Raw genomic sequence first — 44698 nt, forward strand, 5'->3', positions numbered from 1 at the left:
GCCACATTCTGGTACGCCCGTGCCGAGCGCGATGGCTACCACGGGGTGCGTCGTAGCCCAGACTTCGGCAACACCTACGCGCTCATGGAACTCGCCATGCATCATGTCCAGGAAGGTGACCCCTCCACTGCGGTCCACTTCTACCAGCGCGCGATTTGCAGCGGCTCCACCGAGGCCTACGCCGAACTCGGCCTTCTCCTCGAAGAACTCGGTGAGGCCACGGAAGCCGAGGTGGCGTACGAGCGGTCCGGCCAAGCAGGGCACGGTCTCGGCTGGTTCGGTCTTGCGTCGATGCGACTGCAGGAGGGCAACACCGAGCAGGCAGAAGCTTTGTACCGACGGGCTGTCGACGCGGGCCACCTAGGATCATTGATCAACATCGGCCTGATGCAGCAGGAACGCGGCGAGGATGCTCTCGCGGAAGCCAGCTTTCGGAAGGCGGCGAAGGCTCGGTTCCCTAACGCGGAGTTTCTGCTAGGCAACATCGCTGTCCTACGCAACGACCGGACCGCCGCCGTCAAGCACTACAGTCGCGCCCTCAAATGGGGCAACACCGACGGCTTGATCGGCCTCGGCCAAGTGCTCGAGGCCGACGGCGATCAGGACGGCGCAGAGTCTCACTACCGCCAAGCAGCCGAGGCCGGAAATCCGGGAGGACTCGTCAACCTCGCGATGCTGTACGCCCTGCGACACGACGACGAGCGAGCCGAGGCGTACTGCCGTGAGGCCGCACAGGCCGGCTACCCCGACGCGTACGCCGATCTCGCCGACATGCTGCGTGACGAGGGCCGTCCGGAGGCGGCGGAACGCTACGACCGCGTGGCCACTGTCTGACCTCACCGACTCGCGGCTGGACACGGCTCCCGGCCGCGAGTCGAACGCTCAGGATGCCAGAGCAGAGCACCACCAGCAGAGACGTTCCTGGTCATCATGACCTTGGCATGCAGAATGCCGCTTATGGAGTGCTGGCGTTGGCTGGCGGGCCGGTCCGGCAAGTCACGAGACTCGCGGCCTTCATCAACGCCGTTCGATTGCCTCGGTCCTGAGCTCGTCGGTCAGATGGTGGACGTCATCGAGTCCCTTTGTCCCATATGCCGAGCCGGCTCTCGCGTTCGTCGTGGGAGGCCGATCGCAGGTGTGCCGGGCTGGTGACGGGTTTCCGGGTTGGTCCGTCGCATACCTATTGGCGGTGGTCTGCTACGCATACGGCCGGTGCCAAGGCTGTTTCGGTATGAGCCGTTCCGACAAGATCGAGACCGGGCCTAACGGGTTTATGGGACGTCGGACCGTGATGGGAGGAGCGCCGGCGTCCTAGAGTGGCCGGAACCGTTGCTCCGCAGACAGCCAGAGAGGTCAGGCGTCCTCACCGCCCTTCGACGTGCTGAACCCGCCACGATGCGGCCAGTCCGACATCGGCGGCTTGCCGGGACCACGAACCAGGAAGAAGCGTTGATGACACGCAGCAGGGACTCGAGACTCGAGCGACTCACGGCGGTGGTTCCGCCGTCGATCGCGGCGAAGGTCCTGCAACGCGAAGACGCCAGCGGTGGTTCACGTCCCCCGTTCAAACGCCACGCCGCTCCCGACTCGTCGATGACCAAGAACAGCGAACGACCACCGTCATCCACGACCGAGCGGGCGCCAGACGAGGTCCGGGCGTTCGCCGATTGGTTCGAGACCCAGCCCGACGCGCGGAACAGGTTCAGGTGGGTGCTCCGCGACTCCCTGGATCAGGTCCTGGACGGCGGCCGCACCGGTCGATGGCACTACCTGCACCTGAGCAAGAACGAGAAGTCACACCTGGGCAGCATGATCGAAGCCAACCTGACCAAGAGCTTCTCGATCGAAGACGGTGAGATCCTCGACTGGAGGGTCGCGGGCCGGGAGCTGGACTGCAAGTTCTCCAAGGAGGTCGGCGGCTGGGAGATCCCCATGGAGATGTACACCTGCCTCGACCATGGCCGGCAGAGCGGCCAGGACGATCATCCGGCCCTGCTCGTCTGGATGAACGACGACGAGAATCAGTGGGCCGCCGGCCTGCTCAGGATCACCGACGACAGGCTGCGGTGGAGGTCCGACAGGGAGACCGGAGCACCCGTCCGCGGCTACAACCGCGACTACAAACGGCGCCTCGGGAAGGAGGCGATCGCGGAGGTCCACTGGCTGTGGGGAGGGATGCAGACCGATCTGCCCGAGAACATCCTGCTGCACCTCGCTCCCGCCGACCGTTCCGTGATCCTCTCGGAGGCCAGCGGTCAGAAGCGGATGAACGCACTGTTCCGCACAGTACGCGGACGGATCGTCAACCGCGCCACCGTTCTGACCGTCGGGCAACAGGACGACTCCCCGAAGAGGGCGAGGGACTCCCGCAAACACCTCTGCGGTGAGGGAGTGATCGTGCTGGGTCATCAGGACTCCGACCCGGTGGTCGCCGCGATCCTCGAGCTGGACATCCCCTCGAAGGGCACCTGGATCTCGGCTCGGCTGACCGAGGTCGGCAGGCATGACCTGCGGCCGCGGGTGCTCATCGACGGCAGGTACTGGGCCGTGGCCGAAGAGTCCGACCCGCCCGTCGAGGTACCTCTGGTCCCAACGGCACTCGCTCGCCAGGATCATCTCGACGGGTGGCAGTGACGACACCTCTCTCGGTATCGACGGCAGCCACGAGCCCTTCACCGCCATCCGGGTAGGTCCGGGACCGCGGCGAACCGTCACGGCACGGCGCGTGCTAACGGATCCGATCCCCGCCGGGCACCCGCCGTGCAGCGGTGATCGCATACGCTTCACGGGTGTTCGAGGCCTCGAGGATCTGTCGCTGCGTGATCTGCCACGACTACGGCGATCGCGACGATTACGACGAGGCCGACCGCAGTGTGATCGGCAACGTGGAGAAGTTCGGCTGGAGCGTCACCGGCGTCCCGGCGGACGAGCAGGGGCCGGGTTGGTCGTACACGATCGGTCGCTGGCACAGCCGGGGCGGATCGGAACTGGCCATGTTTGGGCTCGACCTGAGCGTCATGCAGTCCTGCTTGAACATTCTGGGCAAGCGTGACGGACTCGCCGACGGCCAAGTCCACGACGACGTGATCAGCGGCTACCCGATCCGCATCAGGGCTGTCGAACCGGCCTGGTACAGGGCGTTCTTCGGTCACGGCATCTGGTTCTACCGGCGACCGCCCATCCCGTTCCTCGAGGTCGTCTGGCCGGACCGAGACGGCGCGTTTCCGTGGGACACCGGCAGCCTGACTCAACCACACCTCTGGCTGCCGCCTGACGACCATCCGCAAGGCGTCTGGACACAAGACGTCTGAACCGCCGCCCACGCCGGACTTCAACCTCGGTGCCTGCGCGAGGGGCATACGGCCCCGCCGCGGCCGCACGGCTCCTACTTCTCTGATCAACGGCGTTGTCCCGAATGACACGTGATTGCGCGAGGGGCAGGCCGAGGGTTCCGGCGCGATCGGGCGGCACGCCGAGGCGGGTGGCAGACGGGCGGGCGTTCACGCCGTTATCTCGTCGACCAGATCGTCGTAGTCGCGCAGCCGGCCTTGACCCACCAGGCGCTCCAACGTTCGCACGCCCTGCCAGCGATCGCTGTCGCCGCGCTCGGACGCCAGTCGGGCCACGGCCTCCCGCACGGCGTCGAGGTGCAGGTGGTAGACGAAGTCGACGGCGCCGGATCCGTCACAGAGGATCGCCAGCATGTACGGCCGCGGCTCCATGGTCACCACGCCGTAGTGCGGCATCCTCCCGCGCCGCTGGCTGGCGAGTTTGGCGCCTTGCGAAAGGCAGTCCTGGGCCCGGTCCGTGCGAAGACTCCATTTGAGCGACAGCGCTGTTCGAAGCTCCGCAGGCCCGGCGGTCGAGTTGTCGGAGATCGTCACGTCCAGCCCTAACAGCGATTCCTCCGGGGCGCTGGTGAGCAGGCGCTCGACCAGGGCATCGCGTCTGCCGAGCCGAACTTTGAGCTGATTCAACCTCCGCAGGACCGCGCCGCGGGCCGGACCTGCGGGAAGATCTCGCACGGCATCGATGATCTGCTGGACCTCCATGTCGTCGGACCGCTCCACCTCGCGCTTGAAGTCGGCGAACGCCTTCAGGTGTGAGTACTGACGAAAGGCGGTGGCGCTGCCGCTTCCGACCGTGCCCTGCACGCCTACGCGCGCGGCCAGATCGTCGATGACTTTCGTGCCTAGAGCCTCCCCGACCTTGCTCGGCCCGATCTGGCTGGCGGGAATCCCGATGATCTCGAAGAGCCGACGACCCAGTTCCACCGAGATTGCATCGGACCTGTCGGAGGTGTTGGGAAAGGCGGAGACGACACCTGCGGTACGGAGATCGCCTCGGAACCCGCAGAGCTCGTTCAAAAAAGCGGCCGGCACCCGGTCAGAGTAGTGGTAACTCGAAGAGCGCGTAGTGTTCCCCGATCGGCCTGACTCGGCGAATCCGGCACGGCAACGGTGCCGGGCCGGAATCCGGGTCCTCAATCCCGCCGTGGCTCCAAGTCCGAGATGGAGTGTCATCCATCGAAATCTGTCATACCCCCGGCTGATGATGGGCACAGGCTCACGCATCGGGGGTAATCGAACAATGACCGACGTCGTCACGGCAGAACAGGTGGAGCTGCACTTCACCCGGTCGGCCCACACCCGTGAGCTGGTCAGCGGCTGGGAACGAGATCACCGCGATGACGAGGTCGTCGACGCGGTGCGCAGGCATCACAGCAAGGTCGTCAACTCGGTGACCTTGAACGAGGTCGAGCAGGTGTGCAGGACCACCGATCATGCTCTCGGCCGGGTCCGCGGCGAGGACGCCGACAGCGTCCCGGCGATCCGGGACTGGACCAGTCCGTTCGCAGTCAGTCACGTCTTCCATTTCATCACCGAGGCGGTCGGGACTGTTCCCACCTACCAGCTGTTCCAGAAGACCTGCCAGATGTCGGAGTTCCGCCACATGCTCTGGGAACCGGCGATCCAGGCGATCGAAGACTGCATCCAGGCCGGCACGCCCTCCTGGCTGGCACACGACGCCATACGATGGCGTATCGGCAACTTCTACTACTCCTTCCTACGGGAGCAGTGGACCCACGCCTACCTGCGGTCGAGCGGCATCGTGACCCGACAACACCCACTCGCTGACGCCCTGTTTGCCGTCGACGGATGGGTCGACGACAAGGTGATCAGCATTTACATCGGAAATCGGACGTTTCGAACTTCGGCCGGTGGCCGCAAACACGGCCCGCGTGTCCGTCTGCGCGGCGCACAGCCACCCTTCGGCTTCGTGGATATGCAGCTGCCCGCCGCGACCAGGTTCGGCAGGGTCCACCTTCCGGATCGCCGGCGGGTCGACGAATGGATCCACCGTCAGTTCCGACGCCACCTCGAGCCCGTGTGACGTCTCCGTCTCAGGTCGGTAATCAGGGTGTCCGCCGCCGTCCGGTACGGGGTTCAGAAGAACAGGCGCCCGACGTCACCGCCGACGATCCTCGCGGCCGCATCCGCCATGAACGCCGCGATCGGCCCGTCCGCGACCTCGACGAGCAGATAACGTATCGCGCGTACCGGAGCGTCCACGGCCGTCGGGTCGTTCGCGGTCGCGGCCTGTTCGGCGCGGGCGACGTGCTCGAGCAGTTCGTGGTGCTGAGGACCCGACAGGCCGAGCAGCCCGTCGGCGTCTCGCAGCGCCCGGCACAGGCTCCGAACCTCTTCGGCACGGTCAACGGCGTCGTCCATGTCTCCAGCAAACCCCATCCGGGCCGGACCGGTCATCAGACCCCGACGACGACCCGCAGTGCATCATCCCTCGTTGCCCTGACTGGGCAGCTTCGGAGCCTGAACCACCGGATCGTCCGGTCGAGCACGGCGCCACCGGCCGCCGTCGATCTCCGTGTAGGGCTCGCCGTCACCCGGGCTCCACGGGTGCAGCCTGGCGCTGATGAAGCGACCCAACGTCGGCCGCGGGAGTTCGAGGTCGTCGGCCATCTGCGGGTGCGGCGCGTAATGGCCGAAGATCACGATTCCCTCGGGAGCGAGCTTCGTGCGGGCGTCTCGTACCCGTTTCCCACTGTCGACCTGTTGGGCCGCGGTGAACACGGTCGCCCGATTGACCAACTCGCCGGTCAACTCCCTGAACAGGTTCGTCACCGCGGTCTGCCCCTTAGCCGCGTACGCGATGAGTTCCAGCTTCCCCGGGTCGTTGATGTGCAACAGCGTGTTCTTGACCAGGTCAGCACCGGGGTGGATCCAGAGGATCCGGTCCCGGCCGCGATCGTTGAGTCGACGTTTACCGTCACGCTGCCTACCCGGCGGGCGCAGGACCTGCTCACTGATGCGGATCAAACCTGCGGCCCAACGGGCGGTGTACTCGTTGGCCCAGATCACCAGGGCGATCTTGTCGCCGCGGCTGTACATCTCCTGGGGGATCTCCCAGTCGTACAGGTTCAACGACCACTTGCAGTCGACGTCGACTCCAGCGATCCGATAGTCGAGTTCCTCGCCGTCGGCGAACTCAAACTCCCGTTGGAGCCAGATCTCGACGAGCGTGCCGACGTGCGTCTTCTCCGTCTTGTGCAACTGGGTGTAGTCCCAGCGCCCGGTGCGCTGCCCGTCGTAGATCTGGTCGAGTGCCTCCCGGATGGCATAGCCCATCCGGTCACCGGCACGGTCGAGTGCGAGGATCGCCTCACGGACGGCCCAGATCTCGGGATCCTCGTCCGGGTTTGGCGGTCGCGCGTCGGTGCGGAACCGGGCCGGACCCGTCGTGGGCCGCGGCCTGCCAGCCGTCGTGGGCCGGGCCGGGAGGACCCTGCTCCGACGCACGCGCAGCGTCTGCGGGACGGCCGGTGAGGCCGTATCGTCTTCGAACAACGAATCCTGGACGATCGACACCCCAGAAGGGTTTCAAAGGCCGAACCGGCGGTCAACAGCGAGGTCCCGTGCCGCTGCCGACCGACGGCTCAGTTCAGGTATCCCTTGAGATGCCCGGCGATGGCCGCGGCGAGCCCTGACGGCACCGCGTTGCCGATCTGTTTGGCGATCTCGGTCTTGGACCCGCACCACAGGTAGTCCTTGGGGAAGTCCTGCAGCAGCGACGCCTCGTAGTGAGTGATGACCCGGTTCACCCGTCGGTCCGGCCGGTCCTGCTCCCATTGCGGATGCAGGTACTGGCCCTTCTCCGGCTTGAAAAACTCGGTCCGGATAGTCAGCGACGGTGCGTCCCACCGCATCCGGCCCATGACGTCGGTCGTGCCGGTCTTCTTCTCGCGCCAGCACCGCGACAGCAGGTGGTCCGGTAGGTCGAATCGGCCGCCGCCGGGCGGGATATGGTCGTAGCGCTCCAGGGACATCTTCGTCGGCTGTCGCCCGAAGTGGATGTCGGTGCCCTTGAACTCGCCGCGGATGCGCTGGCCGAAATACTCCGTCATCGATTCCGGGAGTTCGGTGGTCGCCGGGCGGGGATCGACCCATGCGATCCGGCTACGGACCGTCTCCCACGGCCGCCGATCGTCGGTCGGGGCCTTCGCGTGGGTCGGCTCCGGTAGGGGAATCTCACCGATGCGGGATCCGATGACGATCGTTCGCGGCCGGCGTTGCGCCACACCGTAGTCGGCGGCCAGCAACACACCGTATGAGAGTTTGTAGTCCTTGAGCATGCCGTGGTCCGCCTCGGCCAGCAACAGTTGGAACTCGCTGGTCTTGGAGAACCGTTGAACGTTCTCGATGACGAACACCTGAGGGCGTGCCTTGACGACGAAACGCAGGTACTGCTTCCACAGCTGGTTGCGCGGGTCGTTGACGTCCTTACTGCCGAGGTTCGAGAAACCCTGGCACGGTGGCCCGCCGATGATCACCTCGGCGTCCGGGATGTCGCCGTCCGGGATGAGGTTGATGTCACCCCAATGGGTATGCGACTCGCCGAAGTTCGCCGCGTACGTGGCGGCCGCCGCGCGATCCCACTCGACCGACATGACCGGCCGGAAGCCCTCACGAGTGAATCCGACGGTCATTCCGCCGCATCCGGCGAACAAGTCGATCAAGCTCAGGCGGTCGCTCACCCGCGACATGCTACTTCCCCCTGGTCCTCCAGCAAGTCAGCCACACCGGTGAGATAGAACGCATGTCCGATAAATCTTGGGCGTCGTCCGCAGGTGTCCGTAAGTCGATGCAGGCCAACACCGGCCGGGATACCAAGCCGGAGCTTGCGTTGCGCCGCGCTGTGCATGCCCGAGGACTGCGCTACTACGTCAACCGCCGGCCGATCAAGGCGGTAAGGCGTACCGCCGACCTGCTGTTCCCGCGGCTCAGACTGGCGGTCTTCCTCGACGGATGCTTTTGGCACGGATGCCCCGATCACCACACCGTCGCCAAGACCAACGCGGCGTTCTGGGCGGAGAAGGTCGCGACTAACCGCCGCCGCGACGTCGACACGAACACCCTTCTCGCGGCCGCTGGATGGACTGTACTGCGGATCTGGGAACACGAATCGGCTCAGCAGGCGGCGGACCGAATCGTCGAGACATACACGAAACTGCGTTGACCGAATCTCATGCCCGAGTGGCACCCAAGCCTCCCTATATCGAACTGGCGGGTGCCCGGCATGCTGGCTGACAGCGTGCCGGATGAGCCAGCCCCGGCGGAGCGCCGTAGGTCGCGGCGCTGAGGATAGTGACGCTCGAAGCCGATCATCGGTCAAGTCGCCCTTAGCGCGATCGTTGACTGATGCTCAAGGTGTAAGAGGCGAACTGCTCAGATGTCCAGTACCGCTGGCCGGGGCGATGCCGTCGGGTTACTCGCCGCGATGGCGATGTAGGCCTCGCGGCCGTGACCGTGATCCGGATGAGGGATCACTCCAGGGCATCTAATCCCCGATAATGATGCATGTGGTAGACCTCTCTGGCTGGGCGAATCCGGACAATGATCTCCAAAAGTGGATTAATGATCAACACGCCAGCATGCTGGGCTCCTACAGATCGACTCCGCGCCTCATCGACGAGCACGGGCTGCAGGAGGACAGCTTCCGCACAGGCGGCTACGCCCATCGCCAGGTCCTCGAACTCGTGCAGAACGCAGCCGACGCCTTACGCCGTGGCGGCCAGCGGGGACGGGTAGTGCTACTCCTGCGTGACGACGTGCTGTACTGCGCGAACGAGGGCGCCCCGTTCTCCCGGCGCGGACTCGAAGCCGTGTGTCATGCCTACCTCAGCGACAAGCGGGGCGAGGACATGGGCCGCTTCGGCCTGGGATTCAAATCCGTCCTGGGAGTGACCGACTCTCCGACCGTCCTGAGCCGGTCGGTGTCTCTCAAGTTCAGTGCCGACACGGCTCGGCGAAGCCTCGAGCGGTTATCGCCCAACGCATCGGTCTATCCCGTCTTACGCCTACCCGTTAACGTCGATGCGCAGGCCGAGATGGCCGCCGACCCTGTCCTCGCGGAACTGGGAGAATGGGCGCAGACGATCATCCGGCTGCCCTTGACTCGTCCGTCGGAGAACCTGCTGCAGGAACTCCAGGAGTTCCCCACGGAGTTCCTGCTGTTCGCGCCGCACGTGGCCGAACTGGAGATATCCACGGATGGCACCCGTAGGGTACTGAACTGCCTACCGCAGGAAGAAAATCGATATCGCCTCGCGGCGACCAGCGAACGGCCTACCGATTGGATGGTCTGGCACCAATCCCATCGGCCGTCCGAGGAGGCCCTGTCGGAGGTGAGCGAGGCGATTCGCCGCCCAGAGGTCGTGGTCTCGTATGCCGTGCCGCTCGACGACACCCAGACCTTGGGCAGGTTCTGGGCGTATTTCCCGCTCCAGGACTCCACATCGGCACGCGGTATCCACAACGCGCCGTGGCACATCACGGACGACCGCACCAACCTGCTGTCAGGGAGGTTCAATCAGGAGCTGCTGAACGTATCCGCCGAACTCATCGTCAACGCCATACCCCACCTGCAGACGGTCGAGGATCCTGCACGCCACTTCGACTACATGCCGGCACGGGGCAGGGAGTTCGACAACTTCGGCGACCTACGGTTGACCGAGCTCGTGCCACAGCTGGCCGAACTGGTGCCGAGTGTTCCCGACGCCGATGGAACGTTGAGGGTTCCAGCCGACCTCGAGTACCCGCACGGAGACCTCAGGATCGGTTCAGAGGCGCTCGAGTTGTGGCACGCCGCCCCTGGCCGGCCAGTGCGCAGTCCTCATCCTGCCTGCTTCCGGAACGCGACCCGGCGGGCGCGGTTGTATCGACTCGTCCGCGGCGGTGCGATGAAGGCCGCCGGGAACGAACTGGGCGCTCAAGAGTGGCTCGAGCGCCTGGTGCACGCGGGAAGCGACGAGCAGTCTGACGCCGCGCTGCAGGTTTACATGTCGATCGACGACGAAGCCGTCGGGCGTGCGATGAGCCGTGCCGCAATCCTGCCGGACACGGCGGGAACGCTGCACCCCCTCGATCACACCGATCGCCTCTATCTGCGAGGCAATCCCCTGAGCGCCGCAGCCGGCATCCGTCTGGTCAGGTCCTCGTTGCTGGATCGGCCTGGGGTGGAGGACAGCCTAAAGGCCATCGGCTTCGACGACGTCGACTCCGCCCACGAGCTTCGACGACTCGCGGATGCCGCAGCCAGCCGATGGACGGCGCGACAGTGGGAGGACTTCTGGGAGCTCGTAGCACAGGTCAGCATCCACGACGCGGAAGAGATACTCGCAGATCATCTCAAACGGGGTATGACCCTCAAGGTGCGTTGCCGCGATCGCTCCTGGCAGCACGCGGGCACCGTGGTAGTTTCCGGACCGGTCCAACCGACCAAGTCGTCCCTCGCGATCGACACGGATTTTCACGATCTTCCCCCAAAACTCCTCCACGCGATAGGAATCGCCGAGCAGCCGCGGATCACAGCTGCAGCGCTGAAGGATTTGACCGTGCTCGAATACCGGCGGCTTCAGCGTTCGGAATACCTCGAGGCCGTGCACGGCCGACGCCCGGACGCTTCAGAGATCGACTTCGAGGAGCAGGAAGGGCCCGCCCCGATTCACGTCTTACGAGGGTTCGCCGACTCCGGTGACGTGCAGTCCTGCCTCGTGTGGACGCGGGCACTGCTCGAGGTGGAGGCCTCGGCGGTCTGGACCCTGCGACACGTCAACGCAAGAAAGTATCCCCCGAAGACGGTCAAAGCGCCGCACCTCTGGGCGGCCCAGAAATACGGCCTGATCGAAACCGCCTGGGGGCCACGGTCTGCGGCTCTGTCGTTGCACCCCGACTGCGACGACCTGAGCCCCATGCTCCCGGTGGCGACGTGGAAGGCCTCGGCACGGCTGAGCACCATACGAGACAAGTCCGAGGTGCCGGACGGCGTCTGGCAGGAGTTCCTCAGCCGCCAGCCCGCCGGTGGAGACCATCGTCAGTGGGGAAACCTCCTGGCCGATGCCTTCGGCAGGCTACCCGAGGTACCGGCCAAGGTTCCCGCCGTCAAAGGCACCGGCTATGCGTCCGTGCCGCCGGAGGAGCTCCTGATCGCCACAACGGACGACGAGGGCCGCGCTCTAGCTGAGCAGACCCTGCCGTTCGTCACGATCGATGATCGCAGCATCGCTCAGATGATCATCGACAGGTGGGCATGCCGCGCTGCGTCCTCCGCGCTGCGGATCGAGATCGTGACCGAGTCGCCGGGAGAACCCGTCCCGCTACTCGAACGATTCCGACGCCTGCGCGACTACGGCGGTGGAGTGACAGAGGGCCTCAATCTGATCGGCTGTGGCTCGCTCGAACGAGTGCTGATCCTGCCTGCAGGCACCGAGAGCGCACCCCAGACGTTCGCCGTAGCCAGCAACACCGTCTACTTCGACAACGCACTCGAGGATGAGGATCTGCTTCACCGGCTCTCCGACTACTTCGCCCTCGACTTGGACGATCACGCTGTCAAACGGGTGCTGTTGGAGGCGGAAAGCGTCCGGGTCCAGACCGCGATGGCTCAGTCGCGGGCCGCCCACGACCACGCCGACCGCCTCCTGGCCCTCCTTCCCGTGAGCACGCTCAAGAAGCGATTGCCGGAAAAACTCCTCGACGCCATCCCCGTGATCGATGGCCCCGACGGTGACCGCCAGGTCGCCGAACTGCTGATGCACTACCACGGGGACAACGTCGTACACGACCTTCGCGAGGAACTCCGGCAATTCGGTTACGAGGGAATACCCGACACCTGGGCCGGATCCGCACTCGCCGTGGCGTTCGTGCGCAAGTTGGGTTTCCCCTCCGAGTTCGCAGGCGAACGAGACCTGCGGCTCGACGCGGATATGACGGTTCTCGGGCCGCCCGATCTCAAGGATCTGCATCCCTACCAGCAGCACCTCGCCGAACAGATCCGCGACCTCGTCCGACCCGACGCGACACCGGATCGTGCCCTGTTGTTCCTACCGACCGGCGCCGGGAAGACCCGTGTGACGGTCGAGGCACTCACCCGTTCCCTCTGTGAGGGTCACATCGTCGGACCCGTTCTCTGGATCGCTCAGAGTGAGGAACTCTGCGAGCAGGCCGTGCAGACATGGGCGACGGTGTGGCGACAGTTCGGCAACCAACCTCTCCGGCTGTGCCGTCTTTGGAACCGCAACGAGGTGGCGGCCGCTGGCCACAACGCCAACGTCGTCGTGGCGACCGACGCCAAACTCGACAAGATTCGTGAGCGCGACGACTACGAATGGCTTCAGAGGGCGGCCATCGTCGTGATCGACGAAGCACACGGTGCCATCGCGAAAGGTGTCACGGCGACGCTCAGGTGGCTCGGCATCGACCAGCGCAACACCGCCCGGCCCCTGCTGGGCCTGACCGCCACCCCGTTCGCCGGTAGAGGTACCGACAAGAACGAACGGCTCGCCAGCCGGTTCCTCAACCGCTGGCTAGACAACGGTCTCGGCGAGGATCCGTATGGCGAGCTTCAGCGCCAGGGTGTCCTCGCGGAGGTCCGCCACCGCATCATTCAGGGATTCGCCTACGATCTCGACTCGGCAGACAAGGAGCATTTCGGGACTTTCGGCGATCTATCCAAAGACCTGCTCAAGCGCGTCGGCGGAGACCATCAACGGACCCTGCGCTTGGTCGAGGACATCGCGGCTCAGCCCTCGGACTGGCCGATCCTGGTGTTCACCTCCTCGGTTCTGGCAGCTCAGACGCTCTCGGCGTTGCTCCGAGTCAAAGGGATCTCTTCACGCGCGGTCAGCGGTCACACCCCCGCCCTTGAACGGCGCCGGGCGATCGAATCCTTCCGAGCGGGCGAGACCCGCGTTCTCGCCAACTGCAACGTCCTCACTCAAGGATTCGACGCGCCTGGTGTCAGAGGGCTCTACATCGCCCGACCGACCTTCAGCCCTAATCTCTACATCCAGATGGTCGGTCGAGGGCTCCGAGGACCGGAGAACGGCGGGAAGCCCGAGTGCGACATCGTCAACGTGGCCGACACGTTCGATGTGTTCGGCGAGAAGCTCGCCTACAAGGAGTTCGACCATCTATGGAGCTATCGAGGCGGTGACGCAGGATGAAGATGATCCCGGCGCCCGAGAGGTTCGGACACATCGAGTCGAGAGCCGAGGCGCGCGTCGCCGGGCTCCTCGCCCAGGTGGACATGGGTCAGCCGGCCACCTGCTTCTACTCCGTGCATCTACCCCGCCACGAGTACAAGCGAATGGCGGAGATCGACTTCCTGATCATCACCAATGACGTCATTCTGGTCGTGGAGGTCAAAGGCGGTCGCCTCGCGCGTCACGACGGTGTCTGGACCTTCACCGACCGCTACGGCCAGACGCACGAGAAGCGGGAGGGGCCGTTCGATCAGGCGCGGACGGCCATGTTCGCGTTGGAGAACAGCCTCATGCGGCGGCTACCTGCACTCTCGACACCGTTCGGCGCGGTCGTGGTGACACCCGACCAGGCGCTGGAATCAGACCTGGAATGGGATCCGGCTGAACACATCGGTCCCGCCGCGATGACCGTCTCCGGGCTGGAAAAGGCGCTGAAGAAGGCCTCATCATTCTGGCGGGCCAAGACACATCGCCCCGTCCGAGACGGTGACCACCGGGAGGTCCTGTCGATACTCAGGCCCGACTTCGACTGGATTCCCCGGCTCTCACTCATGATCCCCTCGTACGAGAACGACTACCTGCACCTCGCCCGCGAGCAGTACGACATGCTGCGCGGCAGCGAGGTCAACGACAGGATCTTCTGCACGGGCGGCGCAGGATCAGGAAAGACCCTGCTCGCGGTCGAGACCGCACGCCGCGCCGCGCAGTCGGGAGCCGCGGTCCTTCTGACCTGCCGCTCGCCGCGTGTCGTCGACGTCATGCGACGTTCGTTGAGCGATGTCCGGGTCGTTTGCAGCGCCTGGTCGGATCCGATGGACGGTCCGCCCTTCGACGTGCTCGTCGTAGACGAGGCACAGGACCTGCTCAACGTCGACGACTGTCTAAGACTGGATCAACTCGTCGTCGGCGGTCTGAGGGCCGGCCGGTGGCGCATGTTCAGCGACCCCAACAATCAGACGAACATTCACGGTTCCTTCGATCCGGACGTGTACCGCGAGGTCGCCAGCCACGCCAGCCAGTACAAGCTCCCTTACAACTGCCGTAACACCTCGGCGATCGTGACCCAGACACAGCTCATGACACACGCGGATCTCGGTGTAGCCCGGGTCGGCGAAGGGCCAGCGGTCGTGTTCGAGAAGCCGTCGGCAGACGCTGACACCGCTGCCCTGCTTGACGCTCATCTGAGGAAGTTGCGCCGCGACGAGATCGACCTGGGTGAAGTGGTCGTCATCACCCTGCGTGATTCGACGCAAGTCAGCGCGGCACGACAGACAAAGGCGTTCCGTGCGGGCCAGCTCGTACCGGTCGATCCGGACACGGACACAGCCAAGGGGGTCGCCAGACTCGCGACCGTTCAAGACTTCAAGGGTCTGGAGGCACAACACGTTCTCGTCGTCGATATCGACGAGGTGGACGAGCCGATCGCCAGGTCACGCCTGTACGTGGCCATGACTAGACCGCGAATCTCGCTCTGGCTCGCAGTCGGCCCGCTAGCCTGGCAACAGCTGACCGCGGCACTCCAGGAGAACCTGCGATGACACGACCGCAGACGCTCGTCGACCTACGAGACGAGACGGTCGCCTTTCTGAGGCGGCAGTATGTAGGGCCGTCGGGCGATGAGTCGGAGGTACTTCCGAACAGGCCCGACCGGACGTATCTCGTCGGAACCCTGTACCCCCGCGGCACCGCCGCCCAGCCCATGGACGGTGACGTCCTCGGCGACGACGATCACGAAGAAGGCCTCGACGAGCCTGTCGAACTGGCCAACGCGTGGCGCCCCGCCTCCGCCGCCATCTCATTCCTTCACGACGGTACACAGATCGACTGCGCGGTCACGGCAGCGCGATACGAGAAGGCGGCCGACGGCGAGGGATGGGCCCGCGTACCGCTCAATGAATCGTCGGTGGTCATCGAACCCGACACGAAACCGGTCACACTCTTCGATGGAGCGGCCCGATTGCGGGCTGTGTGGCGGAAGCTCGCCGATGCTTGGCTCGTCACGGTCGCGGTGGAGAACAAGGCCCAACACGACGACGCGGACTCTCCGCCACCTACCGAGGACTGCCTCTTCCAGACCCGGCTCAAATGTGTCGTGGAAGGCGGTCGGGTCCGTCCGTACCCATCGATGTCACTCCTCAGCGACGACCCCGAGGACCAGGAACTTCAACTCCTCTACCGTAACCGTCATGTATACGGCGTCGGCCACGGCTGTTCGGTGACATGGGACGCCAGCGGCACCGAAGTCACCACGGTGGCGACCGAGATGCTTCCCTGCAGCATCGTCCCGGGCGTATCACCGGGATCACGAGACTCCCTCGTCCTGAGCCTGAGCTTCCTCGCCGACGAGACAGTCCCCAGCTTGAGGCTCGCGGCCGAGCTCGACTCGTTCGTCGACGATTACGCTGAGTGGATCCGCCGGCAGCGAGAGGAGGACGCGGTTTCCCTGCCGCAACGACACGCCGCCGCCGCCAAACGACTGCTGGATCGGATGCAGACTGCCTGTAACAGAATGCGGGCAGGTGTCGCGCTACTCACCGGCGACGCCGGCTCCATCGAGCTCACGTCGTTCCGGTTGGCCAACAGAGCCATGCGGGAGCAGATCCTGCAGAGTCGGCAGGCCAAGACCTCGCCCGGCCGACGGGGACAGGAGCTACCGAAGCGTCCAGAGGACGTACCGGAACCCGCTTGGTATCCGTTCCAGCTCGCCTTCCAGCTGCTCACCGTCGCCTCGACCGCGGATCATCAACACGCGGACCGAGAGCTCGTCGACCTCATCTGGTTCCCCACCGGCGGCGGCAAGACCGAGGCGTACCTCGCCCTCGCTGCTTTCGAGATGATTCACCGCCGGCTCACGCTCGGTCAGCGAGGCGGCGGAACCGCGGTGCTGACCCGCTATACCCTGCGCATGCTCACCGCCCAACAGTTCCAACGGGCCGCGACGCTGATATGTGCGCTTGAGCAGCTCCGAGAGCACGACATTCGACTGCGAGGAACACCCAGGTTCTCTATCGGTCTGTGGCTCGGCGGCGAAACGACCCCCAACACCTTCAAGGTCGCTCATGAGCGTGCGCGCACCCTGCGTAAGGCCTCCGAGCCTGACAACCCGTTCCAGATCGGCGACTGCCCTTGGTGCGCGACGCCGTTGTTCCCCCGTCGCCGAACGACCGACACAACGGCCTACGGCGTGCGATCCACCGCACACACTTTCGAGTTGTTCTGCCCGCACGCGGAGTGCCCATTCCACGCCGAATTGCCCGTCAAGGTCGTTGACCAGCAGATCTACGCCGACCCGCCGACGCTTCTCGTCGCCACCGTGGACAAATTCGCAGGACTGCCGTGGCACAAGGACGCCGGCATCGTGCTGGGACGTGACGACTCACCGTATGCCCCACCGGGCCTAGTGATCCAAGACGAGCTTCACCTCCTGTCAGGACCTCTCGGTACCACGGTCGCCCTATACGAGTCCGCGATCCTCGGCCTGATCCGATGGGACGGCTACAAACCGAAGATCGTCGCGTCGACAGCCACCATCCGGTCCGCATCCGAACAGGTACAGCGTCTCTACGGCTGCCAGGTGGCGCTCTTCCCGCCCAGCGGACTCGATGCAGACGACAGTCATTTCGCGCACACCGATACCGAATCGCCCGGCCGCATGTACCTCGGGCTCATGCCGCAGTCCTTCACCCAGTCACGCGCCACCGGCCTGGCGTGCCTGGCGATGCTCGAGGCGCCGATGCTGGTTTCGGAGGAGCCGAAAGATCTCGATGCCTACTGGACGGTCGTCGCTTATCACAATTCGCTCCGTGAACTCGGACGAACAGTCACCATCGTCCGTGACGACATCGACTCCCTGCTGACGAATCGAGCCGCCATGCGTGGTGGCAAGGCACGGCGAGTACGCGGTTCCGGAGTCATCGAGTTGACCAGTAACGTGCCGGCCAGCACTCTGATCAAGGGTCTGGCCCGCCTTGAACGGCGCACTGATCAGGGGGACGCCGTCGACCTGGCGGCGACCACGAACATGCTGTCTGTCGGAATCGACATCAGCAGACTCGGACTCATGCTCATGAATGGACAGCCGAAGACGACGGCCGAATACATCCAGGCCACCAGTCGCGTCGGTCGTTCCAAGGTGCCCGGGCTCGTGGTGACGTTGCTCCGAGCGGGTAAGCCACGAGATCGATCCCACTACGAGTCGTTCCGGGCGTTCCACGAATCCCTCTACCGCCACGTGGAACCCACCAGCGTCACCCCTTGGTCGCCCGCATCACGCGATCGCTCGCTGCATGCCGCACTCGTCATGCTGATCCGCCACGGCGCGGGCCTACGGACCAACGACGAGGCAGGAGACTTCCGAGCAAGTGATCCGCCGATCATCAAGGCCACTCGCATACTGCTCGACGCGGTGGAACGAAGCGAACCGGAGACCGTAGCCGAGACGACCGCCGAGGTTCGCAGCCTGATCAATGAGTGGGACCGCAAAGCCCGGCGCGCCGAGGAACTCGGATTGAACCTGCGTTACGACAGCAGCGACGACGAGCAGCCTGTTCTGCTCTGCGACTTCGGAGAGCGCCGGGACGCGTGGGAGACGATGCGCTCGATGCGGTCGGTGGACCGAAACGTTCGCGTCATCGTGATCGGAGAGGCCCTGTGAGAATCACCCGACTCAGCCAGACCGTCACACCGTTCGGAGTCGGCGCAGTCCTCGACGTACTGGGTGAGTCATTGATGGCCGCGGACATAAGCCGCTGGCCGATCGACGAGACCCGCCGCATCGTGTCACGGAGGCTGGAAGAGCGGCTCGGTGTCGCAGAGCTGCGAAGGCCGCCGAGTGTCCCGTCCTACCCGTCCAAACACACCCCTGGCGTGCTGTACGAGCGTTTCCCGAGCTGGCTGTTCTGCCAAGACTGCCGGCGAATGCATCGCGTCAGGCACCACGACGAAACCGGCGAACCGCCCCGCTGCAAACACTGCCAGGGGCCCATGGTCCCGATGCGATTCGTCGTGGTGGGCGCCGAACGAGGACACGCCATGGACGTGCCCTGGGTGCATTGGGCCCACTCCGAACCCGATGACGAAGCGCAAAAGCGTTGCAAGGCACAGGACCTGCTGTTCCTCACCCGCCCGGGCCGCTCCGAGGGCTTGTCGAGCCTGGTCGTTCGCTGCACCGCATGCACCGCGGAGCGAGACCTCGGCGACCTCACCACTCGTGGGGCGTTGAGCAGGATCAACGTTCGATGCTCCGGCTCGCAACCCTGGCAACGGCCCGACTTCACCTCATGCGACGAGCGACTGGAAGTCCTCCAGCGAGGCGCCACTAATGTGACGCTCAGTGAGACCACCACCGCGCTCGACATCCCGGAACCTTCCATCCCGGTACGCGATGAGGAAGCCGAGATCAGGCAGCACCGCAACTTCGAAGACCTCAGATCCGCGCCTACGGGGCCATACGCGGAGATGTTCATCAAACTAATTTCGGAGAACCTCAACGTCAGCGTCGAACTCGTACGCCGAGTCGCAAGCGCGGGCACCAGTGACGTAGGAAACCCGAACGCAGAACGTGAAGGACTGCTCACCGACGAGTGGCACGCCTTCAGACAGGCACTCGAGACGCCTGGCGAGAAGGTGGGCATACCCACCTTCCTCATCTCCTCCACCCCCTTCATAGACGCGGTGACGAACACCGCGGAGCAGACATTGGCGAGCCTGGTCGGCCATGTCGTCCTGGCTCACAAAATCCGCGAGATTCGCGTACTCCACGGCTTCCGCCGTTACGACCTCCAAGCCGACATGGTCGATGTCGACCTGGGCCCGCGAGGACGCTCTCGTTGGCTCCCCGCCGTCGAGTCCTTCGGGGAAGGCGTACTGCTCACACTCAACGAGGAGCGGCTAGCCGCGTGGGAGCAGCTGGAGGCCGTCACCGATCGAGCGCGCCTGCTCGAAGGCCGGCGACGTGGCTCGCCCATCGGTTCGAGGTTCGCGGTGGCGAGTCCCCGTATGATCGTGCTGCACACCCTCGGCCACGTCTTGATGCGGCAGCTAGCCTTCAGCTGCGGATATTCGGCTGCCTCACTGCGAGAACGCGTATACGCATCTACCGACAAATCGGCGGAGTGTGGCGTCCTGGTTTACACCGCCGCGGGCGATGCTGAAGGGACACTGGGTGGACTCGTACGCCAGGGCGAGGCACCACGGCTGGCGCGAACCCTCCTGGCGGCGCTTGAAAACGCGGCATGGTGCTCCTCCGATCCGCTGTGTCGTGAGAGTCGCGGTCAAGGCTTAGGCAGTATGAATCTGGCTGCTTGCCACAGTTGTGCGCTGGTCGCCGAGACCTCGTGCGAGCGAGGGAACCTGCTCCTCGACCGCGTACTGCTAATCGGCGACAGCGCCACCCCGGGCTACTTCCGCGAGGCCATCGCGGCCGCGCAGTCGGCCGCTGCCGCGTTGCCTGTCGACTGATTTGCCGAGAGGGCGGGCTAGGAGGTGACGGTCGACTGACCTTGACCTCAGGTGAGATCAGCGGCGAGTAGGCAATCGCTGCAACTAGCCGCTAGCCTCGCGAGCCTACCGACGCGGTTAGCAGGAAGATCGACTACAGCGTCAGGCGCCGCATCGAGGTGACGTATCTGTAGATAGAAGGCGGTAACGGTCACAGTTTTAGCCCCTGAGTGTTGCCGCCTACACGTACGACATGTGAACTGGTCGCGCCGGAAGACCTGCCTACGCAGATCCTCCGGAAACAACCGCTGCGAGGGATGCAGCAAGTCCGATTCCCTCACGGAGACAAGTCGATGCTCACCTGCGTGTAGATCTGGGGCGTCCGCATCGGTCTCGATCGGTAGAAGATCACGGTTCCTGATCTGTCGTGCGACAGCGACCCCCGTCTTGCCATGGGCCACCCGGTCTAGTTCGTCCGCCGTCACGGCAGTGCCTACGAGGGTTTGAAGCAGTGTGCGCACTCGTCCGTCGACGGGACCATCCATCACCCGTATCGCGCTGACAGAGCGGAAGCGGGTTTGACGCGCCAAATCCGGGCTCACCGCTAGTAACCGGTACCGCCCCCCGCCCTCCTCGATCTCGTACCCTTGTTCCCACCGGAGCTCGCGTACCCGGCGAGCCCATTCGCCGATTCCGGACACGGCGGCTATTTCGTCGCTACTTACCCATTCGCCCAGATGCTTGGTGAGATGTCGCAGTATTCGCCCGCGTGCCCCACCAGACTCCGATCGGCGGCGCTGACCGCGATATGCCTGAGCAACGGCAACTCGAAGATCAGCCAAGGCGTCAAGAACGGCCTCCTGAGAACGCTCGGCGGCCACATCCTCGGCAAGGAGATCCAGCCGCGCAACTGCGGCGCGATAGTCATCGACCGGGTCCGCACGTCTCACCAGATAACCTTAGTACGCCGCGGAGCGCCTCATTCCCGGTATACGGGTGACACGGCCGTATGTGGGATGGTGGGCTTGACCCGCTTTGACGGACAGGGTCGATGAGTTGATCTTCAAGCTACCTTGAGGGCGGGTAGCAGGTGGTCAGTGGTGCGGCTTCGTAGGCGGCAGGGCTGCGGTGGCCGAGGCTGGAATGCCGACGGCGTGTGTTGTACCAGCCTTCGATGTACTCGAATATGGCCTGGCGGGCTGACTTGTGGGTGGGCCACGCCTGACGGTGCAGCAGTTCGGTTTTGATGGTGGCGAAGAACGATTCGGCCACGGCGTTGTCCCAGCATTGCCCGCGACGCCCGACCGACAGCCGGACCTTGTGAGCGGCGGCGAGTTTGGCGTGCTGGTCGCTGGTGTATTGACAGCCGCGGTCGGAGTGGAAGACGAGACCGTCAGCGGGCCGGCGCCGGGCCAGTGCGTCGGACAGGGCGGCGTCGACCAGGTCAGTCTTGAGGTGGTCGGCCACCGCCCAGCCGACGACCCGGCGTGAGGCAAGGTCGATGACGGTGGCCAGGTAGAGCCAGCCCTCCCACGTGTTGATGTAGGTGATGTCGCCGCACCAGCGGGTGTCGACCGCCCTCGCGTCGACGGCGAAGTCCCTACCGACCAGATCCGGACGCTTGCCGGCGTTCGGGTCCGGGGTGGTGGTGTTGCGCCACCGGCTCGGGCACCTGCCCGCGATCCCGGCGGCCCGCATCAACCGGGCCACCCGTGTACGGCCGTGTTGCAGGCCGGCGTCGATGAGTTCGGCGTGCACCCGTGGCGCCCCGTAGGTGCCCTTCGACACGGCGTGCACCGCCGTGATCCGCTCGGTCAGGTGTGTGTCGACCCGGTCGCGTTCGGACCGGCGGTTGCGGGTGTAGTAGGCGGATCGGGAGATCTTGAGCAGATTGCAGGCACGTTTGACGTTGTGCTTGCCGGCCTGCTCTGCGGCGATGAACGGGTACACATTCACCGGATCTCCTTCGCGAAGAGAGCCGTCTTAGATTCAGGTGAACAATGCAACGGTGCTGGTAGATGGGTGGCTTGTGGCACAGATGGGTCGGCCTGGCATGTCGGACGCGATGAAAGAGGATCTGTGGCGGCGGTGGCGCTCCGGTGACTCCATCAGCCATCTCTCGAGCCCTGGGCAAGCCGCCCGGGTCGGTCTCACCGTCCTGAAACACCATGGCGGCATCGCGGTCTCGGTCAGATCAAATCCTGGCTGACCTGCCGGATCGTCCGATCACCCCGCTGGCACAACTCCACGATCTCGGCCTTGAACTGAGGCGTGAACGCACGCGAAGCCGAGGCCGTTTCTTACCCACGCTCTCCATGATGCTGGACATCCTCCCGGAGACCCCGCGTCTCCTGATCTTGGATGTCCGTCAAAACGGGGCAGGCCCACGACATTGACCATGAGGCTCACCAGCCGTTTCACCCGCCAGCCAGCCGGGCGGGCGGTTAACATGCGAGCTCAAGCGGTGACTTAGCTTAGGCGGGGATGAGCAATGTCGGAGTCAGATCCGAGGATGGAAGCTGCCTGGAACGCATACAGGAAGCAAATCGACCATTTCCCTCCGCATGAGGTCACGCAGCATATGCGCGACATGCTCACGCCAGAGGACGTCATCGACAAGTTGATCAAGAGGCATGAGGCCGAGACGACAAGATACCTCGAGCTGAAAGAGCCGCTCGGCGTCGGCCGTGAGCACGCTCAGCCTTGGTACACCGGCCCGCGCAAAGGCGACCGGAACTGGCCAGCCTACGAGGCTCACCTCAACAGGACGCTGCCCAAAGACGCCGTCCTCAATGGCGCCATTCGAACTATCGACCAAGCGTCCGACAAGGTGGTGGCCATGTTGGACCACCCTGCGACGTCTACGTTCAACTCTCGTGGCCTCGTCGTCGGTCACGTCCAATCAGGTAAAACCAGCAATTTCACCGCGGTCATCGCTAAAGCCGCCGACCGCGGATACCGCATGTTCATCGTTCTGTCAGGCGTGCACAATGCGCTGAGGCGCCAGACCCAGACCCGTCTGATCCGCGACGTCGTCCGGCTGAATCCGACCCTCTGGCACCAGATCACAACGGCCGATCACGACTTCGTCCCCACCCCCAACCCGGCGTCGTTGCTCGCCGGCAAGGACCAGAGTCTGCTGCTGGTCGTCAAGAAGAACTCGATCGTGCTCGAAAAGCTCAAGGATTGGCTGGCGAGCAGCCGAAGTCATCTGCAGAACTGCCCCGCCTTGATCATCGACGACGAGGCCGACCAGGCGACTCTCGCCACGCGGACGATCAATCCCCTCATCGTAGAAGTCATCGAGAGTCTTCCCCGAGTCTGCTACGTGGGATACACAGCCACGCCCTTCGCCAACCTGCTGGCCGACCCCGCCGACAAAACGGACTTCTACCCGAAGGATTTCATTCTGAGCCTGCCTCGCTCCGGGGACTATCAAGGGCCGGAGACGCTGTTCGGCCGCTCGGCTCTGGACGGCGAGGATCCCAACGCGGTGCCCGGCGGTCGCGACATGGTCCGCAGGATTCCCGATGACGAAGTGGCGCTCCTGCGGCCGGCACGCAAGGCCGACGTCCCTGATTTCACTCCGGAGGTGACAGCCTCCCTGCGGCAGGCGGTCCTCTGGTTCTGGACGGCCACCGCGATCAGGCGCGTGCGATCGGGCACCGTCGACCACTCGTCAATGCTGGTCCACGCGCACACCGACACCAGGGTGCACGACTCTTATCGGGAGCCGCTGACATCACTGCGCGACGAGGCTGAGACGCTCCTGTCGACTTCGGATGAACGTTTTCTCGCCGAACTCCGTCAACTTTGGGACGACGAATCAACGCGTGTCGACGCGACCGCACTCGGCGAACGGTCGGTCGACTTCGACAGCATCGTCGCCCTGCTACCGCAGGTTGTAGCCGACACCCAGGTCATCATGGACCACTATCGCAGCACCGACCGACTCGATTACGAGGCCGGGCCTGCGACGGTCATCGCAGTCGGCGGCAACACGCTGTCGCGCGGCCTGACCCTCGAAGGACTGGTGGTCAGTGTCTTTGTCCGCTCCTCGGACGTCTACGACACTCTGCTGCAGATGGGCCGATGGTTCGGGTACCGGCCCGACTACACCGATCTTCCGCGCATCTACATGCCAGCGCAGGTGATCAGATGGTTCACCCATCTCGCGACCGTTGAGGCAGAGATGCGGCTTGAGATCGACCGCCTGTTGGAGGAACACAAGTCCCCTACCGAGCTCGCAGTTCGTATCCGGTGCCACCCTCAGATGAGGATCACGGCGCCTAGCAAGGGCAGGACGAAGGTACGTGCAGCCGCGGCCTACGGAGGTGCCCTCGTGGAGAGCCGCTATTTCCCGGCGGCGCCCGACACCACGGCAAGGAAGTGGCATCGGGACAACGCGGCAGCGGTGGAGGCGTTACTCGATGCGGCAGCGAACGGAGCGACGGCGGACGAGTCGATGCCGGACGGACGTATCCTGTGGCGCGGACTCTCCGGGGCGGATGTCATCGACTTCGTCGAGAAATATCGGTTCCACGAACGGAGCACCAACGCCAACAGCCGACTGATGCGCGATTACATCCAGAAGCGCATGGAAGACGGCGGTCTGGTCAGTTGGAATGTCGGTGTCGTCGGCACCGCCTCCGCGAACGGGCAGCCGCAGGTCGGACTCAAAGGGGACAGGTCGATCGGTTACGTGACCCGCACCAGGTTGGGCATCAACGGTGACGACGACGTCGCAGACATCAAGACCCTCACCGGCTCGCGCGATGAGGGCCTGGACCTCACAATCGATCCCAAAACCGTCATGAACCGCACGCGTCTGCAAACGGTCCGTCTGGAGCAACAACCTGAAACCGGCCTGATCCTGCTGTACCCGATCAACGCATCGTCGAAGGCGACACGAGAGGACCGCGCCGACCTCAACGTCCCTGGAGACCTCGTCTGGGGTGCAGCCATCGTGTTCCCCAAGCCGAGCGGGGGCAGGGACGTCGCCGTCGAGTACGACTACGTCGCCGCCGATCTTTCGCGAATCTTTCCCGGCGCAACGGATGAGGAGCAGGACGACGACGCTTCAGTGTTGCAGGAGAACCTGGACTCCGACGCGAGCGGCGCACCGTCATGAGCGCCACTCCCGCCAGCGGACAGGAGGCCCGGCTCCGCCGGACTCTGGAGTCTCTATGGAGAGACATCAGCATCGACGCTCCAGTCACCGGCGCCAGCTCCTTGTCGAGTGCCGACCTGATGATCCCCACTTCCGAAGGACCGCTGCGACTGGCGCTCGACCCCGAGGGCCGACGACACCTACTCGTCCCTCTACCCACCTCCGCAGCCGCGGTGGAGGACAAGCACAGCTCAGGCGTCCATCTCGATACCCGGGTCCTGGTGATCGACGACAGGCCCGTCCGATGCCTGGATCTCGTCTGTCGGCGTAGCGATCTCGTCGGGGTCTTCACCGGACTGGTGGCTGACGTCTGCTTGGCATTGGCACCCGACCCACGCGAGCCAGGCAAGACCTTGGCACGGACTTTGACCTCCTGGCGTGAGTTGTTCGGCGAGGACAGCCCGGCATGGACCGTTCCGCGCTTGGCCGGACTCTTCGGAGAGTTGCTGGTGCTCGAGGAGATCCTTCGCCGACGACCCACGGCCAGCGCCTTCTGGGTCGGCCCGACCGGCACAGCGCAGGACTTCCGATCAGATCGGAACGCCATCGAGGTCAAGACGTCCACAACGATGCAGGGGCGCGTCGTCCGTATCCACGGCATCGATCAGCTAGATCCGCCTACGACCGGATTCTTGTCACTGGTGTGGTGCCGAGTCCTGCTCAGCAAGCCCGGTACCGGCGACTCCGTCCCTGCCGCCATTGCACGCTGCCTAGCGCTCGGTGGCGATCAGCCCCTGCTCTCTCTCCTCGACAGGTTGAAGCTCCCACCACTGACGACATCCGAACTTCTGACCACGACTTTCGAACTGGGCGAACGTCGACTGTTCGATATTGACGAAGACTTTCCCCGCATCACCCCGGATCGTTTTGGCACACGGGTAACACCAGCGGGCGTCGGAGGCGTCGAATACTTGGTCGACCTCGACGTGGTGGCGCCCTCCGACGAGGACCTCGGGGCTCTGGTGGACCGCTTCTTGGACGGCTCGTGATCAAGCCCGCGTGGTACTCGCAGCCGTTCCGGCCCGATGGAGGCATCACAGCCGAAGGGCTGCGGAATCAGTTGGGCCGACCCGCACTGTCGAAGCTGACCGTTCTCGTCAGGGAGTCGGCCCAGAACAGCTGGGATGCGAAGCATGATGCAGACGTCCGTTTCAAACTCGACCTGGTGACCGTGTCGGCCGCTCATAGACAGGCCTGGGTCAACTTGCTCGGCCCGAATGCGCCCATGGATACCTCAGCCCCTAGGACTCTGCCCGAGTTCCTGCGCACGACGTCCATCCGGTATCTCGCCGTTTCGGACCGCGGAACCGTCGGGCTCGGCGGCCCCACACGCTCGGACCGCTTCGCGGGCGCCAACCACCGTGCGTGGCTGTCGTTCGTCCTGAACAGCGGAGAGAAGCAGGACACCGACGGAGGCGGTGGAACGTACGGCTACGGGAAGGGTGCGTTCTTCCTCGCCTCACGTCTGTGGACCGTTCTCATCTACACCCGCTTCCGAGAGGAAGGCCTACTCCGGACGCGCCTCATCGGCTCTGCTCTACTGACCTCCACGACCGACAACGGGGTTCCGCTTACCGGAAGGTACTGGTGGGGCCTGCCACAAGACGACCACTGCGAGCCACTGATTGACGAGGATGCCGACGCCACTGCCCGCGCTCTGGGCCTGCGCGGATTCGAGGGTCAGGAGACCGGCACGTCCGTGATCGTCCTCGATCCCGACCTCGCCGACCCCTCGGTGCCGGAGGACGATGAGTCAGAGATGTCGATAGGCGAGGCGGGTCGCTACCTCGCCGACGCCGCCACGTGGAACCTCTGGCCTCTGATGCTGACCGATCGGTCACCACGCCTGCAGGTCGATGTGACTGCACACGGAGAGCGGATCCAGGTCGCCTCGGAGCTCGACGACCCCGTCATCGCCGAGTTCTCCGACGCCTACCGCAGGATGGCCGGTAAAGACGGCACACCGATCATGTGCTTTCGACCGAAAACCCACCTGGGTAGGTTCGGGCACCGTGACACCTTCGGGTCCCAGGTGGACTCCCCCGCGGCTGCCGAACTCGGTCTCGACGGGTCGCCGCACCACGTCTGCCTCATGCGACGCCCGGACCTCGTCGTGCAGTACCTGCCTGGCCAGGAGAAGGCCCACCCCGTTGCGGGCTACACCGGGGTCTTCAAGGTCTCGGACGACCTGGACGCGACCTTCGCCAAGTCGGAGCCGCCGACCCACGATGCGTGGATCGACACGGATCTAACCGGACGAGAAGCCACCTTCGTGCGCGTCGCACGGAAGCGTCTGCTCGAACAGTGCGCCGCCCTCGCCGGCCCGAAAGCGAAGGAGGCGCGAGTCCTCGACGTGCCGGTCGCCTCCGTGGCGGCCCGGCTCGGATTCCTGCTCGCCGGAATCGGCGGCGGCGGCGCAGAAGCCGCCTTGACCATGCCGGGACTACCGCCGGTAGACCTATCAGACCACGATGAATCTACTGGAACGAACTCCACGAAAGATCCACAAAACGTCGAATCCGCTCCCCATGGGGATGGCCGAGCCAGCACACGGACCCGCCGCGGCGGCTCGACGTCGCGGCGAGCGCGTAGGCCGCAACTGATCGGAGCACCGACGTTCAGCTCTTTCCGCGGAAAGATCGTCCTCGCTCAAAGAGTGAAGGCCTTCAGCGGAGCCCGGCTGCTCGGTGAGGCGACCGTCGTGACTGGCGAAGGAGCGACCGAGACGGCGAGACCGGCGGGCCTGCCAGTGCCGGAGGTGCTCGGTTGGCTCAACGGAAACCAATTCACCACCGGACCGGGCTTCGATCCACCGGACGACGGCGCGGAGCTCGATCTCTTGATCTCCCCTGTTGCCGACGCCGCCATCGACGTCGCAGTCCAGGTAGCCCGGTCATGAGCACTCGAGCCCTTCCGTATCGCACGACGAACGGGCAGGTCACCGCCGAGAGCTGGACCACCGATGACGGCAGCCCCCTCGGTGGTTTTCTACCTTCCTGGGACTACACCTCCGTACTGCGATACACGCGACGGATACGAATCGACGTTCCGGCCGTCATCCAGCAGTGCGGGTTGAGCCAGGGCACGCTACTAGCGGTCAACGTTCGTTATTGGCCCACAACCTCTCTCATACGCCGCACGGCATTACACCTATCCCTCGAAAAGAGGGACGCGGGCACTGACATCGAGAAAGTTGTCGAAGTTCTGATCTCCAGCGAGGACTTGGCCGGGGCCGTGGTCCTAGAGACAACCCTGGTGGTGGAGGCGGGGGCGCCCGACGCGCAACCGTTCACCGCCCGCCGGCCCGGCAGCGTGCTTTGGAGCGACCAACACACCGTGCGCCTCGAGGGGGGTGCAGGTCTACTCCCCGTCGCACCCGTCAGTTTCAAAGAACAGGGCCTTCCGGCAGAGGCCGCCTGGTACATCAGCGTCGACTCCGCCGAATGGGGCAGTGCCGCTATGGGCAACCTTCTTGTACTCATCAATGATGACAACCCACACGTGAAGGCCGCTTTGTCTGCGCCCCATTCGGCCGAGACGGCAGTCCTGTGGGATGCCTTGACCGTCGACTTGGTCTGCGACCTCGTCGGTCGCGCGCTCGAAGACGACGAGTTCACACACTGGCCGACTGACGAGCCCCGTGAGCCAGGCGAAGAGATCACCACTGCTGCTCTGGTCCATGCCCTCATCCGAGGGTTCCTCCGCATGCCTGCCGAGACGCTGGAGGAAGCGATTGAACGCATTCGCGACGAGCGACGACGCGACCCTTCTCGGATGAGGGCGACCGCCCAGAACAGCCTGCGATTCCCCGGAGGACATGTGGCATGAGCCTCCTTTATCCCCGCCTAGCCCCCAGCGAGACGGAGCGAATATTCGCCAGTCTGCACGGACGGAAGCCGGAAAAGTTGGCCGGACTCTCCTCGGTCAACTCCGACCGATCGGTGTTCTCCGCGACCGGAGGAACTCGCATCAGCCGCGATGGACTCCGCCTCTTGTCAACCGAGTTGCAAGAACTCGCCGAAATGCACGGTTACCCGGCCGAGGCCAAGCCGCCCAACCGCAACGCATTCGACCGCGCAGCTGCACGCCTCCTACATCAGAAAGCACAGATGAGCCCGGGAGAGGCGTCACAGAGACAAGTCTGGGCTTTCCTATCCCTCGTCCTCGTTCCACACCTGTGCGCCTGGCGATTCCCCATGCGAGACGGCGAGTATCCGGTCGACCGCTTCAAGGGCACAGACCTCACGAGACATACCCTGGCACGACTGTGGACCCGAGCACACGTCCTTCGGGAGCCGGCAGCCGTCGATCCATATTCTCTGTTGAGCGCCCTCGGCGAGGCAGATATCGACCATGTCATGAGCCGTCGCCGGTCGATCGCGGGCACGCCAGCGCTCGTCCGCGCGATCGCCCGCGCCCACTCGACCGACGACCATGCCACGAACGAGGTGCCCGCCCGGCTTGTTCTTCGAGACTCCCTCAGCCGGCTGCTGAGATTGACCGCGTTCCTGAACCTCGACTGGATGTCCGACAACGACCTGCTCGAACTCGTACGCGAGCAGCGCGATGAGTCCCGCCAGATGCTCCTCGAGAACCTAGCGACCGAACCGAGTGGCTTGATCGTCGACGATGATCAGAGTTGATGGACGCCGAAGGCGGCTGCACGCGGCGCCGCCAGCCCATCTATGTCACTGGAATTCCCAGCTCTACCCCCCCGGTTGAACTACGCTGCATGTGGCATGAGCGCCTCCTACCCGACACATCGGTGCTTATCCGGATCAACGGCACCGGCATCCTCAGTTGAATTTACGCTGCCAGTTTCCACCCATTAGGACCTTGGCGTCACACGGCACCTCCGATAGTTTTCCGACGAATCTGCACTCCATGCCGTTTCTCTGGGCGACGTATGAAGGAACCCCACCGTGCCTCGACTCAAGACGGCTGTCACCGGCCAGTCACCGGCCTGCGCGATTCCGAACTCCACTCGGTCCTTACCGCTGAGCATTCCCTCACTGCCCTCGCCGCACGTGCGGCCAGAGTCACGGCGGCGGAGATAGCGCTGGGACGGCCGCGCGCGCTACGAGCGTTCCGGTCGGTCGCTACGAGCGCCGACACGAAACGTCTTATGGCCATCTTGCAGCCGCTGCACGAAGCGGTTCGCGGCCGCTTCCCGGAAGCGTTGCTGGAAGTACAGATGGACACTGACGGGGGTCTGCGCCTCCTGACCCGCCGACTCCGGACTGAGACGCACTCGGTTGCCGTGGTCGTCCTATCGATGATGGCCGAACCCTCGATCCACGGCCCCAACTTCTTTGACGACCAGTGGGAGTCGGCCATGGCGTTGCTGGAGTCCGAGGACGACCCCGACCCGGCCCCGTACGAGACGACCATTGAGCCGACGTCCGAAACGCGCACGACCGAGGCTTTAGGCAGCGGAACGAGACTGGAAGAACTCCGTCAATCCCCTGGAACCGTAGAGACTTTGATCTTGAGGTTTTTAGATCTTGGTAGGTGGATCAGTGGCGGCGTAGCCGCCTCCATCTCCCGATCTTCAGGCCGCGCGTTCGGCGCAGACCCGGGCCTCGTAAACCACCGGTGGTAGCCGGCCCGCCGTCGAATGCCACCGCTGGTTGTTGTACTCGTCGATGAACCCGGCGACCTCGGCCCGGGCCTGAGCCCGGGTGGCGTAACGCCCGGCCCGGGCGAGCAGCTCGAACTCGAGGGTGGAGTTGAACGACTCGGCGACCGCGTTGTCAAAGGCCGACCCAGTGCGACCCATCGACTGCCGCACCCGCGCCCGGGCACAGGCCGCCCGGAACAGGTTGCCGGTGTACTCCCCGCCCTGATCACTATGGAAGATCACCCCGGCCACGTCACCACCGCGAACCGCGACCGCGACCTGCAACGCGGCCGTGGCCAGAGCACCATCGTGGTGCGCGCCCATCGCGAACCCGACCGCCCGGCGTGAGTGCAGGTCCAACACGGTCGCGAGGTAGAACCTGCCCTGCTCGCAGGGGATCTCGGTGACCATCCGCACCGCACCATCTCGGAAGTCCTGATCAAACCTTCGTCGTATCTCCGCCATCGCCGATCACCAATCCTTAAAGGCGATGTCTCCACGTTACGAGGGGAAGCCCACCCAGCCCAGGGCGTCGACGGTGGCGGGTCGTTCTGCGGATGATCATTGATGGAACCGTCACGACAAGGCAACTCGATCCGCACTCATCGCAGCGCCGCCGGCTGACCAGATCCGGCCTGGCGGATCAAGCCCCGGTCGGGCGGGCCGTGAACTCGGCCCGCTGCTGAGCCTCGGGGGCGGCAAGCATGGTCTTCTCGTCAGGTGTGAGGTGGATACGGCACGACTCGATCGGCGTCGGATAGGTGATCGCGTCGGCCTAGCACGGCCGCCCAGCCCGGGTAGGCCTGCTACAGATCGGCACTCGTTTGCGTTGCTCGCGCCGAAAGGCGTGGACCTATTCGTCGAGTAGTTCGTTCTGCTTCCGCAGCTTCGCGATGGTCTCCCGGAGCTGGCTCATCTCGTTCTGAAGACGCTGGTACTCCTCGCCGCGGGCGCGACGGACTCGGTGCTTTGACGCTCCGCTGCAGCGGTCACCTGATTCGGCACCGCACTGCGGGTACGGCCAGTCCAAGTCCGGATCCTCGACCGTGACGATGGCCTCGGGCAGCGTCCGAGCGTCGAATCCGCGACCGAGTTCGGCGCTGGAGAACACCGTTTCTCCGAAACACGCACGGCGGAATCCGCCCTGCGGGCCAACGACCCACTCGCTGATCGGCCCGTACACCTCGACGGCTTCCTCAACGGTTAGTAGATGGGTGTAAGCGATCGGGCCCGAGCCGCCGTACAAGGTGCCGGCGACGGGTTCGCCGATCGTCAGCCAGGCGACCGGCTCGCCGCAGTTTCCATCTCAGGCAACAGGGCGGCCCTCCGGGCGTTGCTGCGATCCGTCATCGTCCACCATGCCGAAACCCCCGGTCCAACGGTCAGCTCAGATCGGTCGACGCCGGATTCTAGCGCGAAGCGCCTCGCGGGACGTTCGTCGGAAACCAGCAGATCCCGAACGCATGAACGATGCGACCATGGTCATGAACTTAAATGTCAGCGGCCCCCATACGCTCGTCCGGTGAACTACCAGCCACGGGCCGGCACCTACCCGGCCGGTCATGGACCAAGCAAAACCGGCCCGGACGAGAGCTACCTCAAGCGAATCGCCGAAGCGTTGGAACGCATCGCCGACGCAATCGCCGGCCCCGTAACTCTCCTCGACGCGGACCCGCTGCCGGACTATCCCGTCCTTGAACTGGACTACACCGCAGCTTCCCACACCGGTGCGACCGGACCCCATATTGCCTGCTCATCCGGCGTGCTCTATTTCGCTGTGTGCACCTACTGCCCGGCGATCCGCGGCAAGGCCGCCGATTTAGCCGATCCGTCCACCTGGCTGGAGAACGACGACTCCTCCTACGACCTGGACGAACAACGCGTCATCCTGACTCGCCACCTGGACCACCATCGCCAGCAGACCGACCCCACTGCGGCTCTGCCCATCTGGACGTGGGCAGACCAACCTTGCCCACGCTGCCACGCCCCCACCGAGCGTCCATGCCGCACCACCTCAGGACGACCGAGCACCACCACCCATGCCGCGCGCTGGCGAGACCACTCAAATCGATATTGGTGAACCACCGCTCGCCGAGCTCACGAGACCCGCGGGTCGGGCCGTCCGGCCCACGACCTCGCTGCGCTGATCCGCGCCGAGAAGAAGCTCGCCGTCGCGCGATCGGAAAGGTGGCCCGGGGGAGTGCATGCTGGGCATTCAAACGAAGGGCACCGATGCGTCGGAGGATTCGCACGGGGTGGCGGAATGACGCTCGCGCTCTCGGGCACCTTGATCCCGGATAGACGCCTCTGCCGTGCTGAAATGGAGGTGCTCGACGAGCCGTATGTCTGGTCGGCCTTGTCCATCTCAGGAGGTTGAGCAGATGAGCGGTACCGAGCCGGCTTCGCGTGCTGCGGCTGACGCGCTGTTGCGTGACCGGGCCGAGCGCCTTGTCGGGGCGCATCTAGCGACCCGGGAGGACCAGGACTTCGCGCTCAGTCAGAAGAGCATGATCGGCCAGACCATGCGGGAGTATGGCGGCCGTTTCCTGTTCGAGCTGATTCAGAACGGGTACGACGCGCAGCCGCCGGACAGCGGCAGCGGCCGCATTGTGGTGGTGTTGGCGCGCAGCGATGGCGCATACGGGACGCTCTATGTAGCTAACACCGGGCACGGGTTCACCGCGAGCAACGCGTGGCGCATCCGCTCACTCGGGTTGAGCGACAAGCCGATTGGTGAGGGCATCGGCAACAAGGGTATTGGTTTCAAGAGTGTGCTGCAGATATGCACGGCCCCGGAGATCTACAGCAAGCTGGACAGCGGTGATCCTGGGTTTTGCTTCCGGTTCGCCACCGAGGACGACGTGCCGGGTTTGGTGGGCGGGGATCCAGTGCACGCCCGGCAAGTTATCGATGAGGTCCCGCTCTACAGCATCACGTTGCCGGCTGAGGGGACACCCGAGCGGGTGGCCGCGCTGTGGGCCGACGGCTACACCACAGTGATGCGACTCCCGCTCGAGGAGGGCGCCGACGAGACGGTGGCCGAGCGCCTCGACGAGCTCGAAGCGTCGGAGGTGCCGCTGATGTTGTTCTTGAAGCGGCTGGAGCGGGTCACCGTCCGGCGGGAGGACGACTCGACCACCGAGGAGCGGGTGCTGACCCGAGTCTGCGGCAACGCACCAGAAGTGAGTGGCGATTTCACCTGCGACGTGGTGACGGTGGACGAGAACGGCACCTACCTGGTGCTGTCCCGGCAGGTAGATCCGGCCGCCTATCAGCGTGCAGTTCGGGAGGCGATCGAGCGGCGCCTGCTGGACCCCAGGTATGCCGAGTCGACGTCGCCGATCGAGGTCTCGGTCGCCGTCCGGTACGCCGACGCGGACGCGCACGTCGGGCGGTGCTACACCTTCTTGCCGATGGGCCGCAAGGCGCCATCGCCGTTCGCGGGCCACCTCAACGCACCGTTCTTCACGGACCTGTCCCGTACGGACATCGACGAGGCGAATGCGTTGAACCGGTTGCTGCTTGTTTCAGCGGCGGGACTTTGCCTCGACGCGGCCGAGGCGCTTACGCGCTGGCCGGACGACGCCGCTCCGGCGGCCGTTCTCGATGTGCTCTGCTGGGACGACGACCGGCTGGGATTGCTCACCGCAGTCGCGGAGGCACAGGGCCGGCCGGTGGATGAGCGTCCGTTGCTGCCTGCGCAGACCTCTGGCCGCTGGCTCACACCGTCCGCGGCATGGCGCTGGCCGGTACCCGACGCGGGTGTGCTGACCGGGGCCTTCGCGACAACCGCTGGCGGTGTCGAGTTTCTGCGGGAGATGCCGACTCGGCGGCAGTCGCGGCTGGCTAGCCTGCTGTCGAGTCTCGGCCGCAACGTGACACCGCTACCGGAGCGGCTGGCCGACTGGATCGAGCGGATGATGGCGGTGATACTGAGCGAGCGCCGTCCTATCGCCGACTGGGACCAGGCGTACGCGGACATCGTCCGCCTGTTCGAGAAGTCGCCTGACGCGTTGCGGTCGAGGCGCATCCTGCTGAGCGACTCGGGCGAGCTCCAGCCGTGCGCGGGCGGGCGGATCAGCGAGAGGCCTACGAGCCGAGAGGCCGCACCGTTCTTCCCGCCGACGACCCAGCGGACCGCTGACGAGGACGACGTTGACCCCGGCGCTGACCTATCGCTGCCGGCCAGCCTGTCCAGCCGGCTGTTCTATCTGCACGGCGAGCTGACCTGGCATACGAATCGGCAACCGAGCCCGGCACGCAAGTTCCTCCAGGACAACCGGCTCGTTCGCAGCTTCGAGACCCGGGGCATCCTCGAACACATCCGTGCCGTGCTCGCCGAGAGCCGGGCCCAGCGGGTCGCCCGCGACGCGCTGACATTCGTATTCAGTTTGAGCCGTAGCGGTGCGCGCATCAAGACCGATCTGGCCACCTTGGGCCTGCGCCTGCCGACCGCGAACGGCGCCTGGGCGGCCGCCGGGGACTGCCTGTTCTCGTCCGACTGGCCGGGCACGACGGGCGCCGAACTCTCCGCGATCGCGGCCACCCCGGAGGACCGGTCGCCCGAACTGCACGCCCTCGCAGGCCAACTGCTGGCATCACCGGAGCAGCTCATGCGAGCCGGCGACCAGGTCGCCGACTGGGTGACCTTCCTGCGGCGCATCGGCGTCGGCGAGGTGATGCCGCTCCAGTCGGTTCGCGACAATCGTGGAATCTACGGCAGCTACCTGGCCCGCGACCAGCTCTCGGCCGTGCCCGGACTGCCCGATCCGGTCCGCGACCAGTGGGCGCGCGCCCTACCGGCGACATGCGCTGCGTGGTTCCCATCGACGCCGTACATAGCGAAGGGCCCGCTGTGGTGGCTGCCAGGACAGGCTGACTGGGAGCGACTGACAGACCGGGTGCGCCGGTACCTGGCACGGCAGATTCTGCGTGGGCTGAAGGGCGCCTGGCCGGCCGACGCCCTGGTCACCACATGGGAACGCGACCGACCTGGCGACAAGGACCCGCAACGACGCTGGACACCGCTCGGCGCGTTCCTAGGCGCCGTCGCCTGGATGCCAACCCACCGGCCGGGTCAGAACGGCGAGATTTTCGCAAAGCCAGCCGGCTGTTGGACGTTCCCGGTACACGGTGACGATGTACCGCCACGGTTCGCTCCGCTGCTCACCAAGCCGCTGCGGGACCTGATCGACGACGATCCGACGGCGCTTCGCCGACTGACCAACCTCGGCCTTGGCGTGTGGGGCCGTGACTCCGACGCACCGCGGCTGGTCCGCCACCTGGGGTCGCTGTTTCACCAAGGCGCAATCACCGAGACCCATGGAGCGCAGTTCCAAAACACATACCGGGCGGCGTGGGCGGCATGCGCTGGCCGCGGCATCGAGGCGCAGCCGTTCCCGCCGAACACCCGGGGCTACCTTGTCGTCGACGTCGGCGGTTCGTCGACCACCCAGGCGCTGGAGCCGAACGGTGATGATCAGACAACGCCCGATGTGGTTGTGGCGTCGCGGGAGGACGAACAGAGCCTGCTGCGGCTTATGGCCGATTTCGGATGGCGGGTCCTCGAGGTGGACGTGCATCCCGAGACGGTGACCGCCATCCTGCGCCACCGCCTTGGTGACCGGGTGTCGCGCGCCAGCGGCATCAGCCCGGTCGTTTTGCTGGACGGTCACGAGTTCGGCCCGGCGGCTGCCGCCGATGCCCGGCCAATCGTCGGTATCCTCCCGTGGCTGCCGTTATTCGTGGCGACGCTGCTCGAACACCAACGCAGCCAGTTCAGCCGGCTCGGCCAGCGGGCGTTCGACGAGACACTCGACGCGCTGCGGCGGGTACGGATCGTCTTCGCCGGTACGGTCGAAGTGCGTCTCGGCGAGGAGACCCGACGGCTCCCGGATCGGCTGCACGGCGTGCTGCCGGTGCCGCACGCCGAGCATCCGACCCTGATCGTCGAGGGAGCGGAGCCGGACCTGGACTGCGACACACTGGAGGCGATGGCGGAGCCGCTGGCATACCTCATCGGCAGGCGCGACTACGCCCGCACCCTGCGCTGGGCTGCAGAGCGGACCCGGCGGATCGTCGTTCCCGTCGCCCAACTCAGCGACGACGACGTGGCCGAGATCTGCGACGTCACCACCGAAGACATCCGGACGATGGCACGGCGCATCCAGTCGGCCCTGCAGCCCGTACTGCACCGCCTCTATCCCATCCTGACGTACTACCTGGATGTCGAAGCGGCCGCGCCGTTCGATCCCGACTCTCCTTCAGTAGAAAGCGAGCAGGACGCCAGAGACCGGCTCGCCGTACTGGCCGACCGGCTCGGCCACGACCCGGACCAATTGTTCGTCGCCGCCCTCGATGCTCCGACCCTCCCGGTGCTCCAGCAACAACTGAAAATCCCGGTACGCGAGCTCAACACCACCCTTTCCGGTATGGATGAGCGCTATCCGCTAATCGACTACAGCGCGCAGTACGCCGAGGACTTCGCCGACTATGTGCGCAGTCGACGCGACTGGTTGCTCGACCGGCTGCGCTGGCATCGATGGGAGCGATTCGCGGCGGCCGAGCCGCAGCTGGACTGGCCACAACTCCGCCGCGTCGAGCTACTCGCCCCGGATCCCGGCTGGGGCACGACCGTCGACGTACTCTCGGCCGACCTCATGGTGACGCGGATCGAAGAACAACTCGAGGCGCGGCTGGGCGGACGACCGCCGACCCACGGACCATCCCTGCCGCGCCGCAATGACTGCGCGAAGGCCAATGCAGAGCTGATCGACACCGCCGCCCGACGGCTGACCAAGCTCGTGCGCGCTTGGCTTGAGCGACATGGCCGACCGATTCCCACGCCGTGGACCGATGAGGCTTCAGCGGGGCCCGCGTTGCGCGCGACGCTCGACTCGGCCGGCGCGCTCGACTTCGCCGTGTTGACATTGCAGGATGTGCTGCGCTGGTTGCAGAAACTCGGCGCCTGGCCAGCCGACATGCCCCCGACCGATGACGCCGCCATTCTCGGACTCACGGATGACGACCTCGACCGTCAGAAGGCCGAGGAGCGGCAGCAACGCGCCGAACGGGAACGGCAACGACGAGTCGTCAACATCGACGAAAAGCCGTTCGACATGGACGACGGCTTCGCATCGCTACGCGCGGCTCTCGACGACGCGCTTGACCGGACGCCCGCTTTCCTGACCACGGCACGCAGGTTCACCGGTCTCCAGGAGATCGACAGCCGCCCAGGCCGCGACAACCGAAGGGGCGGCGGCGGGTTCGGCGGCAGGTCCAACGCCGAGCTATCGAGCCTGCAGAAACTGGGCGTGGGTTTCGCTGGCGAATGGTACGCGTATCGGTGGCTGGAGCGAAATTACGGCGCCGACTTCACCCCAGAGTGCTGGGTTTCGCGGTACCGCGAACAGATCTTTTCCGGCAGCGGTGACGACGGTCTGGGCTGGGACTTTGAAATTCCCGGCCGGCGCGGAAGTTGGTACTACGAGGTCAAGACCACGCTCGGCGAGGGTGGCGGGATTGAGCTAGGCGAGACACAGGTAATCGCGGCCCAGGAAAACGCCCGAAACCGGCGGTGGCGGCTCATCGTGATCACTAACGTCATGAATGAGAACCGCCAGATCCGCATGCTGCCAAATCCGTTCGACCCGGCGAGCCGAGGCCGTTATCGGTTTGCCGGACAAGGTCTGCGCCTGGAGTACCGCTGGTCGTGACTGTCGCTACGGATCAGATGGTCAAACGCTGCTGTCATTCTGCCGCGTCGCTGTCATTCTGCCGCGTCGGGACGCCGACCCACCGAGCACACATCGAGCAGATACACCGCGCCCAGCCCTCAGGAAAACGGCAAACCTGCAGGATATTCACGCGGGCGCCAACGATGCCTCGCTTATTAGGAAACCGTTGCTCTATCCCCTGAGCTACGAGGGCGCGAACGCTCATGCTACCTGACCAGCAGTGACCACCAGCACCCGATAACACCCACCGCTGACCAGCAGTGTCTCGGCCGGGAGGTTCCGACCCGGGGAGCACATCCGGAGCACACGGATCGCCGCCGGCGACTCCGTGACCACCATTGCCCGACGCTGACCACCGCTACCCACTGATGACCACGCATCCCCGAGCAAGACCGCGCCCCTGGACCGGGCTCGGGTCAAACTTGAGGCGATGCGGTTGGGCTCGGACACACGCCTCCCCACGCTGGCTGCTTCAGCGCCGCGTGGACGACCTGAAGGACGAGCAACGCTGTCGCCGAAGGTGCCGCCAATGACGCTCGATGAGGGATCGACGCCTGGTCGGGACGATGAGGTGCGATCCACGCATCGATGTCTTCGGTCAGCCAGACGCGGCCCGAGTGGAGGGTGGACAACGGTTCCGGGAAGGATTCGTCCGCACCGAGTCCGCTGAACGAGAGACGGCTCGGCCTTCTAGAGCTCGCCGCCGGCGAGCGCAACCGAGGACGGCTTACTGCAGGTAGCAGGCCCTCTTCACTCCTGAAGCAGCGGAAGACTGCCGCGCGGCCGGTCAGCAGGCGGGTGGCGCTACGCGACGGGCGCGGTGGTCGGGACGGAGTCTGGAGAACGCCTGGCCTGGATCGGAATGAGCTGCGTGACCGGTTCGGTCGCCGGCGGTTCCGGCTTGCGGAACGTGTGCACCAGCAGCGGGACGCCGTAGACGGTCAGCAACCAGGCAGCCGTGTAAATACGGTCGCCCTGGCTGACGTTGGGGTGCCCAACTTGGTTGGCCAGGCCAGCGAGCAGGGTGGCCAGCAGGACGTACCCGGCGGGCCGATGGAACCGGAACACACCCCACGCCCCCGCCGCCCACGCGACCAGCAGGAACGGCTCCTGCAACTGCTCGGCGAGCCAGATGCGCCAGAAATCGATATTGGTGTTCAGCCACCCGCCGAACGGGTCGGCCACGTCCGGTTGCCGGAAATGCTCGGTGAGCAGATCCTGCATGGTGTCCGCGGTGCCCGGCCAGCCGAACAGCTTGGAGAACAGGAACATCGCCGCAGCCGCGGCGACCGCTGCGCCGAGCGTCAGGGTCAAACCCGGGGCCGGTGCCTCGGCGCGACGGCGCTGCACGAGCCAGACGATGGCCAGGATCCCGGCCATCGCGGCGGCGAAGAGCAGGAACTGCGAGTACTTGACGAACAGGCCCACACCGAAGCCCGCCGCGAGCAGCCACAGGCCTCGTTTCCGGTCGCCGGTCAGCAGGTACACCGCGCCGAGCAGGCAGGTCATCAGCAGGCCCAGGGTGATCCCTTCGGACAGCGGCGCCATCGTCCACTTGCGCATCGGCAGGATCAGATACAGGACTTGACCGAGCACGGCAACACCGGGCGAGGTGCCCAGTCGGCGCAGCAGCAGGAACACCAGCACCCCACCGAGCAGCGTCCAGAACAGCGCGGTCAGCCACATGCCGGCCCGCGGCCCGAGAATCACCACGCCGGGCAGGTACAGCACGGCGACGCCGCGACGGGACAGGAAGATGTCCTCGTAGCGGGTGGACGGAATCGACGCACCCCGGGTGATGGCCGGGCCGTACCGAGTTCCCGGGCCCTGAGCGTCTTGGGCGTGCAGGCGCTTGACGCAGTTCTTGGCGGCCTTCGCCCCGGCCTTGGGCTTGTAGCCGACCGGGTCGAGCACCAGGCTCTTGTTCCGGTACTGGTCGCAGAACGCGCGGATCGCTTTGTCCCGACCCTCGGCCGGGCTGTCGCCGACCATCCCGTACACCTGGGTCAGATACTCGGTCGAGTCCGGATAGAAGTTGCCGGGCGCGTACGGCAGCTGCACCAGAGTGAACAGTGCGGCCACGGCTAGCACCCATACCCACGGGGCCCGCTGCCGGGAGCGGCTCTGGGTACTCGCCTTTTGATCTGTCTTCATCCACCCACACGCCAGCCATCGACCCAAGGTCGAAAGAGATTCACCTTCACCGGGCGGTGATCGTAGCCCTCTGGACAGCGGGGTGGCCATGTGGCAGGTAAGGCACCACGGTCAATCCCCTGGAACCGTAGAAACTTTGATCTTGTGGTCTTTACATCTTGATGGGTGGGGATGAGTGGCGGCGTAGCCGCTCCTTCTCCCGATCTTCGGGGCCGCGCATTCGGCGCGGAGCGGGGCCTCGTAGACCCAGGGCTGTTGCGTTCTCGCGGAGCGGTGCGCTGACCAGCGACTTTATAGAGCGAGCGCCCTCTGTGGAGACGGATGAAGCGGGTGAAGCCATCAAGGTCATCATGGAGGGACGGTGTCCACGAAGCCCCCGCCCGCTTTCACCTGACTGCCCGGGTATGGGTCGTCTTCTTACAGTCCAGACCCGGGCCGGCAGCGTCCTACTTGCGATACCAGGTGCGGGTTGTCGTGGACGTGACGTTGCCGAGTTTGTCGTACGCCCGGACCCGTACCTTCATGGTCTTCTTCTGCTTGTTGGCGTTGACGCTCAGGACGTACCCCGAGGTCTTGTCGTTGGCGACGACCTTGCCGTTCACGATCAGCTCGACCCGCGCGACGCCGGAGGCGTCGGATGCCTTGGCGTAGACCTTGATCGTGCCCTTGACCTTTGCCCTGTTCCGCGGCGCCTTCGTGATCGACACGGTCGGAGCCTTGTTGTCCGCGACAACCGTGCGGACCGGCAGTGTCCGGGTCTGGCCGAACCGGTCGGTGACCTTCCAGATCAGGCTCACGGTGCCGGAGTAGGTGCCGGTCCGCACCTTCTGCGAGAAGCCGGCGCCGTTGTACCTGCCGTTCACCCAGAGGCCGGCCTTCACCACGCCACTCAGGTCGGTGACGCTCGTCAGGGTGCTGGTGAATGTTCCCCGGATCCGAGCTCCGGACGCCGGCGCGATGGTGCCGCCGGCCGGCGGGTCCTGATCAACGCGTAGGTCATCCAGGTGCAGCGTGGTGCGGTTGCCGGCCTGGTCGACGAGCGTCGCCTCGAGGCCATGACTGCTGTCGACGGGCAACGTGCCCTTCCACAGCCTGGTGGTGGCGTCCCAGATGAAAAAGCCGGACCAGGGCGAGTAGACCTGGACCACGTCGGTGTCCGGCGTCGAGATCGAGACGTCAACGGTGTCGTGGACGACAGCGTTCAGAGCCGGCGAGACCCTGGTGCCGCGCGGTGCGCTGGAGTCGACCCGGATCACCGTGGTCGCCTCGCTGACGTTGCCGTTGTAGTCGTAGGCGCGCACGGTCACCGGGAGAGGCCCGTTGAACCCGGCCGGCGGACGTACGGTGGCGAGCCAGAGCGGGCGCTTGCTGGTGGCCACCACGGTGCCGTTGACGACCGTTTCGACCCGGTCGATGCCGTGATCGTCGCTGACCACCGGAAAGACCTGCCGGCCCGCTGCACCGACCAGCTCGTCCTCCGCGAAGCCGGTGGCGGTGACCACCGGGTCGACCTCGTCCGCGGCACCCAGGTCATGGATGGTCCGGGCCGCGTTGACCAGCGGTGCGGTGTACGCCGGTAGACCGCTGAGCGGCTCGGCGTTCCGCTTGATCAGGTCCCGGACCTCGGCGGCGGTCGCCGCCGGCTTGAACGAGAAGGCCAGGGCCGCCACTCCGGCGACCAGGGCGGCCGAGGAGGAGGTGCCGCCGAGCTGCTTCTTCACGCCGTCTCGGCCGACAACCAGCATGCCGCTGGTGCCGGAGACGTCGGCCCATTGGTCTGCCGCGCTGTTCCGGTTGGCGCCTGTTCTGGCCACCGCGAGCACGGACTCGTACGCGGCCGGGTACCGGCGTACGGCGCCCGTCACGTTGCCGGCCGAGGCCACGACCAGCGAGCCCTTGTCGGCGGCGTACTGCACGGCCTCCCTGAGGAGCTGGCTGTCGGTCGCCGTGCTCAGCGACAGATTGATGATCCGGGCACCGTGATCGGCAGCCCAGGTGATGCCGGATGCGACGTCCGAGCTGTACCCCTCGGCAGCCGAGGTGCCCCGATCACGCAACACCCGGACCGGCATGACGCGACACGTGTCGCAGACCCCGCTCGACGCCGACTCCTCGTTGTCGATGTCACCGGCGATCACCCCGGCGACCAATGTGCCGTGGCCGCTACCGTCGACGGCGTCGTCGTCGCCATCCACGAAGTCACGACCAGGCGTCAACCGATCCGCCGTCAAGTCCACTGTGGGCGTGACACCGGTGTCGACGACCGCCACGGTGACGTCCGGGCTGCCGGTGGTCCAGGTCCAGGCCTGCGGGACCTCCACCTGATTGAAACCGATGTTGGTTCGGGCGCTGTCGGCCTGGACGATGGCGCCGCGCTCCGCGAACCGCACCCCGGCAGTGTTGCCGAGTCTGGCGAGTACCGCGCCCACCCGGTCCGCCGGGACCTCCACGGCGATGGCGTTCAGCCCCGCCACTTGCTGGAACGTGCCGGTGCCGAGCTCGGCCACCACCGTGGCCGGGTCGGCGCCTTCGACAAGTCCGACGTCGAGACGGATCGGGTCAGCGGAGGCCGCGACGGCGGGAACGGGAACGGAGACCCCCGCGGTCAGCAGCACCGCGATCAGAGAGGAAGAGATGACGCGCAAAGAAGCCCCCGTACTGAAGATCATGGATCTGCGACGATGGTACGGGACCGTCTCGTCTGGTGAACTTCCCGGTGAGGACAGTCAGGAGACCCCGTCGGATATCTCAGTCTCATGAGGCGACGACTCGCTGTCCGACGTGATCCCAACTCGACACAGGTCACTGCCGCTGTCCCCTCACCACGTCCGCTCGAGTGCGGCGCGGGCCTCGGGCGACCGCGTCGCCGACCCGGCGCTTCGTCGTCGAGGCGGTCGTAGAAGGCGTCGGTGGCGCTGGCGGGGAACACCGGCGAGATGCTGAGGACGAAGTGCCACGTTTCGAAATCGCTGATCAGTAGCCGGCGGCGAAGAATTCTGGCGGTGATCAGTACGCTGCCGGGTTCTTCGCGGGCAGTGAACCGGGCCTGCCTGACCAGCTCGAGCCACCGGGAGCCTCACCATGCTGTCCTGCCCCGCCACGATTGTGTTGTCCAGCCGAACCCTGACCCACCTCGCCGAACGCATCCACGCCCATCGCAAGCAGCGCCGATCCCGATGGCGACGCCTCGGCCCGGGCCCTGCTCGCCCCGGCCCACCTGCGCAACGGCGACACCGGCACCCGCCTCGCCGCCGGCTTCGAGATCGGTGTCGCGACCGCATGGCGTTCAAGATGGGAACCACGGCCCAGGAAATCTGTGCCGGGGTGACTAGACTTTCTCAACGAGACCGGTTAGTGTTTCTCTCGTTGACAGCAAAGATCGCTGAAGACGCAGACGTAGCAGGCCGAGCGTCAAGCAGGGCCCGGAAATGTTCGTGGCTCGCTCGGCACCGCGCTGGATTGCAGAACCGCACCCCAGCAGGGCAATGGCAAGACAAGACCTTGACGAAATTCCAGGTCAAGGCAGTGTGCAGGCAGGGCTGATGCAAATTCAGGGTTCTGCCTGATGCGGTCGAAGGAAAGCATGCAGGTCCGCACTTGGTAAGGCAGTGGAAGTGGCAGTCAAGACCTTGACGAAGTTCCAGGTCAAGGCACGCAGGTAGGGCCGATGAACTTTCAGGGCTCTGTCTGATGCAGCAAGGATCTGCCGCACGTGCGCGGGGCCATGAAGTTTGCGTGGGGTTCCGACACCGGCAGACGGTAAGACAGCAGTACAGGTAATGAAAGCAGAGGAAAGGGAGGGTTCAGCACCGTTGGATCGCCCGCCGTCAGGATGCAGTGCCGGTTCTGGGGTGGACACCGCAGTCTCCATCGAACGTGAGGTGGTCTCCGGTCACGCTTATGCGATCCTCGCACTCCACGCCGCTGAAGTTCGCGGCCGGTGCGGATACGACAAGCCGACGAACCTGTTGGTAGATGGTGTAGTAAACCCGTAACCCTGGGCCCCGGCGCTTCTGCGC

The 44698-nt window shown here is 65.3% G+C and carries 25 protein-coding genes and 1 pseudogene (1 of these 26 running past the window's edge); 17 read left to right on the forward strand and 9 right to left on the reverse strand.

Annotation, left to right across the window (positions count from 1 at the left end; genetic code table 11):
• From ADL15_RS22200 to ADL15_RS22210, 3 genes are all read left to right on the forward strand, one after another.
• Positions 1 to 834 carry the end of a tetratricopeptide repeat protein gene (locus ADL15_RS22200; RefSeq protein ID WP_083971575.1) on the forward strand. Its footprint begins 1179 nt before the window's first position, so the window shows 834 of its 2013 coding nt (coding positions 1180–2013); its start codon lies off the left edge, out of view; its stop codon occupies positions 832 to 834.
• A 495-nt stretch (positions 835 to 1329) separates the two neighbouring features.
• Positions 1330 to 2634 carry a NaeI family type II restriction endonuclease gene (locus tag ADL15_RS22205; RefSeq protein ID WP_198170950.1) on the forward strand — a complete coding sequence of 435 codons (1305 nt, stop codon included), beginning with the start codon at positions 1330 to 1332 and terminating at the stop codon, positions 2632 to 2634.
• A gap of 155 nt (positions 2635 to 2789) precedes the next feature.
• Positions 2790 to 3311, forward strand: coding sequence for a DUF4262 domain-containing protein (locus ADL15_RS22210; protein ID WP_198170952.1), 522 nt, complete (start codon positions 2790 to 2792; stop codon positions 3309 to 3311).
• 189 nt (positions 3312 to 3500) lie between these two features.
• Here ADL15_RS22210 and ADL15_RS22215 read toward each other — a convergent pair whose 3' ends face one another.
• Positions 3501 to 4382, reverse strand: coding sequence for an NgoMIV family type II restriction endonuclease (locus ADL15_RS22215; protein WP_198170954.1), 882 nt, complete (start codon positions 4380 to 4382; stop codon positions 3501 to 3503).
• A 208-nt stretch (positions 4383 to 4590) separates the two neighbouring features.
• On the opposite strand from ADL15_RS22215, the gene ADL15_RS22220 reads away from it, so the two are divergent.
• Positions 4591 to 5394 (forward strand): hypothetical protein, encoded by an 804-nt coding sequence (locus tag ADL15_RS22220; protein WP_067694367.1) that lies wholly within the window; start codon positions 4591 to 4593, stop codon positions 5392 to 5394.
• A 53-nt stretch (positions 5395 to 5447) separates the two neighbouring features.
• On the opposite strand, the gene ADL15_RS22225 is transcribed toward ADL15_RS22220, so the two are convergent.
• The 3 genes from ADL15_RS22225 to ADL15_RS22235 all read right to left on the reverse strand — a co-directional run bounded on the left by ADL15_RS22225 (position 5448) and on the right by ADL15_RS22235 (position 8062).
• On the reverse strand, positions 5448 to 5732 hold the full coding sequence (locus tag ADL15_RS22225; RefSeq protein ID WP_067694370.1) for a hypothetical protein: 285 nt from the start codon (positions 5730 to 5732) through the stop codon (positions 5448 to 5450).
• A 63-nt stretch (positions 5733 to 5795) separates the two neighbouring features.
• Positions 5796 to 6887: a NaeI family type II restriction endonuclease gene (locus ADL15_RS22230; RefSeq protein WP_083971578.1), complete on the reverse strand. Its 1092-nt coding sequence runs from the start codon at positions 6885 to 6887 to the stop codon at positions 5796 to 5798.
• 68 nt (positions 6888 to 6955) lie between these two features.
• Entirely contained in the window at positions 6956 to 8062 is a 1107-nt protein-coding gene (locus ADL15_RS22235; protein WP_067694373.1) for a DNA cytosine methyltransferase, read from the reverse strand.
• Between the two features lie 53 nt (positions 8063 to 8115).
• Between ADL15_RS22235 and ADL15_RS22240 the strand changes: the two genes are divergently transcribed.
• From ADL15_RS22240 to drmB, 5 genes are all read left to right on the forward strand, one after another.
• The gene (locus ADL15_RS22240) at positions 8116 to 8535 is read left to right on the forward strand and encodes a very short patch repair endonuclease (RefSeq protein ID WP_083971579.1); all 420 of its coding nucleotides are present in this window, start codon (positions 8116 to 8118) and stop codon (positions 8533 to 8535) included.
• A 334-nt stretch (positions 8536 to 8869) separates the two neighbouring features.
• Positions 8870 to 13522, forward strand: a complete 4653-nt coding sequence (locus tag ADL15_RS22245) for a DEAD/DEAH box helicase (protein ID WP_083971581.1) — start codon at positions 8870 to 8872, stop codon at positions 13520 to 13522.
• Positions 13519 to 15099, forward strand: coding sequence for a nuclease-related domain-containing DEAD/DEAH box helicase (locus ADL15_RS22250; protein ID WP_083971582.1), 1581 nt, complete (start codon positions 13519 to 13521; stop codon positions 15097 to 15099). The genes ADL15_RS22245 and ADL15_RS22250 overlap by 4 nt, the downstream gene beginning before the upstream one ends.
• Positions 15096 to 18215 carry a hypothetical protein gene (locus ADL15_RS22255; RefSeq protein ID WP_067694386.1) on the forward strand — a complete coding sequence of 1040 codons (3120 nt, stop codon included), beginning with the start codon at positions 15096 to 15098 and terminating at the stop codon, positions 18213 to 18215. The genes ADL15_RS22250 and ADL15_RS22255 overlap by 4 nt, the downstream gene beginning before the upstream one ends.
• Positions 18212 to 20020, forward strand: coding sequence for a DUF1998 domain-containing protein (drmB, locus tag ADL15_RS22260; RefSeq protein WP_067694389.1), 1809 nt, complete (start codon positions 18212 to 18214; stop codon positions 20018 to 20020). The genes ADL15_RS22255 and drmB overlap by 4 nt, the downstream gene beginning before the upstream one ends.
• A gap of 1047 nt (positions 20021 to 21067) precedes the next feature.
• Here the strand turns inward: drmB and ADL15_RS22270 are convergent.
• Complete coding sequence (locus ADL15_RS22270; RefSeq protein ID WP_067694397.1) at positions 21068 to 21955, reverse strand: IS3 family transposase; 888 nt, start codon at positions 21953 to 21955, stop codon at positions 21068 to 21070.
• Between the two features lie 556 nt (positions 21956 to 22511).
• On the opposite strand from ADL15_RS22270, the gene ADL15_RS22275 reads away from it, so the two are divergent.
• Genes ADL15_RS22275 through ADL15_RS53155 form a run of 5 tightly spaced genes read left to right on the forward strand, consistent with a single transcriptional unit; the run spans position 22512 to position 29812 of the window.
• Positions 22512 to 25130: a Z1 domain-containing protein gene (locus ADL15_RS22275; RefSeq protein WP_198170956.1), complete on the forward strand. Its 2619-nt coding sequence runs from the start codon at positions 22512 to 22514 to the stop codon at positions 25128 to 25130.
• Positions 25127 to 26158, forward strand: a complete 1032-nt coding sequence (locus tag ADL15_RS22280; RefSeq protein ID WP_067694402.1) for a PD-(D/E)XK motif protein — start codon at positions 25127 to 25129, stop codon at positions 26156 to 26158. The genes ADL15_RS22275 and ADL15_RS22280 overlap by 4 nt, the downstream gene beginning before the upstream one ends.
• Positions 26155 to 28068, forward strand: a complete 1914-nt coding sequence (locus ADL15_RS22285; protein ID WP_067694406.1) for a hypothetical protein — start codon at positions 26155 to 26157, stop codon at positions 28066 to 28068. Before ADL15_RS22280 ends, ADL15_RS22285 begins: the two co-directional genes overlap by 4 nt.
• Positions 28065 to 28997: a hypothetical protein gene (locus ADL15_RS22290; protein WP_067694409.1), complete on the forward strand. Its 933-nt coding sequence runs from the start codon at positions 28065 to 28067 to the stop codon at positions 28995 to 28997. Before ADL15_RS22285 ends, ADL15_RS22290 begins: the two co-directional genes overlap by 4 nt.
• A complete protein-coding gene (locus ADL15_RS53155) occupies positions 28994 to 29812 on the forward strand; it encodes a DUF6339 family protein (protein ID WP_157441527.1) in 819 nt (272 codons plus the stop codon). The genes ADL15_RS22290 and ADL15_RS53155 overlap by 4 nt, the downstream gene beginning before the upstream one ends.
• 908 nt (positions 29813 to 30720) lie before the next feature.
• Here ADL15_RS53155 and ADL15_RS22305 read toward each other — a convergent pair.
• Both ADL15_RS22305 and ADL15_RS22310 read right to left on the reverse strand, forming a co-directional pair.
• Entirely contained in the window at positions 30721 to 31200 is a 480-nt protein-coding gene (locus tag ADL15_RS22305) for a DDE-type integrase/transposase/recombinase (protein WP_067694418.1), read from the reverse strand.
• A 442-nt stretch (positions 31201 to 31642) separates the two neighbouring features.
• Positions 31643 to 31972: a hypothetical protein gene (locus tag ADL15_RS22310; RefSeq protein WP_157441528.1), complete on the reverse strand. Its 330-nt coding sequence runs from the start codon at positions 31970 to 31972 to the stop codon at positions 31643 to 31645.
• 339 nt (positions 31973 to 32311) lie between these two features.
• Between ADL15_RS22310 and ADL15_RS53160 the strand changes: the two genes are divergently transcribed.
• Together ADL15_RS53160 and ADL15_RS22315 are read left to right on the forward strand one after the other, a co-directional pair.
• Positions 32312 to 32869 (forward strand): zinc finger domain-containing protein, encoded by a 558-nt coding sequence (locus ADL15_RS53160; protein ID WP_157441529.1) that lies wholly within the window; start codon positions 32312 to 32314, stop codon positions 32867 to 32869.
• Positions 32870 to 33170: 301 nt separating this feature from the next.
• Positions 33171 to 38504, forward strand: a complete 5334-nt coding sequence (locus ADL15_RS22315; RefSeq protein WP_067694424.1) for an ATP-binding protein — start codon at positions 33171 to 33173, stop codon at positions 38502 to 38504.
• An 825-nt stretch (positions 38505 to 39329) separates the two neighbouring features.
• On the opposite strand, the gene ADL15_RS22320 is transcribed toward ADL15_RS22315, so the two are convergent.
• Both ADL15_RS22320 and ADL15_RS22325 read right to left on the reverse strand, forming a co-directional pair.
• Positions 39330 to 40607 carry a hypothetical protein gene (locus ADL15_RS22320; protein WP_067694427.1) on the reverse strand — a complete coding sequence of 426 codons (1278 nt, stop codon included), beginning with the start codon at positions 40605 to 40607 and terminating at the stop codon, positions 39330 to 39332.
• Positions 40608 to 41125: 518 nt separating this feature from the next.
• A complete protein-coding gene (locus ADL15_RS22325; protein WP_083971585.1) occupies positions 41126 to 43348 on the reverse strand; it encodes a S8 family serine peptidase in 2223 nt (740 codons plus the stop codon).
• A gap of 412 nt (positions 43349 to 43760) precedes the next feature.
• Between ADL15_RS22325 and ADL15_RS53165 the strand changes: the two are divergent.
• A pseudogene (locus ADL15_RS53165) lies at positions 43761 to 43965 on the forward strand (IS5/IS1182 family transposase); the annotation flags it as partial.
• Positions 43966 to 44698 lie beyond the last annotated feature (733 nt).

Source organism: Actinoplanes awajinensis subsp. mycoplanecinus (assembly GCF_001509495.1).
Taxonomy (GTDB): Bacteria; Actinomycetota; Actinomycetes; order Mycobacteriales; family Micromonosporaceae; genus Actinoplanes; species Actinoplanes palleronii.

What these genes read in the sequence shown, in the direction of transcription:
- ADL15_RS22220 (WP_067694367.1), top strand. Translation starts at nt 4,591, where the DNA reads ATGACCGACGTCGTCACGGCAGAACAGGTGGAGCTGCACTTCACCCGG.
- ADL15_RS22225 (WP_067694370.1), bottom strand. Translation starts at nt 5,732, where the DNA reads ATGGACGACGCCGTTGACCGTGCCGAAGAGGTTCGGAGCCTGTGCCGG.
- ADL15_RS22235 (WP_067694373.1), bottom strand. Translation starts at nt 8,062, where the DNA reads ATGTCGCGGGTGAGCGACCGCCTGAGCTTGATCGACTTGTTCGCCGGA.
- ADL15_RS22240 (WP_083971579.1), top strand. Translation starts at nt 8,116, where the DNA reads ATGTCCGATAAATCTTGGGCGTCGTCCGCAGGTGTCCGTAAGTCGATG.
- ADL15_RS22245 (WP_083971581.1), top strand. Translation starts at nt 8,870, where the DNA reads ATGATGCATGTGGTAGACCTCTCTGGCTGGGCGAATCCGGACAATGAT.
- ADL15_RS22250 (WP_083971582.1), top strand. Translation starts at nt 13,519, where the DNA reads ATGAAGATGATCCCGGCGCCCGAGAGGTTCGGACACATCGAGTCGAGA.
- ADL15_RS22255 (WP_067694386.1), top strand. Translation starts at nt 15,096, where the DNA reads ATGACACGACCGCAGACGCTCGTCGACCTACGAGACGAGACGGTCGCC.
- ADL15_RS22275 (WP_198170956.1), top strand. Translation starts at nt 22,512, where the DNA reads ATGGAAGCTGCCTGGAACGCATACAGGAAGCAAATCGACCATTTCCCT.
- ADL15_RS22280 (WP_067694402.1), top strand. Translation starts at nt 25,127, where the DNA reads ATGAGCGCCACTCCCGCCAGCGGACAGGAGGCCCGGCTCCGCCGGACT.
- ADL15_RS22290 (WP_067694409.1), top strand. Translation starts at nt 28,065, where the DNA reads ATGAGCACTCGAGCCCTTCCGTATCGCACGACGAACGGGCAGGTCACC.
- ADL15_RS53155 (WP_157441527.1), top strand. Translation starts at nt 28,994, where the DNA reads ATGAGCCTCCTTTATCCCCGCCTAGCCCCCAGCGAGACGGAGCGAATA.
- ADL15_RS22305 (WP_067694418.1), bottom strand. Translation starts at nt 31,200, where the DNA reads ATGGTCACCGAGATCCCCTGCGAGCAGGGCAGGTTCTACCTCGCGACC.
- ADL15_RS22315 (WP_067694424.1), top strand. Translation starts at nt 33,171, where the DNA reads ATGAGCGGTACCGAGCCGGCTTCGCGTGCTGCGGCTGACGCGCTGTTG.
- ADL15_RS22325 (WP_083971585.1), bottom strand. Translation starts at nt 43,348, where the DNA reads ATGATCTTCAGTACGGGGGCTTCTTTGCGCGTCATCTCTTCCTCTCTG.